Origin of the sequence: Aureispira sp. CCB-QB1, from assembly GCF_000724545.1 — a bacterium.
GTDB lineage: Bacteria > Bacteroidota > Bacteroidia > Chitinophagales > Saprospiraceae > Aureispira.
Window position 1 is genome coordinate 1 of record NZ_JHBV01000046.1, and the last position, 57,671, is coordinate 57,671.

At 34.9% G+C, this 57,671-nt stretch carries 45 protein-coding genes (1 of these 45 running past the window's edge); 9 read left to right on the top strand and 36 right to left on the bottom strand.

Annotated features, from left to right (window positions below; genetic code table 11):
- Positions 1-41 precede the first annotated feature (41 nt).
- Together CG11_RS24685 and CG11_RS24690 are read left to right on the top strand one after the other, a co-directional pair.
- Entirely contained in the window at positions 42-2,081 is a 2,040-nt protein-coding gene (locus CG11_RS24685) for an McrB family protein (RefSeq protein WP_052599639.1), read from the top strand.
- A 1-nt stretch (position 2,082) separates the two neighbouring features.
- Positions 2,083-3,360, top strand: coding sequence for an McrC family protein (locus CG11_RS24690; protein ID WP_052599640.1), 1,278 nt, complete (start codon positions 2,083-2,085; stop codon positions 3,358-3,360).
- Between the two features lie 58 nt (positions 3,361-3,418).
- Here CG11_RS24690 and CG11_RS24695 read toward each other — a convergent pair whose 3' ends face one another.
- The 4 genes from CG11_RS24695 to CG11_RS24710 all read right to left on the bottom strand — a co-directional run bounded on the left by CG11_RS24695 (position 3,419) and on the right by CG11_RS24710 (position 5,102).
- Positions 3,419-3,781: a hypothetical protein gene (locus CG11_RS24695; protein WP_052599641.1), complete on the bottom strand. Its 363-nt coding sequence runs from the start codon at positions 3,779-3,781 to the stop codon at positions 3,419-3,421.
- A gap of 89 nt (positions 3,782-3,870) precedes the next feature.
- Positions 3,871-4,206 (bottom strand): hypothetical protein, encoded by a 336-nt coding sequence (locus CG11_RS24700; RefSeq protein WP_052599642.1) that lies wholly within the window; start codon positions 4,204-4,206, stop codon positions 3,871-3,873.
- Between the two features lie 29 nt (positions 4,207-4,235).
- Positions 4,236-4,433, bottom strand: coding sequence for a hypothetical protein (locus tag CG11_RS24705; protein ID WP_052599643.1), 198 nt, complete (start codon positions 4,431-4,433; stop codon positions 4,236-4,238).
- A 48-nt stretch (positions 4,434-4,481) separates the two neighbouring features.
- Positions 4,482-5,102, bottom strand: coding sequence for a hypothetical protein (locus CG11_RS24710; protein WP_052599644.1), 621 nt, complete (start codon positions 5,100-5,102; stop codon positions 4,482-4,484).
- Between the two features lie 167 nt (positions 5,103-5,269).
- Here CG11_RS24710 and CG11_RS30245 point away from each other — a divergent pair, with 167 nt between their 5' ends.
- Entirely contained in the window at positions 5,270-5,416 is a 147-nt protein-coding gene (locus tag CG11_RS30245) for a hypothetical protein (RefSeq protein WP_156039892.1), read from the top strand.
- A 163-nt stretch (positions 5,417-5,579) separates the two neighbouring features.
- Here the strand turns inward: CG11_RS30245 and CG11_RS24715 are convergent, their stop codons facing one another.
- The 3 genes from CG11_RS24715 to CG11_RS24725 form a co-directional block, all read right to left on the bottom strand.
- Positions 5,580-6,179, bottom strand: a complete 600-nt coding sequence (locus tag CG11_RS24715) for a DUF3841 domain-containing protein (protein WP_052599645.1) — start codon at positions 6,177-6,179, stop codon at positions 5,580-5,582.
- Positions 6,180-6,240: 61 nt separating this feature from the next.
- Positions 6,241-7,242 (bottom strand): alpha/beta fold hydrolase, encoded by a 1,002-nt coding sequence (locus CG11_RS24720; protein ID WP_052599646.1) that lies wholly within the window; start codon positions 7,240-7,242, stop codon positions 6,241-6,243.
- 272 nt (positions 7,243-7,514) lie between these two features.
- Positions 7,515-8,081 carry a hypothetical protein gene (locus tag CG11_RS24725; RefSeq protein ID WP_052599647.1) on the bottom strand — a complete coding sequence of 189 codons (567 nt, stop codon included), beginning with the start codon at positions 8,079-8,081 and terminating at the stop codon, positions 7,515-7,517.
- Positions 8,082-8,379: 298 nt separating this feature from the next.
- Between CG11_RS24725 and CG11_RS24730 the strand changes: the two genes are divergently transcribed.
- Complete coding sequence (locus tag CG11_RS24730) at positions 8,380-9,099, top strand: hypothetical protein (protein ID WP_052599648.1); 720 nt, start codon at positions 8,380-8,382, stop codon at positions 9,097-9,099.
- Positions 9,100-9,123: 24 nt separating this feature from the next.
- On the opposite strand, the gene CG11_RS24735 is transcribed toward CG11_RS24730, so the two are convergent.
- The 3 genes from CG11_RS24735 to CG11_RS24745 all read right to left on the bottom strand — a co-directional run bounded on the left by CG11_RS24735 (position 9,124) and on the right by CG11_RS24745 (position 11,609).
- Positions 9,124-10,329 (bottom strand): low specificity L-threonine aldolase, encoded by a 1,206-nt coding sequence (locus CG11_RS24735; RefSeq protein ID WP_052599649.1) that lies wholly within the window; start codon positions 10,327-10,329, stop codon positions 9,124-9,126.
- Between the two features lie 68 nt (positions 10,330-10,397).
- A complete protein-coding gene (locus CG11_RS24740; protein WP_052599650.1) occupies positions 10,398-11,027 on the bottom strand; it encodes an intradiol ring-cleavage dioxygenase in 630 nt (209 codons plus the stop codon).
- A gap of 48 nt (positions 11,028-11,075) precedes the next feature.
- Positions 11,076-11,609 carry a hypothetical protein gene (locus tag CG11_RS24745; RefSeq protein WP_052599651.1) on the bottom strand — a complete coding sequence of 178 codons (534 nt, stop codon included), beginning with the start codon at positions 11,607-11,609 and terminating at the stop codon, positions 11,076-11,078.
- Positions 11,610-12,031: 422 nt separating this feature from the next.
- Between CG11_RS24745 and CG11_RS24750 the strand changes: the two genes are divergently transcribed.
- Complete coding sequence (locus CG11_RS24750; protein WP_052599652.1) at positions 12,032-16,588, top strand: fibronectin type III domain-containing protein; 4,557 nt, start codon at positions 12,032-12,034, stop codon at positions 16,586-16,588.
- A gap of 117 nt (positions 16,589-16,705) precedes the next feature.
- Here CG11_RS24750 and CG11_RS24755 read toward each other — a convergent pair whose 3' ends face one another.
- From CG11_RS24755 to CG11_RS24815, 13 genes are all read right to left on the bottom strand, one after another.
- Positions 16,706-18,034, bottom strand: a complete 1,329-nt coding sequence (locus tag CG11_RS24755) for an FAD-binding oxidoreductase (RefSeq protein ID WP_052599653.1) — start codon at positions 18,032-18,034, stop codon at positions 16,706-16,708.
- Positions 18,035-18,207: 173 nt separating this feature from the next.
- Positions 18,208-18,939, bottom strand: a complete 732-nt coding sequence (locus tag CG11_RS24760) for a class I SAM-dependent methyltransferase (protein ID WP_052599654.1) — start codon at positions 18,937-18,939, stop codon at positions 18,208-18,210.
- Positions 18,940-19,009: 70 nt separating this feature from the next.
- Positions 19,010-20,053 (bottom strand): serine hydrolase, encoded by a 1,044-nt coding sequence (locus CG11_RS24765; RefSeq protein WP_052599655.1) that lies wholly within the window; start codon positions 20,051-20,053, stop codon positions 19,010-19,012.
- 63 nt (positions 20,054-20,116) lie between these two features.
- On the bottom strand, positions 20,117-20,761 hold the full coding sequence (locus CG11_RS24770; protein ID WP_052599656.1) for a hypothetical protein: 645 nt from the start codon (positions 20,759-20,761) through the stop codon (positions 20,117-20,119).
- A gap of 23 nt (positions 20,762-20,784) precedes the next feature.
- Positions 20,785-21,411, bottom strand: coding sequence for an FMN-dependent NADH-azoreductase (locus tag CG11_RS24775; protein WP_052599657.1), 627 nt, complete (start codon positions 21,409-21,411; stop codon positions 20,785-20,787).
- A 340-nt stretch (positions 21,412-21,751) separates the two neighbouring features.
- Positions 21,752-22,348, bottom strand: a complete 597-nt coding sequence (locus tag CG11_RS24780) for a Crp/Fnr family transcriptional regulator (protein WP_197043932.1) — start codon at positions 22,346-22,348, stop codon at positions 21,752-21,754.
- Positions 22,349-22,414: 66 nt separating this feature from the next.
- Positions 22,415-24,004 (bottom strand): T9SS type A sorting domain-containing protein, encoded by a 1,590-nt coding sequence (locus tag CG11_RS24785; protein ID WP_052599659.1) that lies wholly within the window; start codon positions 24,002-24,004, stop codon positions 22,415-22,417.
- A 235-nt stretch (positions 24,005-24,239) separates the two neighbouring features.
- Entirely contained in the window at positions 24,240-25,040 is an 801-nt protein-coding gene (locus CG11_RS24790) for a hypothetical protein (RefSeq protein WP_052599660.1), read from the bottom strand.
- Between the two features lie 334 nt (positions 25,041-25,374).
- Positions 25,375-25,578 (bottom strand): hypothetical protein, encoded by a 204-nt coding sequence (locus tag CG11_RS24795; protein ID WP_156039893.1) that lies wholly within the window; start codon positions 25,576-25,578, stop codon positions 25,375-25,377.
- Positions 25,579-25,635: 57 nt separating this feature from the next.
- Positions 25,636-26,280, bottom strand: coding sequence for a hypothetical protein (locus CG11_RS24800; RefSeq protein WP_052599662.1), 645 nt, complete (start codon positions 26,278-26,280; stop codon positions 25,636-25,638).
- Positions 26,281-26,521: 241 nt separating this feature from the next.
- Positions 26,522-26,869 carry a nuclear transport factor 2 family protein gene (locus CG11_RS24805; protein ID WP_052599663.1) on the bottom strand — a complete coding sequence of 116 codons (348 nt, stop codon included), beginning with the start codon at positions 26,867-26,869 and terminating at the stop codon, positions 26,522-26,524.
- A 14-nt stretch (positions 26,870-26,883) separates the two neighbouring features.
- Positions 26,884-27,447, bottom strand: coding sequence for a hypothetical protein (locus CG11_RS24810; protein WP_052599664.1), 564 nt, complete (start codon positions 27,445-27,447; stop codon positions 26,884-26,886).
- Positions 27,448-27,480: 33 nt separating this feature from the next.
- Positions 27,481-28,020 carry a hypothetical protein gene (locus CG11_RS24815; protein ID WP_052599665.1) on the bottom strand — a complete coding sequence of 180 codons (540 nt, stop codon included), beginning with the start codon at positions 28,018-28,020 and terminating at the stop codon, positions 27,481-27,483.
- A gap of 304 nt (positions 28,021-28,324) precedes the next feature.
- Here CG11_RS24815 and CG11_RS24820 point away from each other — a divergent pair, with 304 nt between their 5' ends.
- A complete protein-coding gene (locus tag CG11_RS24820) occupies positions 28,325-30,556 on the top strand; it encodes a hypothetical protein (RefSeq protein WP_052599666.1) in 2,232 nt (743 codons plus the stop codon).
- A gap of 99 nt (positions 30,557-30,655) precedes the next feature.
- Here CG11_RS24820 and CG11_RS24825 read toward each other — a convergent pair whose 3' ends face one another.
- From CG11_RS24825 to CG11_RS24835, 3 genes are all read right to left on the bottom strand, one after another.
- On the bottom strand, positions 30,656-36,316 hold the full coding sequence (locus CG11_RS24825; protein ID WP_052599667.1) for a hypothetical protein: 5,661 nt from the start codon (positions 36,314-36,316) through the stop codon (positions 30,656-30,658).
- A gap of 531 nt (positions 36,317-36,847) precedes the next feature.
- Positions 36,848-37,483: a DUF4476 domain-containing protein gene (locus tag CG11_RS24830; protein WP_052599668.1), complete on the bottom strand. Its 636-nt coding sequence runs from the start codon at positions 37,481-37,483 to the stop codon at positions 36,848-36,850.
- A gap of 290 nt (positions 37,484-37,773) precedes the next feature.
- Entirely contained in the window at positions 37,774-38,523 is a 750-nt protein-coding gene (locus CG11_RS24835) for a DUF4476 domain-containing protein (RefSeq protein WP_052599669.1), read from the bottom strand.
- Between the two features lie 430 nt (positions 38,524-38,953).
- Here CG11_RS24835 and CG11_RS24840 point away from each other — a divergent pair, with 430 nt between their 5' ends.
- Positions 38,954-40,030, top strand: coding sequence for a hypothetical protein (locus CG11_RS24840; RefSeq protein WP_052599670.1), 1,077 nt, complete (start codon positions 38,954-38,956; stop codon positions 40,028-40,030).
- A 366-nt stretch (positions 40,031-40,396) separates the two neighbouring features.
- Here CG11_RS24840 and CG11_RS24845 read toward each other — a convergent pair whose 3' ends face one another.
- From CG11_RS24845 to CG11_RS24860, 4 genes are all read right to left on the bottom strand, one after another.
- Positions 40,397-41,785, bottom strand: a complete 1,389-nt coding sequence (locus tag CG11_RS24845) for a DUF4476 domain-containing protein (RefSeq protein WP_081909646.1) — start codon at positions 41,783-41,785, stop codon at positions 40,397-40,399.
- A gap of 429 nt (positions 41,786-42,214) precedes the next feature.
- Positions 42,215-45,301, bottom strand: a complete 3,087-nt coding sequence (locus tag CG11_RS24850; RefSeq protein WP_052599672.1) for a PKD domain-containing protein — start codon at positions 45,299-45,301, stop codon at positions 42,215-42,217.
- A gap of 301 nt (positions 45,302-45,602) precedes the next feature.
- Positions 45,603-47,102, bottom strand: a complete 1,500-nt coding sequence (locus tag CG11_RS24855) for a hypothetical protein (protein WP_052599673.1) — start codon at positions 47,100-47,102, stop codon at positions 45,603-45,605.
- A gap of 112 nt (positions 47,103-47,214) precedes the next feature.
- Complete coding sequence (locus CG11_RS24860; RefSeq protein WP_052599674.1) at positions 47,215-48,132, bottom strand: alpha/beta hydrolase; 918 nt, start codon at positions 48,130-48,132, stop codon at positions 47,215-47,217.
- Between the two features lie 277 nt (positions 48,133-48,409).
- Here CG11_RS24860 and pepT point away from each other — a divergent pair, with 277 nt between their 5' ends.
- Positions 48,410-49,642: a peptidase T gene (gene pepT, locus CG11_RS24865; protein ID WP_052599675.1), complete on the top strand. Its 1,233-nt coding sequence runs from the start codon at positions 48,410-48,412 to the stop codon at positions 49,640-49,642.
- Positions 49,643-49,709: 67 nt separating this feature from the next.
- On the opposite strand, the gene CG11_RS24870 is transcribed toward pepT, so the two are convergent.
- From CG11_RS24870 to CG11_RS24895, 6 genes are all read right to left on the bottom strand, one after another.
- Positions 49,710-50,441 (bottom strand): DUF547 domain-containing protein, encoded by a 732-nt coding sequence (locus CG11_RS24870; RefSeq protein ID WP_052599676.1) that lies wholly within the window; start codon positions 50,439-50,441, stop codon positions 49,710-49,712.
- A 275-nt stretch (positions 50,442-50,716) separates the two neighbouring features.
- A complete protein-coding gene (locus CG11_RS24875) occupies positions 50,717-51,463 on the bottom strand; it encodes a DUF695 domain-containing protein (protein WP_052599677.1) in 747 nt (248 codons plus the stop codon).
- Positions 51,464-51,507: 44 nt separating this feature from the next.
- Positions 51,508-52,413, bottom strand: a complete 906-nt coding sequence (locus CG11_RS24880; protein WP_052599678.1) for a hypothetical protein — start codon at positions 52,411-52,413, stop codon at positions 51,508-51,510.
- A 565-nt stretch (positions 52,414-52,978) separates the two neighbouring features.
- Entirely contained in the window at positions 52,979-53,875 is an 897-nt protein-coding gene (locus CG11_RS24885) for a hypothetical protein (RefSeq protein WP_052599679.1), read from the bottom strand.
- Between the two features lie 106 nt (positions 53,876-53,981).
- Positions 53,982-55,916 carry a S9 family peptidase gene (locus CG11_RS24890; RefSeq protein ID WP_052599680.1) on the bottom strand — a complete coding sequence of 645 codons (1,935 nt, stop codon included), beginning with the start codon at positions 55,914-55,916 and terminating at the stop codon, positions 53,982-53,984.
- A 326-nt stretch (positions 55,917-56,242) separates the two neighbouring features.
- Complete coding sequence (locus CG11_RS24895) at positions 56,243-57,301, bottom strand: hypothetical protein (RefSeq protein ID WP_052599681.1); 1,059 nt, start codon at positions 57,299-57,301, stop codon at positions 56,243-56,245.
- A gap of 366 nt (positions 57,302-57,667) precedes the next feature.
- Here CG11_RS24895 and CG11_RS24900 point away from each other — a divergent pair, with 366 nt between their 5' ends.
- Positions 57,668-57,671 carry the 5' portion of a hypothetical protein gene (locus CG11_RS24900; protein ID WP_052599682.1) on the top strand. It continues 473 nt past the right edge of the window, so 4 of the gene's 477 nt are visible here — the first part of the coding sequence; the start codon lies at positions 57,668-57,670; its stop codon lies off the right edge, out of view.

Below are 57,671 nucleotides of genomic sequence, written 5' to 3' on the forward strand. Positions count from 1 at the left end.
TTTGTATAGATATTGAACACATCTTACAAATATAGTCTTCATTGTCTTTTTTTCTAACTTATCATACAATCTACATCACTACCCATCAATCTTCTAAATTTATAGTTCCAGATGCTTTAGATATTCAATTATACTATGACAATCAAATACTAAAACTACATTCAACCGATTTCTTTTCACCTAGGGTCTTACATAATTTTCAAGATAATTTGGGTTATGCTGGAAGAGGAGCAAGAAATAAAGATACGACAATCAAGAGAATAAAAGCAAAAACGCCCAACCCAAGTGCAGTGTTTACTTATCAAGCATTGTCTATTCGAGCATTTTATGACCTCCTTTTCTGTGAATATAAAGTGGATCAAAAATATTATTTAGTGGGTGCTTATTGGAATGGTAGTAATCCCCCTGATCAAACTGATCGTTTTCTTAACGAGAGTATTTGGGAAAATGGTTACGATGATAATTTTTTATCAGAAGTTAAGGCAATTCCCGAAGGTAGTTTTATTGCGATTAAGACGCTTGATAGAAAAAATGACATCATGTATATCAAAGCTTTGGGAGAAGTAGTTAAAAATTACAATGATGGAAAGTTACTAGATGTAGCATGGGAAGAAGAATTTGAAGAGTTTTCACTCCCATTTACAAGTGGTTATTGGTCTACTATCCACGAAATAACAAGACAAGACCACATAGATGCCATTTGGAATTATGTAAAACCTGAGGTTTCATTACCAACAAGTTCTATAGATGACAATACTTCCATTAAAAAGAAGCCTCTCAACCAAATTTTTTTTGGACCTCCAGGTACAGGAAAAACCTATTATGCAATAAAAGAAGCTATCAAAATTGTCTCTCCTGAATTTAATATCCATCAAGAGTGGGATATCATAAAAACTGAATATGATCGACTAACTCAAGAAAAGCAAGTTATTTTTACCACCTTTCATCAAAGTATGAGTTATGAAGATTTTGTGGAGGGCATAAAGCCTTTAGAACCAACAGAAGAAGGGGGAAATGTTATTTATAAAGTAGAAGAAGGTCTATTCAAACAAATCTGTAAAAGGGCTAATCCTGTTTTAGGAAATTTTGAAGTTATTATAGAAGCCTTCAAGAAAGAAATATCCGAGGATGATGTTAATAAAAATCCTATTACCATAAAAGCATCAGGAACTACATTTGATGTTACGTATAGAGGAACTTCAGTATTCTATGTAAAACCACACGCAAGTACGAAAGAAAATGCTTGGTACCCTGTTAATATTTCTCACATAGAACAAGTATTCAGCACGAATAATTATGATAATGTTTATAACCAAACTTATGTTCGAGAAATTATTCAGTATCTTATCAAAAACAAGGGACTCCAAAAAGGAAATCAAAAATCTATTGCTAAAAACTATATTCTAATTATAGATGAAATCAACAGAGGCAATGTCTCTTCTATTTTTGGAGAACTAATCACCTTATTAGAGGAAAACAAACGCCAAGGTAAAAAAGAAAGCCTAGAACTTACACTGCCCTTTAGCAAGGCTCCTTTTAGCGTTCCTGAGAACCTATACATTATAGGCACCATGAATACAGCTGACAAAAGTGTAGAGGCTTTAGATAGTGCTTTGCGTAGACGATTCAGTTTTACAGAAATGCCCCCTAAGCCACAAGTTATTAGCAACCAAGTAAACAAAGGAACATTAAGTATCGGTGAGCAAGTCATTGACCTTGCCACTATACTAGAAGCCATTAATCAACGCATTGAAGTCTTATTGGATCGAGATCACTTAATTGGTCATAGTTACTTTTTGAATATTAATACCCCTCAAGAACTGAAGATGACCTTTGAAAAAAATATTATTCCTTTACTACAAGAGTATTTTTATGGTGATTATGGAAAAATCGCTTTGGTTTTGGGACAAGGCTTCTGTACGGAAGAAAAAATTCCTGATGTTAATACTCTTTTTGCAAATGTTCCCAGTTATGATACCTCTATGTATCAAGAACAAATCAAATATACCTTGCGAAAGATTGAAAATGATACTGATCTATTGAAAGCAATTCAATTGCTCTTAAAGACTAAAACAGAATAAAATGAAGCATTTTATAATCTATGAACATCAAAAGCTTCGCATTGGAGACAAATATAAAGAGTGGACATTTGAAGATAAAGATCGACAAGCTTTGGAAACTTTTTATGGTACAGAGGGCGTTCCCTATTTCAAATTGATTCATCGAGGCGTAAGATTTATTCAATATGTAGGGGTATTACAAATTGGTAATTTAAGAATAGAAGTCCTTCCCAAAGCAGATCGTTCCTCAGAGGAAAACAAATGGAGGGATCTACTTATTGGAATGCTCAAAGCAGTTGGTACATTCAACATACAAGCTCCTAGTTATTCAGCTTTACAAACCAAACAAAATTTCATCTTGGACTTGTATATTTCGCTATTCATCCAAGAAGTGGAATCACTCTTACACAAAGGTTTGGTTAAAAAGTATTATCAAATAGAAAAAAACAGTTTAGCTTTAAAGGGGAGTTTATTGTTTGGCAAGCATCTTCAAAAAAACGTAGTGCATCAAGAACGGTTTTATGTTCGACAAACCACTTACAATAAGGCTCATCTATTACATCAAATTCTATATAAAACTATCCTACTTTTAAAACAAATCAACCTCAATCAATCACTAAGCAGTCGAATTGGTAGTTTATGCCTTCATTTTCCAGAAATGAAGCCGATAAAAGTGACAACAGCAACCTTCAAAAAAATTGTATTGAATCGAAAAACAGCAGCTTATAAAAACGCCCTTGAGATTGCCCGCCTTTTACTATTAAATTATCATCCAGATTTAAAAGGAAGTAGTGATAATGTATTGGCTTTGATGTTTGACATGAATTATTTGTGGGAAGCCTTTGTTTACAAAAGCTTGCTTAAACACGCTCCCAAAGATGTGCAGATAACCAAACAAGTACATCGTAATTTTTGGCAAAGTAAAGCTAAAAAAAACACAGGAATGCGTCCTGATATTATCCTTACATCTAGCACACAAAAAGCTGTCTTAGATACCAAGTGGAAAACTATTGGTTCTCATAATCCATCTATACATAATTTAAGGCAATTGTATGTCTATCACCGTTATTATAGTGCTCAACGAGTCGCATTAGTTTATCCTGGAGAAGGCGATATTCAAAGAGGAAGGTATTTTAAAGATCTTGAACAAACAAATGAATTGTCCTGCAATGAATGTAGCGTTATAACAATTGAAACAAAAGATCAAATTGATGATTGGCAACAAGCAATTGCTAATCAGATATACCATAACTGGCTAAATACAACGGAAAGCCTTTCCCTTACAAATACTCAGAAATAACTTATTTTACGATTTGTTTAGCTAATTTAGAGGTGAATTTTTCAATGCTTCTCTTATTTTACTTATTTTGGTTTTGCTCAATTTTTTCATTGATCAGAAGATTTACCTCATCTCTAAGGTTATATCTAAGAATATATTCCTTGAAAGCGAACCATAATGGATAAGAAAACAAGTGTGTATTAACATGATCTACAAATTCTTTAGGCAAACAAATTTTTCCACCTTTATAAGACTCCACAATAGAATCACTCCAAGTCCAAACGCCATCTGTTCTTACTGCACTTGTTCCTAAACCTTCAAGAGCGATTACTGGAGAGGTGTACATATATTTATACACTTTTTTTGAATACTTTTGCATTACATCTTGAGAATCGTCAATGTATTCGTGTAGTATAAATATATTTTTAAGTCTTCTTTTCATTATAAATATGCTATTTCATTTTTATTTAAGCATAATCGATAGAGTTAAAAACTGCTTAAGATTCCCCATGTAAAAACAACCACAAGAAACTAGTTTCTTACTACCGCATGCATTATTTTAAAGACTGTTTCAATTTTATATCCTTGATTATCTTTATTAATGCCTCTTCTAGCTTTTTTAGATAGAACAACCCTTTTGTTTACTTCGCTACCTTCTTCATCTTTAAGTCGAAAATTATATACTCCCTTATTTATATTTTTTACATCTACAGCTAGAAAATTCCCACCAGTATTTACAGAAAATGTACAATCTGCAACCATAACAAAACTCCCATCATCAAATATTTCAAGGGTTAATTTTTGAGCTTGATCGACTTCAATAACAAACACTAAATAATCACTTTTAATGGTATCTTTAGACATCATGATGTTTATGTCCAAAAATTGAGCTTCTCTTATAGCCCCATCAGAGTTTCATTGATATTAAATACAGCTTGTGCATCCGATTCTTCTATAGTTGGTTGAGAAGCTATGCAAATTAGATTTGCCTTGATTTTTTGCCCTAAAAAGTCAACTTTAATATTCTTTTGAGCAAAGCCACCTAACGAAAATAACAAACAGACAATTAAGAATAGACCGTTTAGATTCCTCATTTTATAAGTTTATTATTATTGTTGTATTGTACTATTATATACAAGTTTCTAGTAATTCTCCTTTATTTTATTGGTTTCATATTGAAGTCTTGAATCGTAAACGATTTTAAGTGTTCCAATCCCCTTTACCTCTGATAACCATTGTACATCTAGTACTTTTTCAAATAGATATTCATCCCCTAGTAAGTTTTTATAAAGCCAGTAGTACTTTTTCAATTGTATATCCCACAATGCATCTTCTAAAACCATTTCTTTCGTTTTGGTTAATCCATAGATATTTAGAATTGAATTAACTTTAAATGAATCTATTTCAACATTTCTTAAAATCGAATCTATTTTTAGAGCTCTGTTTATACCCCCTTTAGAAAGATCATCTTGCAAAATAAAGAGTCCTTTTTTTAATGGAATTTCTAAACCTTTCCCTTCAATTCTTATTTCATCTGGAAGACTATAAATTATATAAAAGATATTGTATGCCCCAAAATTTTTCGAATACCTAAAAGCCATACAATCTCCTTCCATTTTGAGTGTTGTATCATTTAATATTTTTTCGACACTTAAATCAGGATGATCTTCTATAAAAGGATTAAAATTAGGGTTTGGAGTTTCACAACTTATTAGTCCTGCAAAGAAAATAACAATATAAATTAGAACTAGATATTTCAACATTCTATTTAGCTTGAATTGCCCATAACAACACGGCAAAATTAGCAAATTTTTCCTCCGCACTTACTTCTGACTACTAATTATTATAAGCTATCTTTTTAAATCTTTCAAAATCACTAGGTTTTACACTAATATTTACTTGTAGGTTGTCTTCATTGAAATCAGTGATTATGCCTTTTAATTTAGTGCCTATTTTAGGAAATAGATCAACAGTCATCCGCTCTTTATCAGTAAAACTAACTATTCTTATAAGCCCAAGAACAGGAGGAGCATTTAAATTGAGAAAAACTCCAAAGGATGCATGGGCAATACAATAACAACTCCTTCAATAAAGTCTCCTCTTTCATATTTTTCTAACAATTTAAACCAATTTTCATTCATGTCGACCCTCGTCTATTAAAAAAATACACTTTTAGATACTGTTTTCTCCACTCTTCCAGATAAATTACTCCCTTTTTCTATAAATCCTATCATCTGTTACTATCTTGCCTTAAAAGTATCAACCTTAATTATTTCATCTTCACGTAGCTCCCAAAAGGTAGCTTGTATTTGCTTATATTCAAATGGGCAAGTAAAATATTCTTCTTCAAATTCCATATCAAATACTTTCTCCCAACTCTTTTCAATTTTAATTCTAATTCTAGGAGGCAACTCTGAAAATGAGTTAGTTCCAAACGTCTTTTTCAACGCTTTTTCAAAATTTAAAAATTCAATCTCACTATCTGCAATAAAAGACTTGTAAGATAAAGGAGTATGCCATAGCTCAAAATCAGAAAATAAAACATCTTTAGAGTCTTTTTCAAATTCAATTCTATACCCTTTTACTCCTTTGGACAAATATCCAGTTTGCCTTAAATCAGGTTTCTTTTTATCCTTATCAACTGATTGATACCAAGCCCATATTGGATATTGATTTTCTTTATTTCGATAGTCAATTCGTCTCTTCATTTGACGCCTCATCCAATCATACCCAGATTTAAAATCAGGCTCTACAAACTCTTCTCTGGCAACTAAAACACCCTTAGATTGTAGTTCATTCCAACCTCTTTCATCCTGTATAGTCCAAAGTTTAATTTTCATATTCATAAACCATTTTGTGTTAACACTATCGCTTATTTCCCCCTTTAACTACTCAATAACATCATTTTTTCACCCAGTCAAAAACATCTTTAATTACTTTATTAGCTTTAAAACCAAGTCCTATCTCTTCTCCTAATTTCCATTGTGTTTCCATATAAATATGGTCATAATTGGGATAGACTTTATAAGTCAGATTATTTTTGCCTTTTCTTATAAATTCGAGCATTGCATAATCTGTATTTCCAATATAAGAACCATCAATATCTCTACCTGATGCAATTAATAAAATTGGAATATCTAAGGAAAGCATATTTTCCAAAGGTGTTGTTTTGGAGTAGCTGTACCATTTGTTATAGGTTTCTCCCCAAAATTCTTTTTCAGTACTTTGGGGATTTTGATAAATTTCCTTTTGCACCCTAAACAGACTATCAACTACATATTGAGCTTCTTCCTGTGTCATCAAATGATTTGCCGCTTTTTGACGAGCAATCAGAATTCGGTCATAAATATGGTCTAAAGCATTAGCAGACATAACAACTACTTTGTCTACACTTTTGTTTAATACAGCCACCTTAGGTGCAACTTGTCCGCCTTGAGAATGCCCAACTACATAAATTTTAGTTGGTTTTAACGCCTTCTGCAATTTACTTATTGCATAGGAAGCTGATTCAGCTCTCCAATCTAAAGTGTTCTGCTTAATTGTAATACTATCTATTGGATATTTGGAATTGTTATTGGGAATTGAATCGAATAAAGGGATTCCACCTTTATTAATATAAGCAATATGGTACTCTTCTTTAAATTTTGTAAATCCCCAAAAGCCAGAACAATAAACTTGCTTATCTTCAAGATTATATTTGAAAGTTGGTTCTAATCCAGAACCTCCCAAAACTAAAACCAAAGGTTTTTTGCCCTTATTTTCAGCTTTAAATACACCAACTTCGATTGCCCCTAAACTATTGTGCTCATACCGATATAAGTCCATATTGGACAAAAAATCATGTTGCCCAAAAACGAAATTATTTATAAAAAAAAGGAAAATGATTAAGTATAAAAGTCTCATTTTTTGAATATCTATTTTAATACTACACAACTTACTTGTATATACCTCTAAACTAGTACATACAAACGTAATAACGCTCCAATATACATAATAGAAATAAAACACAGAATAAAAGCCACGATAAGAACTCACTTATCCCTCCACAAAAACCTAATAACCAAGACGCTACTCTTGCTATATAACATCCCTTTAAAACAAACATATATAATGAAGTTTCTTCGGCTTTTTAATATAGGAGTATACAAGATAACTGTGGTATACCTTTGGGGCAATTATTTTACTTCCCAAATTGTCCAATCTTCTACATCTATATCTTCCATTGAAACTCCGTAAGTTTCCATGAGAATATCAGGATCCGTACCATTTTTTTCAAACCAAAGCGGACTTCCTACATTCACATCACCTTTTAAAGCACTTTGAGGAATAGGTTGTGGCATTAGATGTTGGTACGCTTTCATTTCTTCAACAATAGCATCAAATCCACTAGTAAGCTCCCGAAGTAGATTTCCTTTTTCAAAGTACATAAAACTTTGGACCATTACAGTATCAGAATATTCTATTTTTAAGACCGTAGATGTAAGTTTTTTAGAGACAAAGAGCGCTTGATTTTTAGTTAAAAAATCTGAATCAGACTTAATCACTAGATTTTCATTTATAAATAAGAACGACAAATACACTTCATGCTGGTGTTGAGTACTCATTACATCATCAAGAGTTGCTTTTTCACTTACAACTTGACCTTTAAAACCGAGTTGTTTTTGAACTTCTAAGAAGAAAGTCAATGCATCAGGTTTAATTTCAGAACTTTTTAGATAATTGAGAGTTAAATTCAAGCCCATAAATTAGAGTTTAGGTTAAAAATTGAAAATCAGTATTTACTTTTATTAATTGGAATAACTAATATACATCTACAACATTATTACAAAACAATATACAACCTCTCAATAAATAAGAAAAACAAGCACGATTATCATACATCAAAATAACTGTTAGACATCAATTTCTTACTGTTGTATCGAAAAACGATCAAATTAAGTTATAGCTACACCGAATCATCATACATACTACCAAGAGTTTTTCCTTGTTAAGTTTAGGGGGAGAAAGTTTTAGTTTCGACATATAATAAAAATAAAAATCATGTCAAGTCTAATCCATACCTTATCCTTAACAGAGCTAAAACTATACTTAGTTTTTACATACACTTTAGTTTGGTATTTTCTTTATAATGCATTTGGTTTTGTTGCTCAAAACAAAGCACAACAGTTAAAAATAATCACTGCATTTTTCTATTGTTTAGTACCAACAACTCTTTCTATTTTGCTTTTCAGAGGAACTTTGAATGGCGAGGTCAACTTAAGCTCAGCCCACATTCATTTTCTTCTAGTCATAGTCTCTTTTTATTCTTTTTCAACTATTGAAGAATTTAGGATTAAATCTAATTATAATTGGGCTCTAATCATTCATCATATAGCCTTTGGTTTGGTAATTTTAAAGTTTGCTATTTCTGCCGATATTCCATCGACATGGTTGTGGATAGTTGCAGTTCAGTTTTCTAGTATTTTTGTTTCTTTGAGGAGTATTTTAAAAAGCTATCCAAAGCTTTATAAGAGATTTAATACCGTATTAGAAGAAGCAGATTTTTGGACATTTTTATTGGTTAGAATGCTGTTTCAAACTTTTATGATGCTCTCAGCAATATACGATATGTATTTAGTAGATGAATATAGATATGTTTTGATAGCAGCTTTTTTCCTTTCAATGCTTCTAAACATAATATGGTTTAATCAAATCGTAGCAAAAAAGATTAGAAGAAATAAGAAAATTTTTGACAAAGGTCTAACTATTTCCGTTTTGTAAGCTCTAATAATGCTTGACAACATTTTATCCACGTGCATATTCAATTCCTTCTATCCAAGCATTTATTATATCCTTATAATCCCTAGTTAACAGACTTTCATTAATCACAAACTTCACAACTCCTTTTTCATTCGCTCTTCCTAACCAAATATTATATGTATCATACAAAAATATAGCTAGTTTCTTTAAATTGATTGCTGTATCTAGAGTTAAGTCGTAGATATTAGTGCCATTTTTTAAACTAGATATACGAAGCCCTTCTATTTTATTCAACTCAGATATTATTGTTTTAGATCTTTGAATAACTTGGCTCCATCTATCCTCAATTCCATTTAAATAGTACAATGCCATTGCTGTGTTGCTCCAACTTTGATACACTGTTCCTCCAAGTATTTTTATTTGATGTGCAACCTTATCAATTATATCCGCATCCCCACAAAGCATCGCCCCACCCGATGCATTTAAATACTTATATAGAGAAATATAAACCGTATCAAAATACGATGCATATTCTAAAAGTGAAGTATTGCTAAAAGCAGATGCTAGATGAATTCTAGCACCATCTAAATGCATTTTATAATTATTCTCTTTGCAATAGTTTGAGATTTCCTTTATCTTTTCAATTGGAACAACAGTTCCATCAGCACGTCTAACAGGGTTTTCAATTACTATCGTTCCCAAACCACTTTTAAAAACCTCATTAGTATTGGTATAGTTAATCGTATTTTTTAAATCCTCTACATCAAAATATGGCTTTCCTTTTCCTATCGGAATCAATCTTTTACTATGAACACTTTGAGCTGCATCTGCCTCATCTCTGAAAACATGCGAATTTTCGGGCACTATAACTTTCGTATTGTTTCCATTGAGTAGCTTAATAGCCAGTTGATTTGCCATTGTACCAGTAGGGAGATAAATCGCTTTTTCTTTTCCTGTTATTTTTCTAAAAGCATCTTCAATTAGTTTAGTTGCACCTCCATTTCCATAAAAATCTGGCTCAATTGGTTGTTTCTTATTTATTTGATCTAACTTTTCTAAATATTCCTGAGGGGTCAAAGCAAGACCATCATAAATAAAATTGACAGGCGTATTCGGTTGATTAGGGGCTCTGGACAACGCAGGCAAAGGCATCGAGTTTAAACTAGTTATAGGGAGCAGAACAGAGGCTGTAGATAATCCAATTTTTTTAAAGAAATCCCTTCTATTATTTATTCCTATTGCTTTTTTCATCCTATATATTTTCTAATAACAATCCTAACGATAAACGAAATTACATTTAACAGCTTTAAGTATATATTTTATTCGTAATCTGGAATATTCAACCCCAAAATTAAATCTCTATTTGCTGTCCAAATTCCATTTTTCATTTCAAGTCTTACGATTCCCGAACCACCACGATTTTTAAGCGATTGTTTTTTTTCTTCCGTAAGAGTTGGATCACTCTCAAAAAGATAACTATCAATGTAGTACGGTATAGTATTCGGTTCTTTTACATAAATATGAATGTGCTCAGGTTCTCGCGCTTCAGGATATGGAGCTGGTCGAAAAGTATAAAAAGCAAATTTTCCATTTTCTCCTGTTTTTAGCCAACTACGGTATTGTCCATGTTTTTTTTCCCAGCCAACAGGAGCATCACTTGGTTGATAAATCCCATTTCTATCCACATGATAAACATACAACAATACATTATCTGCGGGAGTTTTTCCATCCCTTTGGAATACGGTTCCAGTTATTTTTATTTGGGGCTCATTTTCCTCGAAACCAGGTAATGAATCAACTGATTTAGGATTTGGGGTTAACAACCTAAAATCTAAAAGAGCTACACAATCTTGACAAGTACCGCCAACATTTCTTTCTGCCTTAGAATCGGGTTGACCTTTGCAAAGAAGGTTAATAAAAGCTAATAAAATTATTCCCAAATTTTTCATCTTCTTTTTTTCAATTGCAAAATTACAAGGCGCGAAGCGTGTGCTCTGCTAAATAAGAGCCAACATATCCCACATATTATAAGCCGATGACTCCCATTCCATACCTTCTCTTAGATGATAAATCATATTGAGATCTTTGGCTTCAAAAAGCATGGTGTAATGATCACCATTTTGCTCTAAAGATTTGACTTCAAAATAATCTTTAGCATCTAGACAAAACTGCTTGTACTCAGGGCGAGTGATAAGAAGATTTTTCCCTCCGAAGTTGAAACGATTAACAACTTTCTGTCCTTCGTATGTATCAGCATTTGCATCGCTGTCAGCTACGTAATATTTTTTACCCATTTTCATACCATACAAATTTTGATATTTTTCTTTATATGGATGCTTATCCATATGAATATCAAACCCTTTAGTATCTTCTAATAGTTCTTCATTTAGTTCAATCATAAAAGCTAAAGCCCATTGTTCTAATCCACCATGATCAGTTATACCCTTTGCATCAGAGCTTATTTTTACAATATTTAGTAGGATCAAATTTCCTTCTACTTTAGAAGCCTTTATACGATAATATTTGCTCATTCTATTTTAAATTTAAAACATAAAAAAATCAATATGCAACAAGTTAACAGTTTAAACCTAGACTTAGAGCAAATTTTAATTTATTTTAAGAATATAATTATAAACCCATATAAGGTCTTTTCTCATAGACTTTCAATGCTTTAAACTTCCTTGCCAAAAGTAGCAGATTACAGCTTGTAAGAACAAAAAAAAATTATAGAAATGTTAAAGTTGAGGTATTTCAGATAGATCCTCAAATTAATATAACTTATAAGTGATTTATAGTTAAATCTTAATTTATTCATTTAAAACAGGTTCTATTTTTTTTTGAAAAATACTGCTTTTAGTCCTTTTAAAACAAAATTTTCATACAAAAAAAATTTATAACTTTGGCAGCCCAAATGGAATCGTCCCTACTATTCATTAACTAATTCACTTTTTACATGCAAAAAAAAATATTATTATTCTTAGCCTACTTTTTGCTAAGTAACTTTTCTTATGCCCAAACGGTTTTTACAGAATCGTTTGATTCAGGAACAACCCCTGTAGGTTGGAACAACACCTCTAACAATGGAGGTCCTTGGGAATTCAGCACCAATGCGGGTTTCGACGTATCGGCAACTCTTGACCATACTGGAAATGGTGGGAATTATGCTTGGGTTGACTTCTCAGGCTCAGACGACAGTGTTATGCTAGTTACACCAACTATTGACGTTTCTAGTTTAACAACACCTTATGTATCTTTTTATCACGAAAGTCATTACACAGGAACATTAAACCCCTTTAATTTGCTACACGTAGACGCTTGGAATGGTAGCACTTGGGTCAATGTTGCATCGCTTCAAGGAAACACTTCTTTTGGGTGGGATTTGTATGGTTTTAATGTAACTAATTTCACCTTTGGAGGAGGAGACAGCTTAAAAGTTCGCTTTCATGCTGAATCAGGGGGTGCCTCGGCAGATTATAACAATGATTTGTTAATTGATGATGTTGCGGTCATGCAAATGCCAAGTTGTGTTCATCCATTTAGTAGCTCATTAACTGCAAATAATATTACAGGCACTACTGCCGACTTGGGTTGGACAGAAAATGGTTCTGCTACGTCTTGGCAAATTGAATACGGTACGCAAGGTTTTACACAAGGAACAGGTACTACTGTTCTAGCAGGAACCAACCCATACAACTTAACTGGTCTTAATCCAACTACGGATTATAGTTTTTATGTTCGTTCAATCTGTGGCGTTGGAGATTCTAGCGCTTGGGCTGGACCTTTTGATTTCTCTACAATTTGTCCTATTGCTTTTACACCGACTTATTCGCAAGATTTTACATCTTACCTTAATCCTTGTTGGTCAGAAGCAGAAGGTAGATTAACACCTAGTTCAACACTTACAGGAACAAGTTCTGCATGGACATCGGATGGTTTTGCTAATAATGGTTCAAGTGGTGCTGCTAAAATAAACTTGTATGGTACCACTAGAGATGAGTGGATCATTAGCCCTAGCATTGATTTAGGAACAGCAGCGACTTCTTATCAACTTGAATTTAATATTGCATTGACAGATTGGAACAGTACTTCTGCAACTGTTTTAGGATCAGATGATACCATTGCAGTTGTCATTTCTACTGATAATGGAGCAACTTGGGAAAATACAAATATCCTACAAGAATGGGTAGCTGGTTCTGAACCAAGTCATACAGGAGATCACATTGTTATTAACTTAGCAGCCTATACAGGTGTTGTTAAATTTGGTTTCTACACAGTTTCTACTGTTTCTAACGAAGACAACGATGTCTTTATTGATAATTTCTTAGTAACCAATTTAGCAAGCTGTGCTGCTCCTAATGCACTAGCTGCCAACAACATCACTGCTACAACAGCTGATTTAGCATGGACAGAAAATGGTTCTGCTACGTCTTGGCAAATTGAGTATGGCACGCAAGGTTTTACACAAGGAACAGGTACTCCTGTCGTTACTGGAACCAATCCTCATAATCTAACTAGTCTTACAGCCAACACAGATTATAGTTTTTATGTACGAGCAATTTGTGGTGCTGGAGACTCTAGTTCATGGATTGGACCTTTTAATTTTACAACTTTGATTAGTTGCCCTGCTCCAAGTGCTTTAGCGGCTAATATACCTAGCCATACAACCGCAAATTTAGCATGGACAGAAAATGGTTCTGCTACATCTTGGCATGTTGAATATGGTGCGCAAGGATTTGCACAAGGAACGGGTACCGCTGTTGTTACTGGAACAAACCCTCATAACATAACTGGTCTTACAGCCAACACTGACTACAGTTTTTATGTACGAGCAATTTGTGGTGCTGGAGACTCTAGTACTTGGGTTGGACCATTCAATTTCACAACACCTTGTACGCCTTTCTCGCCTACTTACTTAGAAGATTTCACCTCTTACCTTGACCCTTGTTGGTCAGAGGCAGAAGGTAGATTAACACCTAGTTCAACACTTACAGGAACAAGCTCTGCATGGACATCAGATGGTTTTGCCAACAATGGTTCAACTGGTGCTGCTAAAATAAACCTCTATGGTACCGCTAGAGATGAGTGGATCATTAGCCCTAGCATTGATTTAGGAACAGCAGCGACTTCTTATCAACTTGAATTTGATATTGCATTGACAGATTGGAACAATAGTTCTGCAACTGTTTTAGGGTCCGACGACACCATTGCAGTTGTCATTTCTACTGATAATGGAGTAACTTGGGAAAATGCAAATATCCTACAAGAATGGGTAGCTGGTTCTGAACCAAGTCACACAGGAGATCACATTGTTATTGACTTATCTGCTTATACAGGTATCGTTAAATTTGGTTTCTACACAGTTTCTACTGTTTCTAACGAAGACAACGATGTCTTTATTGATAATTTCTTGGTAACCAATCTAGCAAGCTGTGCTGCGCCTAGTGCACTAGCTGCCAATAACATCACTGCTGCAACAGCTGATTTAGCATGGACAGAAAATGGCTCTGCTACGTCTTGGCAGATTGAATACGGTGCTCAAGGTTTCGTTCAAGGAACAGGTACCGCTGTTGTTACTGGAACAAACCCATACAATGCAACAAGTCTTACTGGTAACACTGATTACAGTTTTTACGTACGTGCTATTTGTGGCGCAGGAGATTCTAGTTCATGGGCTGGACCTTTTAATTTCTCTACTCCTTGTGGCATTTATACCCCTACTTATCTCGAAGAATTTACGACTTATGTACCTGCTTGTTGGTCAGAAGCAGAAGGTATTTTAACAAACAGTACAACATTAACAGGTACTTCTTCAGCTTGGACTTCAGATGGCTTTGCCAACAATGGTTCAACTGGTTCTGCTAAAATAAATCTTTATGGTACTTCTAGAGACGAATGGTTAATTAGTCCTAGTATTGATTTAGGAAATGGTACGACTACTTACCAAGTTGAATTTGATATTGCATTGACAGACTGGAACAATAGTTCTGCAACTGTTTTAGGAGTCGATGATACTATTGCCGTAGTTGTTTCTACCGATAATGGAGCAACTTGGGAAAAAGCCAATGTCTTACAAGAATGGGTAGCAGGTTCTGAGCCAACCAATACAGGAGATCGCGTTGTTATTAATTTAGCAGCTTATACAGGAGTTGTAAAATTCGGTTTTTATGCTGTGTCTACAGTTTCCAATGAAGATAACGATGTCTTTATTGACAGTTTCTTAGTACAACCAGCACCGATTCCAACAGATGACGTTGCACCTATCGCACTACTAAATACAGATTCTGTTTATTGTAATGCATCTGTTATTGCAGGTTCTGTTGTTGTTGCGAATATCAGAGCCAATACGGTTTACAATGTTCCTTATAACGTTGTTGTCAATGGAGTTGTAGTAGAGACCAGCACTATTGACAGTTTAATTGGAAATCAATTGGATACTATTGCTCTTGATACAATTTTGGCAACTACAACTGGAGCAACCGTGATTCAGGTTATTACTACTTTTACAGGTGATAATAATGCTTCAAACGATACCCTTTCTGTTGATTCAATTTGGACCTCTTATACAAGTCTAAGTGCAACACTTACCAATCCTATTGGTTGTACAGGCAGTGCTAATGGTCAAATTGAAACTACTGGTTTAGGTGGTTTTGCTCCATATACTTATCAATGGAATGCAACAGCTAATAACCAAACAACAAGCATCGCTACTGGCTTAGGAGCTGGAACATACATGGTAACAGTTACTGATTCTATTGGATGTTCTGCACTAGGAACGCTTGCCTTGGTAGATCCTCCCGTTATGTCACTAACTACAGTAGGAACGGATTTAAATTGTAATGATAATAACAGTGGTTCTGGTATGGTAACCGTAACAGGTGGCGTACCTAGCTATTCTTACTTATGGAGCAATGGACAAACAAATAATTCGCTAGTAAATGCTGCTGCTGGAACGCATACCGTTACTGTTACAGATGCTTTTGGTTGTGAAATGATTGATTCTGTCGTATTAACAGAACCTACTGCTATAACTGCAACAATTGACGATCATACAGACGGAACGGCTACGGTAAGTGCTAGTGGTGGAGCTGCTGGATATACCTATCAATGGAGTCCTAACACAGGAAATCAAACAGGCGCTACAGTAACAGGTTTGGTTGCTGGAGACGCCTACTATGTTGTTGTCACAGATGCTAATGGCTGCACAGAAGTTGTTTCTTTCCAAGCAGTTGTATTAAATGTGAATACGCTTAATGGTGTAGCTAACATGAGTATGTTCCCGAATCCAACACACGATAATGTATTTGTGAAAATGGATTTAATGGAACAAGCAACCGTTAACATACAAGTAGTTAATACAATAGGACAAATCGTTCTTCAAGAGACATTTGATAATATTTTAAATCAAACGGTTGAATTGAATACGGCAAAACTTCCTTCTGGAGTATATATGGTTCAATTTAATATCGGAGAAAAATCAACGACTCAGAAATTAATTATTTCTAAGTCTTAATGACTTTAGTCGTTCGTTGATTTTTTTAATTATAGAGGGGCTGTTAGATTTTCTAACAGTCTCTTTATTTTATAAAAATAAGAACAAAAAATGGGGTTATTTTTTTTGAACGATTACTTATTTACGTTCTAGTTTTGCCACTTCTCGGTCCACTCTATTATCAACCCAACCCAATACTTTGTCTATAGCCGTAGAAGCCAACCATTTGAAAGGTTCTGGTGGAATTGGCAAGGTTCTTCGAGTCAGTACATTGCCCAACGGGTGTTCCTTTCCATAAACTTTGTGCCCCAAAATTTCCCCAACCAAAAAAGTCTGTGGTACACCGTGCCCAGCATACCCCATTCCATAAAAGATATTTTTATGCTTACCTGTTACTCCAATTGTAGGCATGAAATCCAAGGGGATACCAATCCAACCACCCCAAAAAGTTGCTAATTCCAAATCTTTCAATGCTGGAAATCTCTGACGAAACACAGCAGCGATCTGATTGGCCATTTGGGGTTGAGAAATATCTCCCAATTTAAAACCATAAGGAATTTTGATGTATTTCCCTCCAGCAATTAGTGTATTTCTCGTTGTTCTCCGATAACTTTCAAGTTTCTCATGAGCCGTGTAAATTCCCTCTTTATGATGCCATTGCAATATTTCTTGTTGATCTGGGCTTAAAGGAGCTGTTTCGAACATACCCGCCCAAATTGGAGAAAGAACACGCTTTTTCCAGCCTAAAGATGCTGTAAAGGCATTCGTAGCCAATACTACTTTTTGAGCATAGACCGTACCTTTTGGCGTATCAAGGCGAACGGGGGAACTATTATGAACTTTGAGAACAGGCGTATTTTCATACAACTTAACACCTCTAGAAATAGCTAACTTTCGAACAAAATCGATCAATTTTCCTGGATTAACAGTCCCTCCAATAGTATCATGAATTCCTGCCAAAAATGCATTAGGAATTCCTCGTTCACGCATCGCCCCCTCCTCTAAATACTTGAAATGAAGCCCCAATTCAGCACCAACGACTTCTAAATGTTTGAGGCGCTTAATTTGCTTTGGATGAACCGCAACATTAATATTACCGTGATCTACATAATCACAATCAATTTGGTGGCTTTTAATAAAATGTTCCAACCGCCTAACAGCTTCCACCGAAAAATTACACAGTTCTTTAGCTCGTTCTAATCTATTCATTTTAAGCAAAGAAGGAAAGTCTTTTCCAATCAAGCTGTCTACATAACCAGAGTTACGACCACTGCCAGCACTCCCTGCAAATCCCTTTTCCAAGACACTGACATCCACTCCAAATTCTCGAAGTTGTAAAGCCGTATACAATCCTGTAAAACCACCTCCGATAATAGCTACTTCTGTTGTGATATCTTGTTCTAAACAAGGTTGAAAGGATTCTGGACCATCCCACCAATTGCTGTGTTGTTGTGTTGTATAGTTCATTTATATTCAAAGTTTTACTTTGACTTTGGCAGTTAATTGTGCTGCAAATTATTGTTCTATTGAAAACATTTTTGATTAGAAATTATTATCACAATAACATCATTGCTGTTGTAACAAACTTATGTCGTCCAAAATCACTTTCTCCCCTATTTTGATTACAAAAATCAAAACTGTTACTTTATTTTTTTTCCATGAATACCAGAACCACAGCCGAAGAAGTATTGATCATAGTTTGTATCCAAACCAACCTCTTGAAATATTTCTGCAACCCATTTAGAATCTTTATACCTTTGAGTATATTCCCAAAGCATCTTATATTCTATAGGATCTCCTAAAAGTAATTTTGTAATTTTGGGTGTAATTTTCCCTACGTATAAATAATAGAACAAGTGTAATAAAGGATGCTTTGGTTCCGAAATCTCAACAAAGGCAAACGCTCCACCAGGTTTTAAAATTCTGTTGACTTCTATTGCTAATTTTTTTATTTGTTCTTTACTGAAAGTTTTTAACCCAAAAGCACTATAAACAATATCATAACTTTCGGATTCTAAGGAGCTCTTTAGAATATTTTCATTCAAAATCTTAACCTTCCCTTGGTAAGTCTTACTGTTCTTTTTCCTAGCCCTTTTTAACATTCCTTCTGAAATATCTAAGGCTGTTAATTCGGAATTGGGATACCTCTTTTTTATAGCATCCCAAGTTTCTCCCATTCCCGACATCAAGTCAATAATTTTAACTTTTTTTGTCTCCAAAATGGCGGTTTTCTTGATCATTTTTCTTCGCCAGAAATGTGTAAAACCAAATGAAAACAGGACATTTATTCTTTCATAAGAATTACTCATGTTATCAAATAAATTTTCAACAAAAGCAGGTTCATAGATATCTTTGTTCGATTCTTTTTCCATTTTGAGTATTTCTGAAAGAGTTAATATTCGAGTTAAAAGAAAAAAGCAGTTCAGATTTTCGTTTCAACCACTACATCCTATCTCCAATTACCAGACATTCTTTTTTCATTAATTTCATAATCTCTGTATGTACGACAAACGTTTGCTTAAAGTCGTTCAAATTATTTGCTGTATTTTCTAAAACAACGAGATTCATGTTAGTTTGTGGATAATGATAACAAGCCGAAACAAATCCTGGCGCATAACCTAAGGCTCCAACTTGGACACTCTGTTCACCATCTTTAAAAAGCAAACCATAACCATAAGCTACTGTTTCAAAAATTGGATGTATCCTAGTAGCGTACTTTGTAGTCATGAGTTTTAGGGTTTCTTTGGTAACCAATTGCCCTGAATATAACATTTCATTCCATTTTTTTAGATCCATTGCATTGGAAATCATACTACCAGCAGGAACATAATTGTTTAAACTAGTCGTACTATAAACTAAATCACCTTTTTCGTTTGCTTCATACCCCTTTACAAGATGTTTATATTTGGTATTGTTTGGATGAAATGTATTTTTCAAGCCACACGCCTCAAAAAATTCAGTTAATAACTTCTCAAAACTTTTGCCCGTAACATTTTCAAGTACTTGCGCTAATAGTTCGTAACCGATTTGCGAATAACGAAATTGAGAACCTTGTTTGAATTCTAAAGGCTGATCTAAAGCAACAATTCCATGAGTATGCGTCAAGAGTTGATGGATGGTCACCTCCTTTATCCAAGCTTGGTTGATGGCTGTCAAATATTGACTGATTGTATCATCAAGCCCAATGTTACCATTCTCATATTCTCTTAAAATCAGTACAGCCGTTATTTGCTTGCTTATGGAGCCAATAATAAACTGGTCATCCAAATCCATTTTAACCTTATTTTCTAAATCTGAAAATCCAATGGCTTTAGAATATAGGACGGTTGTATCAACAGCAGCCAAAATTACGCCATTAAATTTTTGCTGACTGATAACTGAGTCAATTTTTGACAACAAAGCAGCGTGGACATCTTGTTTTTTCGGTTTGTCTATATCACAAGAAATGAGAAGATGAAAAATTAAAATCCAAACACTAAATTTCATAAAATATTCGTTTTATCATTCAACAGTTAGCTACGAAATAATAACATATCTAATCCCTTTGTTTCAACGCCTTTTAAGAAGTTCACCAGAGCACCCCAATTCTTTTAAATACCTAATAGCATCTATTTTCGTAGTAGAAATTGACCAATTATCAGCAATTGCAATTACAGTATTAATATCAATATAAATATCGTCGACTTCTTCGTTGGAATTTAACGAATCAATAAAAGCATTTATATTCAGAGTTTGCTCAATTGCCGTAAGCCTTCCGATGCTAGACCACTCCCCTAGTTCCAGACAATAAGTAAAACTTCTTTCTATTGTTCCTTTAATAGCTTTCATCCAGCAATAGGTATCTCCAGTATCGTAGTTTTTAAAGAAGTAGGCTTCTTGAAATCGCACACTAAGTTTTGGCAACAACACTTGAATGCCTTCTCCTGTTGCCAATAATCCAGCGCCCATAATAACTACCCAACCTTCAATTGGAGGTGTAATATAAATACAATTTCGTTTGGAGTATAATTGCTGAATCCCAATCGTTCCATGCATTGGCTTGATATTATCCAACTCTAAAAAATGGGCAACTTCTTCTGTATTTTTTGATTTTAATACCAACCACTCACAATTAACACCATTAAATGCAGTGGTAGATTCAGTCATGACCTCCTTATTCTGCTTCGCAAAAAACTGCTTGATTCGTTGAAACATCCTCATATATTTTTTCACCCCATTTACTCAATGGAATTGATTTTTTGATAAACAGCTGCTTTTGATTCCTCAAATATTTCACCTCCAAACTCCTCATTGTCTAAAGAAATAATAGTCACGTTCTGAACGCCCATCATTCCAAATACAAATTTTAAATAGGTTGTTTGAAAATTCATGTTGGCATTTTTTTCGTTCTCCCCATATCCTGTATCTCCTCTACTCGATAAAATGAACATTTTTTTATTTTTAAGCAAGCCCATATAATCTCCATCTGGTTTTCCTGAACGAAATTTCCAAGTTTCGTTAATGCGCATAATTTGATCAATATACGCCTTTAAACCACTTGGAATTGACCAATTATACATTGGAGTTCCAAGAACATAAACATCATTCTCTTTCAGTTCCTTTACCAATTCATTGCTAAATTTTAACGCTTTTTGATTTTCCGCTGTTCTATCCCCTAATGGTACAAATGCGCCCGCAATCCATTTTTCGTCAATTGGCGGCACATTGCTTAGTCCAACCTCTCTATAAGTGAATAAATCCTTGGGGTACTTTTTTTGCCAATTCTGAATAAATACTTGTGTTAATTTTCTACTATGCGATCTCTCATCTCTTACACTTGCGTTAATGATTAATACCTTGTTCATTCTTTTATTGTTTAGTAGTTAGCTACGCTGCTACTTCGTGGTCGTTGATTATTATTCGCTACGCTCATGAGAGCGCAAGGCTAGTTCCCTGCGGTCATGACCTTGGGCTTTTGTGCTACTAGCACAAGCCTACTCGGCAAGCTTAGTTGCCCAAAAGACAAAAAAGCACATTTATATCAGATTGATAATCAAAATTTTAACACAAAATGCAATAAATTTACAACTTGTTGATTATCAACTGCGCTGCTACTGCGTGGTTTCAACGAACTATTGTTAGAAAGTTAATAAATTAAGAAAAAACAAAATTCACCAATTAAAATGTAAAAAAAATTGACCTAGTTCAATCAATTTTTTGTTTGCGTCGAATTCTACTCAAAAATTCCGCAGAAATACCTAAATAAGAAGCTATTAAATATTGAGGCACTCTGTTTGCAATTTGAGGGTATCTTTCTATAAATTCTATGTATCGTTGTTCTGCACCAAGGAGATTATTTTCGATAATTCTTCTTTGCAAACTTCCTAGGTAACTTTCCAAGATAATTCGAAAATATTTTTCAAGCTTTGGCATTTGCTCCAACATTCTATTAAAAGAATAATGGCTAATCTGAAGCAATTGAGTTTCCTCTAATGCTTGAATATTATAAATAGAAGGTGTTTGCTTTTGAAAACTATCAATATCTGTTGCCCACCAATCTTCTATTGCAAAATACAGTACCTCTTCTCGACCTGTATTTGAGTTGATGTAAAATGCTTTTAAACATCCAGAAACGATATAATTATCCGTCCGACAAGTTGCCCCATTTCTCAATAAATAATCCCCTTTATCCAGCTTCTTCTCTGTCCAAAAGGTTTTGAATAAGTCTATTTCTTGAACAGAGAGCCTAATGTGTTTGGAGATATTTTTAATCAATTGTTCCTTCATTGTCTGTATGTTCATGAACACTTTTTAAAGTATCGCATTTTTTAGGCTGTTCTTCTAATGAAGAACATTATACCTACTTCTCTAAAAAGATTGCTTTACTAACTTTTTAGAAAAAACATTTCCTTTCTGATCCTTTCCAATGAGGAAATAAACACCAATAGGAAGGTCATTAAGGTCAACAACTGTCTTTTGCCTTGGAGATTGAATACTTTTTACGATCTCCCCATTTCTTGAGACTAAATTCATGTCTTTAATCCCTATCCCACGATTGTCTATTGTCAAAAAATGAATGGTTGGATTGGGATAAATTGAAAGAGAAACATCTGAATCGATACCTAACACAGATGTAGCAAAAGAAGGGATTCCATACACTTCACTTGATAAAGTAGTGCCTTGTATTGCAGCTATAATTTTGTTTTGTAAGCCTCCTATCTCACTCACAAAAGCCGATGATGCATTGGGGATTGATAAGAGTGTTGTTCCTGTCTCATTGATAATGCGACTTTCATAAACTAATCCTCCATTATTGGTAAAAAAAGTATAGCCAATCTCCACCAAATTATCCGAATTAATCACATTGTTTGAAACATGGTTAATTCCACTAATCGTTGCTCCAGTAGTAGTAGGAAGCGTTATTGTTTTCCAAAGTGTATGATTAGCGTTGTAAAATTTAGCAGTTGCATTCGGAGCATCCAAAAAGTAATATTTTTCACCTAAATTTGCCAAATCAACTCGAAGTACATAACCATCGGTATAGGTATGTTCCAATGCTAAAGAAGGGATGCCATAGACTTTACTTGAGGTCGTTGCTCCATGAATTGCAGCAATGATTTTATCTTGTAAGCCTCCCATTTGGCTCACAAAAATGGAAGAAGCATTTGGTATTGATAAAAGTGTTGTTCCTGCCTCATTAATTATACGACTCTCATACACTAATCCTGTTCCATTTGTAAAAAAAGTATAGCCAACCTCTAGCAAATTATCGGAATTAATCACATTTTCCGAAACATGGTTAATTCCATTGATTATTGCTCCAACAGGAATTGGAAGGTTGATGCTTTTCCAAAAGGTATAATCTGCATTGTAAAGTTTAGTTGCAGCATTTTGCGCGTCTAAAAGATAATATTTTTCACCTGAATTTGCCAAGTCAATGCGAGATACATAGCCGTCCGTATAAGTATGTTCTAATGCTAAAGAAGGAATTCCATAAACTTCACTTGAGATAGTAGCTCCTTGAATTGTAGCAATGATTTTATCTTGTAAGCCTCCCATTTGGCTCACAAAAATGGAAGAAGCATTTGGTATTGATAAAAGTGTTGTTCCTGCCTCGTTAATAATGCGACTTTCATAAATCAATCCCCCACTATTAGTAAAAAAAGTATAGCCAACCTCTAACAAATTATCGGAATTAATTACATTTTCTGAAACATGATTAATTGCATTAATTGTTGCTCCTGTAGGAATAGGAAGATTGATCGTTTTCCAAAGCGTATGATTGGCATTGTAAAATTTAGCCACTGCATTTTGTGCATCCAAAAGGTAATATTTTTCACCTGAATTTGCCAAATCAACTCGAAGTACATAACCATCGGTATAAGCATTTTCAAGATTTATTTGTGCACTTAAAGTATAATGTACCAAAACAAATAGGCAAAAGAATAACTTTTTCATAGACATATTTTAATAAAACAATTCGTTGATTCCTTAGCGTTGTCACTCCCTGCGTTCGTGAGCTGGCAAACCGATCTTACCGTTACTATATTGTTGTAATAAACGATTGTTAATAAGTTGTTGTAAAGTTCAAAGATCAGCAAATATAGTCTTTTTCAATATCAACGGAGTAATATCACATAACAACTTACTAATTTTGAGAAGTAGCTAATCCAAAACACTACAACAGTAGACTTTAATCAACCAAACTTATTTTCATAAACGCATTTATCTGATGCCAAGTACTATCGTCTATATATTTCATCAAATATAGAAATCTGTCATTATTTGTTTCTGCATTTGGCAATGTCCATTTATAAAGGTGATATTGATGATGAGGCTGGTTAAACAAACCACTATCATTATTTTGTTCTACAGAAGGTTTTCCTAAAATTGAATTAAAATAATCAATCACTTTAGAGCAAACTAAATTATGTATTACAGCGTATAATTGAGCCTTGCCATTTTGTATCGCATGCTCTAACAAACCATCGTTCCCATGCATTTCTTTATAATAGAAAGTAAGTGGCGATTCAAATATTAACACAAGGCGGGTTAGTATATTTTTATTATGCTTATAATACACTCCCATTTCTTCCACTTCTCCAAATTCTTTGGTGAGCTTGTAATGAGGATCATGTCCTTCTTTTTTAGAATAGTTTTCCTTTTGGTCGATTAGCTTATCAATTGACAAACCGAGCGGTAATTTTTTGTAGGTATTGATAATAAACGCACTAATTTCCTCAATGATTGGCGCATAATACTCTTTTGACCATAAAAATAAATCCTCTTGAGAGAAAAGGTATGTTAGGAAAAAATCAAGTAATGTTTTTCTTGCTTCTGCTTGATTAAAGTCAAATGAAATTAGCTCGATGTAGAGTTCTTCTTCTAGTATATTCTCCAAATCGTTGTGTTGATAGATAATTTGTTCTATTTCTTGCACATTAAGTTGACCAATCGCAAAAAGAAAAAAGTCATTTAAGGTATTTTTATTCATATTTTGTATTAGTAGTTCGTTGATTAGCTCCCTGCGGTCGTGAGATCGCTATCGCTTAGTTGTTTACTTTTTTACCAAAAAGACAAAAAAGCACATTTATATTAGTTTGATAATCAGAATTTTAACACAAAACGCAACAAAGACACAACTTGCTAATTATCAAACTAATAAAGTTTAGCTTCGCTGCTACTGTGTGGTTTCAACGAACTATTGTTGTATATCAATTCTTCTAAAACATCAAGATTACTGCAAGAATAATGCGAAACACTAACCTCTAGTAAATAGAGAGACTGTCCTTTTTGAACAGCCTCTCTCAACTCATCTTGAACAAAACTTATAGATCTTCTAACATCTCATCCAATTCTTTTCTAGTAGTCTCTATATTTTGAATGGTTTCCTCCAGTTCTTCATTTTCAGATTCTAATGTTTTTGTTTCCTCGATTAGTTCTGGAGAAACTTCAGAAGTTGTTTCGACACTTTCACTCCCGCAACTAAAAAAAACAACGGCAACTAAAGTTAATGTTATCAGGTGTTTCATAATGTATTTTTTTTCAATCGTATTGGCATTAATATAAATGCTATTATCTGCCAACTACTATTCTGATTTATGAGAAATTTCTTTGCCTTTTTTTAATTCTTTTTGAAGCTTTTCGGCTTTTTCTTCTATCAAGATAATCTTATTTTTTTTAGCAGCATACTCATCCTTCGTCAATTTTTTAGCAGCAAAATCTTTTTCTAACTGATCTTTGGCAGCTGCAATTTTATCTTTTGCTTTGGTTACAGATTCTTGCCCCTTTTCAATCGAAGTTTTAACTTCTTTCTTTTTTGCTTGGTTGGTTGCTTTGGCTTCGGTCGCTCTAGCTTGCCCAAACTCTTTGCCTGAAAGGTTTCCCTTATTCTTGCCATAAGCATTTCCTTTGTCTTCTTTCGCCTTAACTTTACCGTTCCCTTTATCCCCCTTATCCTTATTCACTTTATCAACAACAACATCCTTTCCCTTTTGAACCAAGTCATCTCCTTTTTCCACAGCTTTATCAGCAACATCGGCACCAACGACCTTAGCCCCTTCTTTTTTAGCCTTATTTTTGCCTTTGGCTTTCATTTCAGACGCTTTGTCTTTTCCTTTTGCTTGAGCTTCGTTTGCCATATCTTTCATTCCACCTTTTCCCTTTCCATTTTGAGCATTGGTTGTCCCTACTGTACACAACAATAGAGTTACAAGTAATAGTACATATTTCATTTTTCTTCGTTTTTAGTGTTTCTCTAACTCTACAACTTCACGTATAAAGTTAGTGCTTAATATATTACTACTACAAATTTCGAAAAATATTAATTCTATACATAGCGTTTTCTTGCCAAAAAGCTCCTTTCCCAAAACAAACTATAAAACAACCACTTACACGCCCTGCAAAATTTTAAATTGGCAAAAACGATACTAATGTGCCATTCCATACAGCCTCTTTGTTCTTCGCTGTTTTCAATTATGATGTATAATGCGCAATCACTTTATTGACTTTTCCTTCTTCATTAAAAAACATTACTTCAATTGATTTTTTGTTCATCACAGACTTATAGTAAAGTGCAATTGAATGCACACTTTCTGTTATTTCCAACAGCTCAAAATGCAAATCAGGAATTTTTTCCAATGCTTTTTTCCAGTATGCAGCCACAGCCGTTTTACCTTTAAGAGTTCCCGTATTTATCCCCCCTGCTAGTTTTATCATTGGGGTTGTAATTTCAATATCCTCAGAATAATGATTAAGAATATCTTCTAAATCATGAGAGTTCCATGATTTTATCCATTTTAAGGCAAATTCTTTTGTGTTCATATTTTTGTTTTATTTTATAATATACCATCATTAGATGGATATACAAATCCCAATTTATCCATAAAATCTATTACTTGCCACGCTTCGTTTTCAAATTCATCTTGTGGATAAGCTTTCCTAAGAGCAGAGTCATAGTCCCAATTTGTCAGGTATTTCTTAATCTGAAATGCCTCAACTCCTGTTATTTTATCCGCTATAATCTGTGGTTTCCCTTCCCATGTTTTTCTTTCTTCACTACTTATTTTATCCCAATAATCTGGAAGAGGGTTAAATTTATCGATAAGCTGTCCTTTCTCAAAAAAGAGATACATCCATAAATCACCATCATGAATATGAAACGAAAAAACAGGAATTTTCAGTTTTTCAGAAATATATTTAGAAGCATTATCCCACTTATAGAACCCCGAAGGATACAAGATAGTGACTTTGTAATTTTCCTCTGATGTATTTCGAGTGCAAACCTCTATATCAGTTAATCCAATATTCTCGTTTTCTAATTGAAAAAATTCGTTCAAACATTTTGTTACCTCATCTTCACTTTTTCCAAAAGCACAAGTCATAGAAATAAAAACACCCATATAGTCAATCTATTAATGATTCTTAGAATTATTTTATTTGAATTTACAAGAAATGCTCAATGGAGAAAAATCATTTTTTGAAACCAATGACTCTTCCATATTTTCAAGAAGTGGTTCAGATAACACTATTTCATAGCTTACAAATGGAACTCCTTCGTTTTCTTTATAAGGATTAAAATTTTTGATTTGTCCTTTTTCCCAATTATCATTTATATCTGCTTCTATTTGCTTGACAGAAACAATAACTTGATCCACAATATCCTCTAGTATATCGCTACCATATTCTGTTATTTCTGTGTACTTATTCAACTCGGGAATTTCTCCATACTCTTCTTCTATAAAAGGAGATAACAAGGAAAAAACATACTGATACAATTTAGAAATTTTTCCCGTTTCGCTATGGTTCGATTCCAAAAAAATCAATGTCCTAAATAATAGCACTACTTTAACCGTCTTTTCTTCTTGCTGATTTATCCAATCTAAAGAGGGTGCATCAGGATGAATGCATTCAATTTTTAGCTGATAAGTTCCTTCATTTCGTACTGAAAAAGTGATTTTACTTAAACTAGACATGCTTACGTATTTTCTATAAAAAAATATATTGAAGTTGTTTAAAATTTTGCCATTCAACCGATTCCTTCAATACCAACAAACTGCCCTAGAAAGATACCAAAATAGTACTGAAATACTATATCTTTTCCTAAAGTTCTACTTTTTCACATCAACCTGCTGCTTCCCAATATCCTTGCTTGTCATTTATCTATGACTTTGGATATGCACACCCTCCTTCAATTATTGCCATTCTATGGAATTATATCAACTATCAAATTGTTAAGGAGGCATTATACACATAAAACAATAAAAAATATTTATTATCATGCCCCGTAACCACCTACTACTAGAACTCTTAAAAAAGCAAGCCTATCAAGAGTGTTTACAATTACTAAAAAAGGAACCTCATGAGAATTTTGCCACCTTAGTAATCGAATCTAAAGTGTATAAAAAAGGAAAGTTAAAGAAAGCTTTTTGGGCTTCTGAATTAGTTAATTATGCTCTTCCACTATTCTTAAAATCGGATGATCGCATAGATATTTTGCACCCTTATTTTAGTTTTAAAACCCCTCCAAACACCAAATTATTGTTACAGATTTGGAAACAAGATGCTGCCTTGCTCCTCTCTTTATTCAAACGTTTTCAGCGTTTTCGCCATGATACTTGGATTGAAGCCTTAGAAAATATGTCTACCAATATTATTCCGTCCAAACAGCTTGCTGTGGAGAATTTGATACAAGAATTCAAACAAGTCCAAACACTTGAAAATAGTATTGCCATAGAACGAGAAGCAGACTTTGTGTCTTTGCTAAAAATCCCCATAGATAAAGTTTTAATGGGGTTTTGTTTTGCGCACAGTGCTATGATGGAATCCCAAGAAATCAATGGCAACAACACCCGAAAAAAAGAGCTTGATATGGCTATTGTTACCACACTAGACCTATTCCTCAAATACGCAAAGCGACACGCACACACACACAAGATAGTTCTTAGTGACAATACTATGTTGCAAAAAGAATGGGCGTATTTTCGTCCTAAACACAAATCAGAATATAAAAAAACGATTACTTACAAGAACGACCCTACGTATACAAAAATCCAGACAATTATTGATAAAGATATTCGCCGCCAATCCAAACGCTATTTTCTTAGTGCCTATGCTGCTGAAATGTGTACTCTCAACGGCTCTAATTATGCTTTTGCCGCCTACAACAACAAGCACAGTTCTTTCAAAAAAGATGACTCTAAGAGTGGTTACGAAGAATCCTATTTTTTTATGAACGCTCAAGCCAAAGCAGTAGGCATAAAAGAAGGACAATTCGATTTGCTTAGCATCAAGAATTTTCCCAAACTTTCCTTTATTGAGCAATCGGTTCTAACACAGGTTTCCAATTTAGAATTTTATCACGTTCCTTTAGAAATTCCTACGACCAACATAGATCTGAAACTAGTGTTGCTGCTTCTTACCGAGTTTAGCCGATACAAATCTCCTATGAGCCGAATTTTTCATCGATCAATAGATACTTCCAAAAAAGAGAATTGGGCAATTAAACCAGGTGAACACGTGCCCATTACCATCCTCAACAAACCTCCTCTAAGTTTTTCGCAACAACTAGGGAGCAATGAAGCTATTTCTATGTATGATTACCACGACTTATTAGAAGCACTACATCTTTATTATAAAAAACCAATGGCTACGATTAAGGAGAATTTAGATTTTTTGATTTGTGATTTGAGTCATTCTGATGATTTAAGTGCATGGTTACAACGCCCCTTTATCAAGATAAACAACAAGCTTTTTTGGTTGGGACGTTTGTTAAAAGATCGTCGTTGGGACATTATTCTACGCAACAAACTCAAAGAAGACAAAACCTATACAGAGAAATCCGTGTACGATGCATTGGTTCAAAAAATTGATAGAAGCTTAGAAACAGCAACGAGCAAGGTATTTTTAGACAAACAATTTTCTGTTGCTGTTGGCTGGAAATTCCCTCACCCTTCTTCCCCCAAAAAAGAAGGAGGTGATATTGACGTTGTAGCTTATAAAGATCAATTTCTTTTTGTTATACAAATCAAAAATAGTAGTCACTCTAATGCCATTCGTCAAGCGAGCTATATTGAAGACAAACAACTAATGAACGAAGCAACCAGACAATTGGATAGTTCCTTGTATTTTATTAACAACAATTGGTCTGCCATTCAAGAAAAATTTAATTTCTCCCACGCTCCATCAGAAGTCACTATTTTTCCTTTAATTGTAACCAATGTCTATAATGGAGACTATAAAACCTTCAAATCTTATGATAAAATTTCTTTGTTTGAGCTTTATATTATTATGAATAATGCTAAAAAAGGGCTGTATCATGCGCTCTCGTTACTCCTCAACAGTGATCGAAACAACGCTAGTTTTAAACAAGAAAGCATCCGCACACTTCTTAATCGCAATTTTGACCTTTGGAACCGAGCCGCAACATTGCAACCTAGCACAATTATCAACTGCATCCAAAACGATTGTGTTTGGAAAGATTTAGAGCAAATTCGAAATTTCAAACTATAACACATCCGCCCAATAAAAAGACCATTCCCAAAAATATTGAGAATGGTCCACTGTTTATTGATACGTTACTTAAAACCAATTTCAAGTAACATTAATGCTTTATCCACCTTTTTTAAGATCAGGAGATACCTTGTTTACTTTATTAGATTTACTTTTCTTTGTGCTAGTAGCGCCCTCTGCATTTTTGTTAACGGTTGAGGTGTTCTTGTCCAGTTTCTTGGTTTTACCAATCTCCCCATCTGCATTTTTATTAACGGATGAAGTATTCTTGTCCAATTTCTTGGTTTTACCCGTTCCACCTTTATTGTTGCTATTGCTATTGTCATTTTCTGTACCAGATCCTGTATTATTCGCTCCTCCTCCTTGTTGATTTGTATTCCCAGTTCCATTTCCATTCGGATTCCCTGTGGTATACACAACAACCGTAGATTTACTATCTTGTCCTGCTCCATTTGTTCCAGTGATCACAAAGGTATTGTTCCCTTGATTCAATGGTACATTGCTGGCTGTAAATGTTGTTCCTGCAAAGCTAAAATTCGTATTAGCCTGACCGTTAACAATAAATGTTACGTTATTTCTGCTGGCTACATCTAATATTGTAGCCGTAATATTTACCTTATTCGTTACCGTACTAAAAGGATTTTTATTAGGTGATGTGATAACCACCGTTGGCTTTTTTTGTGGCAATTGATAAATGACGATGGTAGACTTGCTATCTTGCCCTGCACTATTTCTTCCTGTAATTACAAAGGTATTGTTGCCTACATTTAGTGGCAAATTCATCGCCATAAAATTGTTGCCATTAAATATAAACGATGTATTAGACTGACCATTAACTGTAAATGTTACATCATTCTTACTCGCTACATTTAAAATCGTTGCTTTAACCGTTACTCTATTTTGCAAGGTTGTAAACGGACTTTGGGCTGGTGTCGTAATGGTCACAACTGGTTTTGGAACGGGCTGAGAATAAACTACAACTGTAGACTTACTATCTTGTCCTGCTCCATTTCGTCCCGTGATTACAAACGTATTGTTTCCTTGATTTAAAGACACATTTGTTGCAACAAAAGCAGTTCCAGAGAAACTGAAATTGGTATTTGCCTGTCCATTAACCGTAAAGGTCACATCGTTTTTAGTAGGCACATTTAAAATCGTAGCCTTAATATTAACCTTATTCGTTTGCGTATTAAACGGATTTTGGTTGGGCGATGTGATCACAACTGTCGGTTTTTTCTGTGGCAATTGATACACCACTACAGTCGTTTTAGAATCACGTCCAGCACTATTTTTCCCTGTAATTACAAAGGTATTATTACCTACATTTAAAGGAATATTATTAGCCGTAAAAGCAGTTCCAGAGAAACTGAAATTGGTATTTGCTTGTCCATTGACTGAGAAAGTTACATCATTCTTACTCGCTACATTCAAAATCGTTGCTTTGATGCTTGTTGCGCTAGTTAAAACAGTGTATGGACTTTGTGCAGGATTGGTAATTGTTACAACAGGCTTAGGTATTGGTAAAGAGTAGACAACTACTGTCGATTTGCTGTCTTGCCCTGCTCCATTTGTTCCTGTAATCACAAAAGTATTATTACCCTGATTCAAGGTTACATTGTTGGCGACAAAAGCAGTTCCTGAAAAGCTAAAGTTCGTATTAGCTTGCCCATTGACCGTAAATGTAACATTGTTTTTGCTCGCAACATTCAAAATCGTTGCTGTAATATTAACCTTATTCGTTTGTGTATTAAACGGATTTTGGTTCGGTGTTGTAATCACAACTGTCGGCTTCTTCTCTGGCAATTTATAAATTACCAACGTTGATTTGGTGTCCTGTCCAGAACTATTTCGCCCTGTAATAGTAAACGTGTTATTCCCTACATTCAAAGCAACATTGTTCGCGGCAAAAGCAGTCCCCGAAAAGCTAAAGTTTGTATTGTTCTGACCATTGACGGTAAACGTTACATCATTCTTGCTAGCTACGTTCAAAACCGTTGCTTGGATGCTTGTTGTATTGGTTAGAACAGTATAAGGATTTCTACCAGGAGTTGTAATGGTCACTACTGGCTTGGGTACTGGCGGAGCATAAATTACAATCGCTGATTTGCTATCCTGCCCAACTCCATTTCTACCTGTTATCACAAAACCATTATTGCCATTGCTCAACGGGATGTTGGTAGCTGTGAAGGTGTTCCCCGAAAAGCTAAAGTTCGTATTGGGACGACCGTTTATGGTAAAATTAATATTATTTCTCTCACTTACGTTCAAAATCGTAGCTGTAATCGTCACTCTATTTGTAGCCGTAGTAAATGGATTTTGATTTGGTGCTGTAATCGTTACAATGGGTGCTGGTTTTGGGGCTCTCATTACGACAACAGTAGATTTACTATCCTGCCCTGCCGCATTGCGTCCCGTTACTGTAAAGGTATTATTTCCTGCACTCAAGTTAATGTTGTTTGCTGTCAATACATTATTACTAAATGAAAAGTTCGTTGTTGCTTGACCATTGATCGTAAACGTTACATCACTTTTAGAACTAACATTGCTTACTGTAGCCGAAATATTCGTCGTCGAATTTGGCGTTGTCAATGGGTTTTGATTCGGTACTGTAAATGTGACTACGGGTGGTTCTATTGGTCGATAAACGACAACGGTAGAAGCATTTGATTGCCCTGAAGCATTACGACCTGTGATTACAAATGTATTGTTTCCTGGAGTAAGCGAAACATTGCTGGCTACAAAGCTGGTTCCTGAAAACGTAAAGTTTGAATTAGAACGACCATTGATCGTAAATGTCACATCGTTTTTGCTCGCCACATTTAGAATCGTTGCATTGATGTTAATAGGGCTATTTTGTGTTGTAAATGGGTTTTGATTCGGTGAAGTAATCACAACCGATGGCTCTTGAACAGGAGCTTGATAAATAATTACAGTTGTCTTTGTATCTTGCCCTGCGCTATTGCGACCAGTTATCGATACAGTATTGTTACCATTTTGAAGGACTACATTATTCATAACAAAACTCGTTCCTGAGAAGGTAAAGTCTGCCGAAGGACGTCCATTAAAGGTAAATGTTACATTATTTCTATTAGCAACATGTTGAATAGTTGCATTAATATTAATTCGATTATTTTGCGTAGTGTATGGATTTCTATTAGGTTGTGTAATCGTCACAATAGGTCGAGGCAATTGAACAACTGGCTCGTAAATAATAACCGTTGATTTGCTATCTTGCCCTGCTGCATTGCGACCTGTGATCACAATTGTATTAGCTCCTTCCTGCAAGTTTAAGTTTGCTAAAGTAAAACTAGTTCCTGAAAAATTAAAATTACTATTCGCTTGACCATTCACTGTACACGTCACATTATTGCGACCTGTTACATGATCAATGGTTGCTGAAACAGTTTCTTTAGAAGCTTGTGTAGTATAAGGATTTTGCCCAGGAGCAACAATCGTTACTACAGGAGGTCGAGGCAAAGGCTTTTCATAAACTACGACCGTACTTTTGGTATCTTGCCCTGCATTATTACGCCCTGTAATTACAATGGTATTATTTCCTGGCGACAAAGTCAAGCCACTCAAAACAAAGCTTGTTCCAGAAAAAGAAAAGCTTGTATTTGTACGACCGTTTACGGTACAAGTTACATTATTGCGGCTAGCTACATGTTGAATGGTAGCGCGAATTGTTTCTTGAGGTTGTTGCGTCACAAAAGGATTGGCGCGAGGTTGCGTAATTGTTACGATTGGAGCAGGTTCTGCTACCACTCGGCGATAAATAATTACAGTACTCTTCGTATCTTGACCGTCTTGGTTGCGTCCCGTAATACTAATTGTGTTGCTTCCTTCCATCAAATTAACAGTAGAAGAAAAATTAGTTCCACCAAAAGAAAATTGGTTGCTTCTTCGTCCGTTTACAGTATAAGTTACATTGCTAGCGCCAACTACATTTAGGATGGTAGCGTTGATTCTTGCCGTGGCATTATTGGTAGTATATGGATTTCTATTAGGATTGGTAATGGTTACCACTGGTGGATTTTGTACAACAACAGGGCGATAAATCACCACAGTAGAAGCCACATCCTGCCCTTTAACATTACGACCTGTTACCGTCAACGTATTGCTACCTTGATTTAGGGCAATATTATTGGCAACAAACGAGGTTCCTGAGAAAGAGAAATTGGTAGAATTTTGACCATTCACTGTAAAAGTTACATTGTTTCTTCCTCCTACATTTAGGATCGTCGCATTTAGATTGATCTGCGAAACGTCTACCGTGTATGGGTTTCTATTAGGGTTCGTAATTGTTACGACTGGCAGTGGTTCTTCTTTTTGGTAATTGATAATAATTGTCTTACTATCGCTACCATCTTTATTCAGTCCTTTTACGGTAATGGTATTTTGTCCTTGCACCAAAGGAACATTACTTGCCGAGAAACTAGTTCCCGAAAAATTAAAGTTGTATCCTGTATTTCCATTGACAGAAAATACGACGTTGTTTTTGCTAGTAACGTGCAAAATCTGTGCAGTAATTGTTGCTGTCGAAGCCAAGGTACTAGACGGGCTAGTCGAAGGATTGGTAATCGTTACAACAGGAGGTTGTTTGGGATCTGTATTGGTATTATTATTTGGTTCGTATACCACAATAATTGCTTGACCACTTGTTCCACAAGAGTTTTTAGCTCGCAAAACAATTCTATTTTCCCCTCTCTGTAATCGTAAGTTGTTTCTAAATTCTTTGGTTCCAGAATCGTAAGAATAATCGCTAACAGCTTGTCCATTGACCGTATATGTAATTTGATTGCGGTTGACATTGCTAACCATTGCAGAGATAAAAACACTAGATTGGTTCGTAGTATATGTCTGTCCGTTATTAACGGGCAATTGAAACTGTACATCAGGGCATGGCTGTTGGCTTCCACTACTTCCATAAACCCTCCAGTGCAACATCAAAGAAGTATAATGATGTATAGAGCTATTAATCGCTCCCCCATTATTAATCTTCACCCCTTCGAAATTATCTTGTAGTGTAAAGGTTGTTCGATGTCCTATTCCCAATGCAAAATACGGACTAAACCAGTATCCTAACTCAATACCAACTGTAGGGGTAAACGTCAGGCGAAATAAGTTATCTCCAAATTCATCTGTTGCAGCATTCGTTTCGTAAGTATCATCTTGCAAAGCAATAATATCTCGACAAATATCGTCTTCTGACTGTGTATAATCGATGCTCTCATAATCATAATCATTGCCAGAAGCATCTTTTTGATTAAATTTTGTACCATAAATACCCAATCCTGCACCAGCATAAAGCGAAAGCCAAATATTGGTTTCTCGACGCAATTTTTCAAAATTGAGGCGCAGTTCTAAGGACAAATCGTGAAAAGTTGTCCGATGATTGTGTGCAAAAGCCTTTGCTGCGGGACGGTAACTAAATTGAGTGCTGTCTGCTAGATTGGCGTTTCCAAACAAATTGTCTCTGTGATTTTGACCAAATGTATAGGTGTTGAGATATCGAAAACGAGCATCTGCTGAAAAAAAGCCATCCTTAGGATTATAGAAGCTATGACCAATATAAAAACCCCAACCCGCTCCCGCAAGGGCTTTGATATCACTGTCTTGCCAAGCTCCTCCAGCGTTGAGCCCAAAAATCCAATAGCCTTTGCCATTGCCCATGCGCCCTTCACCCCCTTGAGCACTACTTTGAGTAGCTCCCAATAAGCTTAGTCCTAATATTAGACATAAGTAAAGTAATGATTTCATAATGTAAGTTTTGTAAGATAGATTTATTGATATTGAGGTAAGCATCAAAACAGTTGATATATCTATTTTTGGACTGCTTGGTGCCTAAATATGTTCTATTTGTTCTTTTTTAGAACAAGATACAATTCTAAATGTTTTAAGTTTTTCTTAACGTTATTTTTTATAGTAGTTAGTAGTAGCAGCGCAGCTAACTATTATTTTTAAATAGTGCTACTTAATATTCTGTACAATAATATCAAACTGCAAGTGATCTCCACAACAAATAAAATGCTCCATAAAAAATACAAAAATTAATATTGCAGAATACTCAGGTCTAGTGGCATCAAACTAAGAAGTTGCTTCAAAAAAAACAATAAAAAGTAGGACCAACAAAAAAATGATGGTCTATATTCCTGAGTATGGTTCCAAAATCATCTTCAATAAAACACCAAACTACTGATCCAAAAGGTGTAATGGGTATCTTAGTAGACGCTTTTTAGAATAAAAAATTAAAGGAGAAATAAGTACTTTTTAGAGTTTACCGATTATATACTAATGGTGGTGTACAAAGTTCTGTAGATTCAGCACACAAGCATTATTCGAAAAACAACGATATAAATAATGGTAATTTTGAGGGTCACAAGTATTTGGATAGGCACTTTGGGCAATCATCAACATACTACTTTCGTTGTTAAATGCTCCCAATATATCGTAAATCTGATGTGTTGTCAACCAATTGTGTTCGACATAATCCAATGCCATATCCAATCGAACAGCTGAATTGCATTGGTGTTTTAAACTATGCAGCCAGCCCGAAAAAGCATCTATATGAACAGGAATGTGTACGTAATTCGTATGAGCACAACCAAATGTACAACTGTGACCATGTGAACAAGTATGCTGGTGCCCGTCGTGGTGATGCCCTCCATGATGCACATGATTGGGATTATGATGGTGCCCTCCTCCATTGTAAGTAGGCTGATTGTTCAAATTGCTATTGGGGCGCAAACCACCATTGGGATTGTTACCTCTATTCAACGTCAACATTGAGCCATACTGAGCTTGATTATTGGTAGAATGGTGGTTGTAATTATTATTGTTGTAATATGGTGCATTTCCACCCCGCTGTGCCAACAGCCCTAAAGTCGTGCATAAAATAAAAACGAGTGTAAACGTAACTTTTTCCATGTTATTGTGTGTTTTTGATGTTTTATAATTATTATATATTGAAAAAGCGTGCCAAACTTCGTGCATCGGGAACTATTTCTATAAAAAAATAGTTTTACGCATTTTGCCACAATCACCCACCCACACAATTCACTCAATTATAAGTCATTGCCACTAAAACCTCGTTTGCATAAAAAAATTATTGCCTTATTTTTAGGCAAAAAAAAAACCACCCAAAGGCGGTTTTCTTTGCTTTACGCAGGGACTGTATTTTTTATTTTTTGAACGTTACATAACAAGTTATACAAGATCTACCAATGGTAATCACGGATGTAACAATCCAACTCACGGCGACTAGAATTAAAAGCCAATTGATCAAATACAATTCCATAGTTGTGAATATCACATGTTCTGTGGAAAGCATATTTTGCAAAAGCTAATCGAGTACTTTCAAAGCTGAACATCAGCATAATATCTGCAATTTGGTGCGCACTTACATAATTGCAACGTACAAAACGTTTTGCTGCTCTCAAACGATCGTTGTCATAACCACAACCTCTAATTGAGCGACAACCTATATTAAAATCAGCAACACAAACAGGTGCCCAACCATAGTTGTGATTGGTATAGTTGCAATAACCATTATAATAGTGCCCATGGTGATGAGAAGTTACCACCACGTTTACATTGTTGTGGTGACCATGGTGACCGTGATGCCCATTGTTATGATAAACATGATGCGAATTATTGTGATGTCCGTGATGACCGTTGTTATGGTGACCATGATGTCCATGATTGTGATGCCCATAACCATTTGGACGATTTCCTCCTCGTCCGCTATTAGAATAACCACTGTTTGGTCGTCCTCCTCCCCGTCCATAGTTAGAACCGCCTCGGCTTGTTGTACCAAGATTTGGGTTTCTATTTAGGTTTGAGTTTCCTCTCAAGGTAGAATTAGAACTTGTATTCCCGTTGCTATTTAAAGTACCTCCTCCTCGTTGAGCAGAAAGTGCAAAAGATGTTCCTATTATAAGTGCGATGATTAATGTTAAATTCTTCATAGTAATTCATTTGAATGGTGTCAAAATTATTGCATAGATTAGATGTTGTGTATTGGGTTCTATGTAATCTTTAATTTGTTCTATTTATACTAATAAAAAAAGCGTGCCAACTTTTCTTTCGCATCTTAACAAAAAAAACACCCTATTACATCTACACACCTTTAAATATGGGCATTACATACTTTTTAAGGACATCAATAAATCCTCAACTTTAACAATTGCAGCAGCTAAAAACGTACATTTTAACTAAAACATTAGTTTTTTTCACTAAAGCAATTGATCCAATATACTTTATTTAGATAAATGAAATTTTCATCCTCTAAAAACCGTCCATATCCCCCTCTTAATCCATTCCAAAAGCTATAGAATTTGCTACTTTTTTTGTATCTTAAAGAGTACATACAAACCTCAAATAATAAAAATTTATTGCATGAAAAAAGAGCAAAAAATAGAGCTAAAAGCTCCACCAACACTCTCCTATATAGAGGCTATACGACTAAGACCAGGGATGTATATTGGCAGTGTTGACATGAGGGGCTTCCTTCATTTACTAAAAGGGGTGCTCTATGATAGTATTACCATTTTTCAGTCGTCCAATATTAACATAGAGATAATGGGAAGGCAATCCATTCGCTTTCTCATTCGAGATATTCCCCAACCGATTCAAAAATACTGGGCAAGTTGGGAACGAGACTTTAGTAAAAACCCTATTTTTGTCGGATTAGAAACCCTCAATGCTTTAAGTGCTATCTTTAATGTTCAACTATTGGATGCTTCATCCACTGTTCTTTTGGAAGAGAAATTTGAAGCAGGGGTTGCTAGCCAAAGTACTACCAATCAATTATGGAATGGCACCACATTACAAATAGAAAGCACATTAGACGGTAATATTTGGAAAGATATAGACCTTCAACCTACCTTTATCTCTAATAAAGTAGCCCATTTTGCTTATTTAAACAAACAAGTGCAATTTGAAGTCCAGTATAACACAAATGGTAGAGCTTGTAATGTATTCTATCATTTTAAAAATGGGCTACAAGACCAATTGCGTTTAGAAGCTTTAACAGGATTAGGGCAAAATCTTTTCGAAACGTCTATTGATCAACAGTTGGATGGAATGCATCTAGAAATAGCATTTGCATTTAGAGAATATGGTGTTGACGAGGCTATTTTAAAATCTTATGTCAATTATCACCCAACTCATGAGGGAGGAACGCACGTAGATGCCCTTCTAAAAGGATTAACTTATGGAATTATGCGTTATTTAAAACAACAACAAGTTACACATTACAGAATTTCTGAAAAAGGGATAAGAGAAAACTTAATCGCTTTTTTACATCTAAAAATGGATGCTCCCACTTTTGTTGGCTGTGTCAAAAACAAATTGGCGAATCCCGAGGTGCTATCTCCCATTAGCCATTTAGTCGCTGATGTTCTATTTGAACAAATGGAATCCAATTCCCAAAGTACGCAACAGTTGATTAGAAAGTTTGAGGTTTACTCTTAGTGGCTTGACTCTTATTCCAAGAAAAAAACACTTTCTAAAAGAAGATAGAAAGTGCTTTTTTTCAACATTAGTTGTTGATTTTTAGTAGTTAGCTACGCTGCTACTACGTGGTCGTTGATTAGCTCCCTGCGGTCGTGAGATTGCTATCGCTTAGTTGTTTACTTTTTTAGCTCGCTACGCTCGTGAGATCGCAAGCTTAGTTACCAAAAAGATAAAAAAACACATTCCTATTAGTTTGATAATCAAAGTTTACTTCAGAATACGATAATCTACAACTTGTTGCTTATCAACTGCGCCGCACTCACGAAGTAAACTAATAAAGTTTTCAACGACCACGTAGTAGCAGCGCAGCTAACTATTGTGATTTTAATAATTGTCAATATAAGATTGTAAATCTCGCTGGCTTGAAGGATTGACCAAGACTCCTTGAACGACACTATAATTTTGAGGATCGTATGTTTTAGCATAAGCTTCTTTCGCAAAATCCAAGCGTACGTCTTCAAAAACAAATAGAGTCATAATTTCTTTTACTTGCTCTGCTAGTAGAAAATTATTTGGTAAAAACTCTTTTGCTTTTTTTATTCTATCGCTATCAGAAGAGTAGGCAACAATTGCTGTTTTCATTGCGTCAAAATCACGTGGAGACATGGCTTGTACCGTTCCACCTTGATTGTTGTTGTTACTAGCTGGGTTTCCTAATGTCACATTCCCGTTTGGGCGATCATCATTCCAGTTATTACTATTGTTATTGCTGTTGCTGTTTGTATTATTGTTGTTATTTGTATTAGCTGGAGGTCTACTGTTCCCACCATTGTTATTATTCCAGTTATTGTTTGTTGAATTGGAGTTGGAATTAGTACCACCATTATTTAAATTATTATTCCAACCGCTATTGTTGTTGTTATAATTATTGTTGTTATTATAATTAGGATTTGGGCTGTTTGGTGGTCGGTTGTTTCCTAAATTAGGATTGTGATGTATACCTCCTCCATGAGAATGTCCCGTGTTAGGTGGACGAGCATAGTCTTTAATAGGTTGCCCATCTAACCATCTTTCCAAAGCATCCTTACTAGAATCGAAAGTAAAGGCATCGTATACCAAATAATAATTTCTTTGATCATAAGTTTTGGCATAAGCATACTTGGCAATTTCTTCTTGGTTATTCTTAAAATCAAATTCTTTGACTAAAGCGTTAACTTGACTAGCGTACAAATAATTTCCATCGACCAATTGCTTGGCAACTCTTAACTTTCCATTATCAAAAGACTCTGCTCTCAAATGACGCAATGCTTGCGCAAAATCGGCATCCGTAATAGGATAAGGACCATAATATCCGCCCCCTTGATAATCGTTAATTGGCTGCGTACTAACCCAGTCACTAACTCTATCTTTGCTAGAATCGAAGGTAAAAGCGTCATATACAATATAGTATTTGTTTTGGTCGTAGGTTTTTGGGTAAGCATATAGCGCAACCTCTTCTTGATTCGCTTTAAAACTAAATTGTGCTACCATTATCTTTACTTGTTGTGATAATAAGTAGTTTCCGTTGATAATTCCCTTGGCAATACGCAATTTTCCATCATCAAAAGATTCTCTCCCCATTTGATTTAGAGCTTGATTAAATTCAATGTCCGACATTGGGATTGGATAATGGTGATGGTGACCATGATGATTATGATGGTGATGACCTCCTGGGCGTTGTGCCTGTACTATTAGGACATAACTTAGCAGTAGTAATGTAATTATTGTTCGCATAATTTGATGTTTTTTAGATAGTAATTAGTACTCTGACTCTTGTCGTCACTTGTGTCTTGTATGAGCCGTCAATATTCAACCTAATGTTATTAATATCTTTGTAGCAGAGCACTTCTCCTTAGAGTAAATGTACATAATAATTATTATTAGTGCCAAAAACATACCATATCAATTCTATATAGGTCCATTATCAACTTACATCAAGCTACTAACTCAACATAACACACTACTAATCAAAACTATAAAAACAACTCACAAAACTAATTTTTCTCACTTTTTCTCTAAAAAAACATCTATTTGCCACCTTAACAAATAAAAAAGGGCCAGAGTTTCCTCAAACTCTGGCCGTATTCACACCCTATATCCTATTGATTAAATAATAGGTTATAATATTTGTCAAACACTTAACTATGCGTATTCATCAAAATATTATTCTTTGACAAATTTCATAGTTTGTTGTGTTGTTTCACTTGTAATTCTTACTACGTATACACCTGCTGGTAACTGCTCGATAGGAAGGCTTACTTGCTCTTGTCCTGCTCCTACGTTCAAGTTATTCATGTAAGCAACTTTTCCTGTCAAATCTAAGATAGAAATGGTTCCATCTATTGCTTCTTCTGTACTAATTGCTAAATGTACTACACTGTTTGCTGGATTAGGGAACAAGTTGATTGTTGTTGCTCCTTCTTCTACTTCTTCTACTGCTGTATAGTAATTGATTACAGGAGGCAACATATTTACAGTAAAGCCTGGCTTCGTAAAGTTACGGCTAAAGTTACCTACAGAATCTACTGTAATAGTATCACAGAAAGTAGATACACAACCATTTACAGTATCCAAAGCCATCAAACAAACTACATAAGAGCCAAAGCTATTGTAAGTGTGTAGTGGTGCACCAGACATTGCTCCTGTACCATCACCGAAATCCCATACAAATGTAAATCCTGCATTCGAAGCAGCACCGTTTACTACTGGTTGCATCCACAATAAGAATGGATCGTTAATACTTTGCGTAATATGAAGATCTGTTGTCAAGTTAGCACAAGGTCCTGTTGGGTTGCCATTGTTCGTTGTTACCATGATTGAATCACAGTAAGTAAAGGTACAGTTTGCAGAATCTGCCGTCAAACATACTAAGTGGTATCCGTTTGTGAAAGTAAACGTTGGATTAGAACTATTCGAAGTATTTCCGTTACCAAAATCCCAAGTAAAGTTTAGTGGGTATTGGTTGCTTGTTAATACTGGTGTAAAGGTCACAACTCCATTCGCACCTACTGAGTAAGTAAAGGAACCATTTCCAAAGTTTCCACATGAATTAGAAGCTCCTCCTACACAGAAGTTTGTTGTTTCTGAATAAGTGAATGAACCTCCTGACACTAATGTCATTCCTGTTGAGTCATCTACCAAAGTATAGCTTCCTTGGCCATACAAGCAGCAAATACCATCTCCATAGCTATCATAGATATTAAAGTTATAACAACCTGTTGGCAAACATAAATTGATTGGTAAGTTTTGACCGTTCATAGCTGAGCTATAGTTTCCACCATTCGCTACTACTACACCATTCGCATCTGTTACAGTCCAAGAAGTTTCTGTTGCATAGTTATCAAACAATAAGTTCAATGTTACAGCATTTTGTGCACATGGGTTTGGATTGCCTCCATTCACATAAATTGAATCACAGTATGTTTCTGTACAAAGTGAATCACTTACTGTCAAGCATACCAAATGCCAGCCGTTTGATAAGTTTACAGTTGGGTATTGTCCGCTTGCATACACACCATTTCCAAAATCCCATGAGTAATAAGTTCCTATTCCGAAGCCTGATGCAGAAGAGTGGAAAGTTACACTATTTCCCATTGCCAAGGAATCAATGAACCATACCGATGTATTACATGGGTTTGGATTACCTCCATTCACATAAATTGAATCACAGTATGTTTCTGTACAAAGTGAATCATCTACTGTCAAACATACATAGTGCCAGCCGTTTGATAAGTTTACAGTTGGATATTGTCCGCTTGCATACACACCATTTCCAAAATCCCATGAGTAATAAGCACCTGCTCCGAAGCCATACGCAGAAGAATGGAAAGTGATATTATTTCCTGTTGACAAAGAATCAAAGAACCATACTGATGTATTACATGGGTTTGGATTACTTCCATTCACATAAATAGAATCACAGTATGTTTCTGTACAAGACGAATCACTTACGGTCAAACATACTTGATACCAACCATTTGATAATTGTACCGTTGGGTTTGGTCCATAAGCCTGAAAGTTAGTTCCAAATGTCCACGCATAAAATGCGCCTGCTCCAAAACCAGATACTGACGAATTAAAAGTCACATTATTTCCTGATGATAACGAATCTGTAAACGAAATTGTTCCACTACATGGATTTGTATTACCGCCGTTTACATAAATTGAATCACAGTATGTTTCTGTACAAAGTGAATCATCTACTGTCAAACATACAGAATACCAGCCATTTGATGCAGGAAATGTTACAGTTGGTCCTCCTACAATGATAGAGCTACCTCCTATATTCCAAGTATAAGAAGTTCCTGCTCCAAAACCAGAAGTAGATGCTTGAAGTGTTACATGATTTCCTGTTGTTACTGAACTAGAAAATGATACAAATGTGTTACATGGGTTTGGATTCCCTCCATTCACATAAATTGAATCGCAGTATGTCTCAACGCAAATTGAATCGTCTACTGTCAAACATACATAGTGCCAACCATTTGATAAGGTTACAGTTGGGTATTGTCCACTTGCATACACACCATTTCCAAAATCCCATGAGTAATAAGCACCTGCTCCAAAGCCTGATGCATAAGAGTGGAAAGTTACACTATTTCCCATTGCTAAGGAATCAACAAACCATACCGATGTATTACATGGGTTGGTGTTGCCACTAATATAAACTGAATCATGGTAAGTAGCTTGACAACCTAATGTATCATAAACAGTTACATCGGCAGCATACCATCCTGGTCCAGGGTAAGTAAACGAAGGATTTGCAACTGAAGAACTTCCTAAACCATGAAAATTCCAAGCATAACTATACATTGGATTGCCTCCTACTACATTGCTAGTAAAAGAAGCTGTATTGCCGCTAACTGTATGACTGTGTGTTACAGCAAAACCTGAACATGGATTTGGATTAGTATTGCTAATAATACTATCACAATAAATTGTTGTCTGACAATTTGTTAAACTATCATATACCGTTAAACAAGCATGATGGTAACCAAATGGAGAACCACCACTAAAGTTGTAATTAATTGTTGGGGTAACTGATGTCACCGTGTTCGTTGTATTATTATTGTAATCATCAATAGTCCATACATAAACAGGATTCATCATCCCCGCACTCGTAGTGGCTGTAAAGTTGTAGTTGTTCCCCGTATTGGTATACGAAAACGTAGCACTACACTGTGCTTGCAAACTACTTGTTGCCCCTAAGAACAGTAAAATAGCTAATGTTAAATAATTAAATGCTTTCATAAGTTGATTTTGATTTAAACGTAATTTTTGTTTGGAGTAATACTTTTCTTTGACAGTACAATAATAAGTAGAAGCATTACTGTTTAAAAAGACATTTTTAAATAAAAATTAATCACTTTAAATAAAAAATTCTTTATAAATCATTAAACAACAATACAAAACAACACCAAAAAACACTAAAAACTTACAACAAAAACAACAAGGTCAATCCCAAAAAAAATATTTTCCAGAAAAATTCTAGAAAATATTTTTTAAACAATCATTTTTTTTAGAAATATTATATTCCTAATAAATAATGCGATCACAATTTTTCTTGGCGAACAAAGCGACCATTGATAAAGTCAAATTTCTGTCCTTTTATGGTAATGGATTCTCCTTCTTGCGTTTTTGCCAAGTCAAATATGTCCTGTTTTATCAAATGAATAGAACCATTCGTTGCATGAGCCAAGTTTAAATATTCTTCATTAATAATTTTCTCTTGTTTTCCCCAAAAAGAACTCCCGCCATCTTCTACACCACATAGTATGATACGAATAGGTACTTTTAATTGGTGCATTAATTCCAAATCACGTATGGGGCTATAATTATCTGCTATCAAAAAAACTTCATCGTACTTTTTGCGTTTATCTTGTGCCGCCAATAATGCCTCCACATCATTTTCTGGATATTCTCCTCCTCCTCCGTTTCGCATCCCCTTTCTCATGGTATTAATAATAGTATTAAAATCTTTTATTTGCCCCTGACAAAAATAAAACCCACCTGTTGAACCAATCCTCTTTTGTGAAGTAGATTTGTTATCACCGTCATTAAAAAATAAGTATTTTTTATCTTCGTTCTCCATAAAATTTAAAGCATGCCACAAGATTACTTGCTCGGTATAACCATACATAGATCCTGTAATATCGGTTACGACAATTTTATGTTTAAACTGCTTTTTTAACCGAAACAAAGGCGCTAGAACTGCTTTATTTTTTTCTTCAAAAAAATGAGGATTTTGCTTTAATTTTTCTCTATACGTTTGCGCTTTAATTTGCAACATGGCATTCACCCACTCCACACTATCATAGTCTATTGGAATGTAAATATCTTCCTCTGCTATTTTGTGTTTGTTGCCCGTTCTAACCAAAGAATCTAAAAAATGAATGGCATCCATATGAACAAGACGAGACAAAGAATCGGCAATGTGCGCCAATCGTTCTTTTTCTTTAGATCCCATCCAAGTAAAAACAGTTGACATAATCTTATATTCTTTGCCAACATCTAAAGGACGTATCGTTTTGACATTATCATGGTATTTTACAGCAATTCTAAATTCAGATACAAAAGGCAGGTAAAAATGCACTTGCCCTTCAGCATTTGTTGTATCTCTAAAAACTTCCCCAGTAGTGGTATATAAAGTTACGACTTCGTTGGGCAATCGTTGATTGGCAATATTTCTATACGTAAATGTAAAGTAGATAAATCGACGCGTATAGGCTTGATAATTATACGTCACATAAGGAAACGCATTGATTGTAATCGGTCTCAGACAAGTGTGTTCGCCACAATGAACCGTATATGTCTCATCAAAAGGAACCTTGACTTTCACACGTCCATTAGAGCCTGTTGTAGTTTCTACCACATGTCCCTTTTTTCCCTTTAACACAACGGGCGCATTGGCATAGGGACTACCGTTGGGATTCATGAGATTCAAGTTGACAAAAGAAATCGTGTCCTCTGGACTAAAATTAGGTTGATGTCCTTGTGCATGAGCTGTTGTGAGCTGTAAACACAAGTAGCATAAAAAAAAAGTGCATCGCATAGTCGGTCATTTTTAAGAACTTTAATAGCTTTTATTAATAATCCCTAAAAAGTCAATTAGTTACACTTTTTCTATAAAATAGTAACTTGACCTGTCGATTACTGTAGAGTATCTAAAAATGTGCTGCTATAAAATCTAACGTATGATTGTAATAAGCGGCTCCTCCTGCCGTGTATAAATCCGTGTGTGCTCCTCCTTTCACAGTATAAAAAGTCTTGTCAGTACTTGCCAAAGCTTCAAACAACTGCTTGCCATATCGAATATGAATATGCTTATCGGCATCGCCATGATTCATCAAAATAGGTTGTTTTATTTTTTTACAAGCTAGTATGGGTTGAATTTGGTACGGATCAAAATTGGCAATCTGCCCAGCAAGCGTTAAAGCTCGATTAGAAGCAAAACGTAAACCAATCCCATAACAGTATCGTTTTTGGTACTGATAAACGATTTCTGATAAATCTGTGAATGTACTTTCAATCACGCCAAATTGAATTCTTGGTTCTATAGCCAATGCCTGCAATGCAACAGCCGCTCCCATAGAACTCGCCCAAATTCCAATAGACGTATTGGGGTCATAATTTAAAATTGCAGCAACGACAGCTTGAACATCTTCTTTTTCATGATACCCAAATGTACAATATTTTCCCCCACTTTGTCCATGTGCTCTGGCATCATAAATCATACAGTTGTATCCTGATTCGGTCAAACGCTTCGCTATCCCTAAATAATCTTCTTTACAACCTCCTATACCATGCAGCATAATGATTGTTCCTTTTGCAGAATCTTGGTCTGGCAATGCCAAATAATTGGACAAAATAACACCATCCTTTGTCTCTATCTCCAACACTTCTGTTTTTAGTTGGTAATCTTTAGGGAAGGCACCATAAGAAAATCGCTCTTGGTGTTCTTCTAAATCAATCTTTTGGGGCATTACAATAGCATAAGGAGCTATAAACTCTACAATAACAATTAGCGCAACCAATGCGACAAGCAATAAAATAACTAGCACTTTGTATCCTATTTTTTTCATGGGAAAAATTCATTAGACAGGATGACGAATAGAGTCGTATTACCAAAAAAGCAAGATTTTTTGAAGGACAAGGAAAAGCGCAAACTCATAGCTGTAAGCTATGAAGTAGAGCATTTGACGAAGTCAATCCCCAAAAAATGGTTTTGTAGGCATACCATTTCATTCGTGATCATGTTTATTAATGGTTTGGATTTTTTGTGATAATAATACGAAATTTTCAAGACTTTAAGTAACTTACCAGCTCTATAAAACCGTATATAAATTATAAATTAGCATCATGAAAGAGCAGATTTTAGATCGTTTTCTCCGTTATGTCAAAGTAGATACTCAGTCTGAGTTTGGAGTAGAAAAAATTCCTAGTACAGATAAACAATTCATCTTAGCCAATCAAATTGTAGAAGAATTAAAAGCCATAGGTTTGAGTGATGTTGAAATTGATGACCATTGTTACATTATGGCTACGCTTCCTGCCAATACCGACAAGAAAATACCTACAGTTGGTTTTGTTGCCCATATTGACACATCTCCAGATTTCACAGCAACAGGTTGCGCTCCAATTGTTTGGAACAATTACGATGGTGGAGACTTGGTATTAAACGAAAAAGAAGATCTTGTTCTTAGAACTTCTGAATTCCCTGAAATGCTCCAATTTAAAGGTCAAACTTTGATTACGACTGACGGCATGACACTTCTAGGGGCAGACGACAAAGCTGGTGTAACAGAAATTGTTTCTGCTATGGAATACCTTATTAACCACCCTGAAATCAAACACGGGAAAATCCGTATCTGTTTTACTCCTGACGAAGAAGTAGGTCGTGGAGCAGATTTATTTGATGTGGAAAAATTTGGTGCAGAATGGGCGTACACAATGGATGGCTCGCTTCCTGGTGAGATTGAATACGAAAATTTTAATGCGGCTTACGCGGCCATTGATATACAGGGAAAAATTGTTCATCCTGGTGCCGCAAAAGACAAGATGGTCAACTCAATGTATATTGCAGCCGAGCTTATTCAAGCTTTGCCCGCAGAGGAGGTGCCCGAAAAAACAGAAGGTTATGAAGGTTTCTTCCACCTGCTTTCTGTCAATGGAGATGTAGACAAAACAGAACTCCGTTATATCATTAGAGATCATGACAAAGAAAAATTTGAAGCAAAAAAAGCATTGATGCAACAAACAGTAGATGCTTTAAATCAAAAATATGACCATCGTCTTTCTTTGAGTTTGAGTGACCAATATTATAATATGGCAGAAAAAGTTCGTCCTGTTATGCATATTGTCGACTTAGCAAGAGAAGCCATTAGCAATTTAGGAATGCAACCCATTACTCGTCCTATTCGAGGAGGAACAGATGGTTCCAGATTGTCATTTATGGGCTTGCCTTGTCCTAATATTTTTGCTGGCGGTCTAAACTTCCACAGTCGTTATGAATATGTTCCTTTAGAATCTATTGTAGCCGCTACAGAGACAATTATTGAAATTGCTAAATTAATGGAAAGCCGAGATTGGTAATCTTATCAACAAACTTTACTACCTATAAGTCATCTTCTAATTAAAGAGGATGACTTATTTTTTCTGACTATTGAGCATTTAAATCCCAATTGTAAGACTTAAATTTCACAACAGCATTATTAGAAATTGTATGATCTGAATATTGTTGAATGTAATTTACAAGTTGGCTGTTACCACCAAAATCGGTGGCATACCAATCAAAAATTTTCGAAATTTCTATGGTATCAGTTGTTATGGTGTTATAAGTAGGATTATTAATAAAAGCTTTGGTTTGACTGGTATAATATTGTTGAATATTGGATTCTGTCCATGCCTTGTTCAATAAAGGAGGACACGAAGCAGCAGCGCAATTAACTGCAAAATGCACTTTGGGCTCTCCAAATGCAGCCAATAATTTATTTTTTTCGATTTGATCCAATGTATATGCTTGGCTTCCAACCATTATTTGACGCGTAGTCCATACCATACCACCATCAATATCTAAAATACTATTCACAGGATGTTCTACCAAAATAGTATATATCGTATAAGCATTGTATAAATTGATCCAATAAGCCATCTGTTTGTTATCCGACCAAGTCGTTTCTGGACCATTGGATTTTAACCAGTCAATATATGCCAACAGTTTTGCTTCTTCATTTTTAAACCCCACGTAGTCAACATTTCCATTTGTATCTACATATTTTGTTAGAAGGGCATCAAATGAAGCGTGACTCTGAGGCTCATTATTTACGATATTTTTATCACAAGCGGTTATTAACACAACCAACAACAAGAAACCAATCCATAGTTTTTTCATAAACACCAAGCATCTTTATTAAAGAAATAAAAGAAAGTTCTATTGAGACCATTCTTTTTAGAACCATAGGAAGATAACAAGTTCTTTTTAAGAAAACAGGCTTCTAAGTTTTAAGCAGCTCTTTTTGACAGAAGTATTATAATTCTCAAATAGTTTTGTGTGTTGTATAAGGAATCCCCCACAAATTAAAGGTATTATACGAGTAGAAATATAAACTCCTAAGGAAAAATCTGCAATTTTTCAGGTTGTCCATAACACAGTTTTTATTACTTGATTTATTCAGTAAATGATTTACATTCCCATCCATCATAATACCCATTAAAATCTTTAGCTAATTTATATAAACTAGTGGTATAAATATTAACTTCATCATAGTCAACTTTATCAAGCCTTGAAAAAACTATTTCATATCTTAATTTATCCTCTTTATTGAATCTCTTTCTAAGCACTTTAAAGTTATCTTTCTTAACAGCTTTCTCAAAGGAACATTGATCTTCTTGCTTTTCAAAATACGCCCAATGACTTACTTCTCTTAATTTCTGAAGAGTATCGCCATGCTTTTCCATATTGCGCAAAACTCTCCTGTTTTGCATCAATTGATATTGTTCTTCAGATGGCATTAATACCATTAAAAATAAATCCCAATTTTTATCTTCACTAAAATGATAAGTGCTTGATGGGAAACTTCGAAAAGGTCCTGAAAGTATATTGTCTATCTGGACTTTTTCCTTGAAATAAATGAAAAAATCTCTTGTTCCTTTTGACGTAATATGTCCCACTTGGATTGCCTTAAATTTTTTCCATAATGTAGGAATAATTTCCTCTTCCAAAATACTTAGCCTGTCAAGATCATCGCTTGTAGGAAAACCATTCTCTTTTGATGTATACCTTATTGAAATGCACAAAAGGTTTAAATATTTTTTTATAGGAGCTATTTGATGCAATCCAATGTTTACAAAAATGGACATCGGACCATCTTCATCTTCTTCAAAGTAAAAGTCCCAATTTTCAGGTAATTTCATATATTAAGGCTTCTTTTTTTAATCACATACAACATCTAACTATATTAATTCCGTTTCCTATTTTTTTTCTTTTTCTTCTTATTTTCCATAATATCCATTCTTCCCGTATTAGATATATCTAACAAAAGCGTCGAGCCATCTTCCTTTACTAAAAGCACATCTGCTACCAAAGTATATTTCCACTTCTTATTGGGATGAAAAATAACATTTAAGGCATCCTTAATGAGTTCCAATTTGTCAAAATCCATTCTTGTTTCGACCACTGTCGTTTTCATTGGTTCGATCACAATTTGTTTTTTATGGTTCACTTTTCCGACAAACAATTCTTCAAAATCAATTTTTCCTTTGATTTCATCAATTACAATCTGATGCAAACTTGGATTTTTAATCGCCAACTGTACATCAAAAACTGCATGGTGCAACTTTAGCTCCCGCTTTTTCATTTTTAATATCTCAACCTTGATAATCTTCGGTGCCAACGTTTGTTCATTAATTTCCATCTCCAACTCCCGTTTTCCAAAAATAGGCAAATCCAAATAGTTTCGAAATACGACTCGTATCGTGGCAGTATCGGTCGGATTCATTTTTGCCAAGGTAGCTTCCAATACTTTTTTATTAATATCGACGGGCACTGTCAAGACATTTTTATCTCCTTTCTTTTGATAATCTCTATCCACAAAAATAGTTCCCTTAGAAAACTCTGTCTCTCCCATATATACTTTATAAGCCATAGAATCAATAATAACATCTAAGTAATAATCTGTTGAAATTTCAACATCTAATTTCATAAATATATTGTTCTCTGTTATCTTAGTATGTGCAGTATTAATCTCTATTTGTACAGGTTGCGTAAGCTCTAACCAGTATTTAGGATTAATAAAAAAAGCAATTACAGCAATTAGCAACAGTGCCAACAACAGCAGCAGCGATTTTTTAATAATATTTTTCATTCAGAAAGATTCGGCTAGAGTATTTTAATATTTGGTTTACATTTTTATAACAAAAAAGAAGTCCATAAAGATGTAAAAAAGTACTATTTAATGCCTCAGTTTCTTACTCCATCGACTTTTAAGGAGATATAATGACAACCAACTCTCCCCTAGTTCTAGGAGAAAATTAAATCAATTTTTAGACAAAAAACAAGGGAACAAAGGAAATATACGATCAAAGTTGGTACTCAAAAATTTTCGATGACCGATAACTCCATACTATATGAATCGTCAAAATACCCTCTAAAAAAGGACTCAATCTGATGACTTAGAACAATAGTTAGCTGCGCTGCTACTACGTGGTCGTTGAAAAACTTTATTAGTTTAGCTGCGCTGCTACTTCGTGGTACTTCGTGAGTGCTGCGCAGTTGATAATCAGCAAGTTGCGCCCTTGTTGCGCCTTACACCAAAGCATTGATTATCAATACCAATATAAATGTATTTTTTTTATCTTTTTGGTGACTAAGCTTGCGATCTCACGAGCGTAGGGAGCTAATCAACGAACTACTATTAGAAAAAATAAACATTATTCCTTCCTGCCTCGGTAGGTATAGCGAACAGAAGATGAGTAGCCAATACTAGCATCATTAATAATCTTCGAATACTGTAAAGACAAACTATCATTATGCCAGTAGATGTTTCTAGATACCTCACGTCTATAATAAGAGTAAATATACAAAGAAGTGTAATTTTGATAACTATCAAATAAATCTAAAGAAAACCTTTGCTGATCAAAGAAAAAAGAATTTCCCGAAGTAGTTACTACTACATTTTTGATATATTGTGTGTCTAGGTTATTTGTAAAGTCTTGTTTTCTTACCCATAGTCTATACGTTCCTGTTAAATTGGCGACATCTCCATGAGGCAAAACGGTCTCGTTTTTTGTCGTTCGAAGTCCATTAAAATCTAATTCAGAGTTAGCACAACCATTGTAAGGACCATAATAACAGTCATAATCGTATTCTATAACAATTCGATTATAATTATTACTATACGTCAATTTTAGAATTTTAGTATTACTATAAGAGTTTGGATTGGGGATAACACTTGCGTCAAAATGAGTTTGCGACAAAGAATCGATTGGAAAGGCATAGTTCAAAACCTTAATCGTGTCATTTTCCACATATACTTTGACCACTTGATCTGCCTGATTATTAAAGTCGTCTGGTGGCAACATGATTCGACTAGTATAAATTGAACCATAAAAGTTTCCTTCGAAGTGGCTAGTGCTTGACGTAACTGAAGGGAAAACTGTAAGCGTCTTAGCATCTTGCATTGTTTCTGCAAAACGAATAGTATCTGAAGTAATTGGTGGATCAACAACAACAGTTCCCACCTCTTTGATTGTTTCTTTTTGGCAAGCAGTAAAAAACAACGTAGTTATTAGGGATAGGTAGCATACAAAATTTGTCTTAGTTAACATAATCTTTTTTTTGAGGTAGTGTGGGGATAAAAAACAGCGAACTACACTAAAGACGAATGCTTAGCATAGTTCGTTGTAATAACTTCAGTTATTTTTTTATACCCCCTTATTTATCAACCGTTAAGGTTTCTTCCAACCATTTAAAAAATTCTGTTTGCCAAATTAAAGCATTTTGCACAGAAAGCACCCAGTGATTTTCTTCTGGGAAATACAGCAATTTGCTCTTAATTCCTCGCATCTGAGCAGCATTAAAAGCTTCCAAACCTTGCCCAATTGGTACTCTAAAATCCTTTCCTCCTTGGATGATTAGGATTGGAGTATCCCATTTTTGAACATGCTCAATAGGATTGAATTCATTAAAACTACGTTGTGCCACCTTGTTGTTTTTGTCCCAATAATGACCTCCCATATCCCAATTGACAAAAAACATTTCCTCTGTTGTTCCATACATTGATTTCCAATTAAAAATACCATCGTGTGCAATAAAGGTCTTGAAACGCTTCTCATGAATACCCGCCAAATAGAAACAAGAATAGCCACCATAACTTGCCCCAACACAACCCAATCTATTTTTATCAACATAAGGTTCTTCTGCAACAGCATCAATGGCTGCCAAATAATCTTTCATATTTTGCCCGCCATAATCTCCACTAATCTGTTCGTTCCATTCAACCCCATATCCTGGCATTCCTCGGCGATTGGGTGCTACGACAATATAACCTTGTGCTGCCATAAGTTGAAAATTCCAACGAAACGAATAAAATTGGCTCAACGCTCCTTGTGGACCTCCTTGGCAATATAACAGTGTTGGATATTTTTTATTTTTATCAAAGTTTGGAGGATAAATTACCCATGTAACCATTTCTTTTCCATCCGTCGTTTTTACCATTCGTTTTACCACATTGCTCTTATTGATGCCCTCATAGATAGCATCATTCTCATGCGTCAATTGTTTCATTTCGCCAGTGGTAATATCTACGGTATACAACTCTGTCGCATGGTTCATGTCTCTACGAGCAACCACCATTGTAGCACCATTGTGTCCAACAATTCCATGCACATCAAACTGCCCTTTTGTAATTTGCTTCGGAGCTGTTACTTTAGCTTCATAAGAAGTGGGCACCGCCAATTCGAACAAATGAACGGTTCCCCCTACGGGTGCTGTAAAATAAATTTTGTCACCTTCATTACTCCACAAAAAACTATTGACCGTACCATCCCAATCTTTTGTTAGATTGATATCGCCTTTTTTTCCCCCTTCTTTGTAACGAATAATAATATCATTTTTATCCGACTCATAACCATCTCGTTTCATTTGCAACCAACCCAATAATCCCTTAGAAGAAAATGCAGGTGCCATATCATAACCATTATTATAACCCGTCAAATTTTCTGTCTTTTGGGTAGCTATATCATAGGCATAAATATCGGTGTTGGTACTCTGAGTATATGCCGTTCCATGTAGTTTTTTGGTAACATACAATACTTTCTTACCATCAGGACTCCACAAATAGTCTTCCCCACCACCAAAGGGCATGGTAGGGCAATCGTAAGGTTCTCCTTTCATAATATCCACTCGATCCATCATACGCCCTTTTATGTTCTCTACAAACAAGTGGCTGTATTCTCCATCTTCCCAAGTGTCCCAATGGCGATACTGTAAACTTTCGTAAATACGCACATTTGAATTTTCTAGTGTTGGATAATAATCCGTTCCAGTAACACGCTCTATTTTAACATTTTCAGTTGTAATTTTCAATTGACCATCTGGAGACACGTGTCCGTCTTTTACCAAGTTGGAGTAATCACTAATTGTTTTTTTCTCTCCACCTTTAATCGGTTGCAAATAATACTTTGTTGTTTTGGAATTACCTGCTACATTATATTGAGAAGAACGATAGACAACAGCTGTTTTGTCATTGGTCAACCCTACTGCTGACACTCTATTTAGTTCCAATAATTGTTGCGGGGTTAAGTTTTTTTGCGCTTGTATACTTCCTAAAAAAGCAGTCAAACAAAGTACTAGATATTTTTTTTTCATAGTTGAATTAGACTACATACACGGCAAGCAATAGGTTGTTAATTGGAGTTTCGAACAGTTTTTAAATTTGTCTAACTACCACAGTTCCATCAATACCACAACTTCAAAGTTAGATCTGCGTATCTTTTATTTGATAATAATAAAAAATTAGATACTCTTAGCAGCACGATCTTTCTATTTATCAAAAATAATGCTCTGTCCTGTAAAAATTTACAAACTATTGTGCAAATGTATTATTATAAAAAATGCGTTTAATCACCCAATAAAGGTAATTAAACGCATTTGATTCTTCCTTATTTTAAAGAAAAATTCAACCAAACAACTTATCAATATACTTTGTTGACAAACCCGTTGGCAACATAGGTTGATCCTTTGGAAATAGAAAGAATGGTATAAGTTTTAAAGTCACCCTCTATTTTTTGAATAGACTCTATACGCTCAAAACTTGTCTTGCCAGTTTTTTCATCAAAAACCATGACTTGCACCTCTGTTTGGGACAATGCCTTCCAAGTTTGCTTATTTTTTTGGTTTCTTAATTTTGCCAACGACACAAATCCCTGTCCTTTGATATATAAAGGATGATCAGGAGTAATTGAAATTTGATAGGAAGCCGTTTTTACATCCAATAAACTCAAATGACGTTGATTGGTTGTCAATTCTACTGCAGATTCGAATGTTTGAGATGTCTCCAAATCAATGGCCAACAATGTAGTCCCGACAGTCAATCCTTCTACCATTTTTGTTGTGTTATTTGCTAGACTAATTTGAGTAGTTGGTGCAAAACAACAAGCAACATGATCGATATGAGAAATACAAACATCTTCCCACTTTTCTCCTTTGTATACGTCTACTATTTCAAATTTAAAATTCTCTTTTGTTTCCCAGTTGATGTGATGTGGTAATTCAAAATGCTGTGCTCCCATTTCATCGGTCAAATCCAAGTAACAAATTGGCTCACCATGTCGATACACCTTAAACCGCTTTACCCTTGAATTATATCTCCAGTTTTGAGGACTAGACTGATAACCGTTGTAAATCACATTCACAGTAATTGCTTTGACCTCAAAAGATTCACCAATACCATACCCTTGTACCCCTTCTACCCAAGCTGTCATTGGATTATCGTCTGACAAGTTTCCTATGTTATAATTTTTAGAACCTTGCCCTTTTAGCGTGGATGAAGCATGTATTGGTGTTACACCTTGCGCACAATCGTTGTAAAAGAAACCAGGATTTTTCTCATCGGCATCTTCCGCTTCTTGCACCGATCGCCAATCTATTTCTACGCCATCTCCTCCTTTGGCTTTTACAACAGGCAGCTGCGCCTGAACATGAACAAAAAAGAAGCACCCAAGAAACGTTGTTGACAATAATTTAAAATTCATTTTTTTATTTTTTGGTATTTAATTATTGGTTGTTCTTTCTATTTCTAAAGATGCATTTGAACCCAACCAATAAATCTTAAAATTGTCTCAATAATTCAAAACACAATAAAACATCTTATTTTACAAAAGACTAGCCAAAGCTGTTATTAATTTGTTAAAATAGAATTGTAAAGCCTGTTTTGGGTATCTGAAAGATTGAATGAATGCTGGTGGATATGGTAAAATACCCAAGCTATTTTTTAAAAGTTTTAGTTGAATGCCAATATTTAAAAATATTGCAACTCTTTAATTTTTAATAAAAATTGAAATATTTATTGATTTAGTAAATGTTATTCATTATATTTATAAATAGCATTAACAAGTAAAATGA

Bases quoted from the DNA above. Each gene is read 5' to 3' on its own strand.
- CG11_RS24690 (WP_052599640.1), top strand. From the start codon at position 2,083: ATGAAGCATTTTATAATCTATGAACATCAAAAGCTTCGCATTGGAGAC.
- CG11_RS24695 (WP_052599641.1), bottom strand. From the start codon at position 3,781: ATGAAAAGAAGACTTAAAAATATATTTATACTACACGAATACATTGAC.
- CG11_RS24700 (WP_052599642.1), bottom strand. From the start codon at position 4,206: ATGATGTCTAAAGATACCATTAAAAGTGATTATTTAGTGTTTGTTATT.
- CG11_RS24705 (WP_052599643.1), bottom strand. From the start codon at position 4,433: ATGAGGAATCTAAACGGTCTATTCTTAATTGTCTGTTTGTTATTTTCG.
- CG11_RS24710 (WP_052599644.1), bottom strand. From the start codon at position 5,102: ATGTTGAAATATCTAGTTCTAATTTATATTGTTATTTTCTTTGCAGGA.
- CG11_RS30245 (WP_156039892.1), top strand. From the start codon at position 5,270: ATGCCTTTTAATTTAGTGCCTATTTTAGGAAATAGATCAACAGTCATC.
- CG11_RS24715 (WP_052599645.1), bottom strand. From the start codon at position 6,179: ATGAAAATTAAACTTTGGACTATACAGGATGAAAGAGGTTGGAATGAA.
- CG11_RS24720 (WP_052599646.1), bottom strand. From the start codon at position 7,242: ATGAGACTTTTATACTTAATCATTTTCCTTTTTTTTATAAATAATTTC.
- CG11_RS24725 (WP_052599647.1), bottom strand. From the start codon at position 8,081: ATGGGCTTGAATTTAACTCTCAATTATCTAAAAAGTTCTGAAATTAAA.
- CG11_RS24730 (WP_052599648.1), top strand. From the start codon at position 8,380: ATGTCAAGTCTAATCCATACCTTATCCTTAACAGAGCTAAAACTATAC.
- CG11_RS24735 (WP_052599649.1), bottom strand. From the start codon at position 10,329: ATGAAAAAAGCAATAGGAATAAATAATAGAAGGGATTTCTTTAAAAAA.
- CG11_RS24740 (WP_052599650.1), bottom strand. From the start codon at position 11,027: ATGAAAAATTTGGGAATAATTTTATTAGCTTTTATTAACCTTCTTTGC.
- CG11_RS24745 (WP_052599651.1), bottom strand. From the start codon at position 11,609: ATGAGCAAATATTATCGTATAAAGGCTTCTAAAGTAGAAGGAAATTTG.
- CG11_RS24750 (WP_052599652.1), top strand. From the start codon at position 12,032: ATGCAAAAAAAAATATTATTATTCTTAGCCTACTTTTTGCTAAGTAAC.
- CG11_RS24755 (WP_052599653.1), bottom strand. From the start codon at position 18,034: ATGAACTATACAACACAACAACACAGCAATTGGTGGGATGGTCCAGAA.
- CG11_RS24760 (WP_052599654.1), bottom strand. From the start codon at position 18,939: ATGGAAAAAGAATCGAACAAAGATATCTATGAACCTGCTTTTGTTGAA.
- CG11_RS24765 (WP_052599655.1), bottom strand. From the start codon at position 20,053: ATGAAATTTAGTGTTTGGATTTTAATTTTTCATCTTCTCATTTCTTGT.
- CG11_RS24770 (WP_052599656.1), bottom strand. From the start codon at position 20,761: ATGTTTCAACGAATCAAGCAGTTTTTTGCGAAGCAGAATAAGGAGGTC.
- CG11_RS24775 (WP_052599657.1), bottom strand. From the start codon at position 21,411: ATGAACAAGGTATTAATCATTAACGCAAGTGTAAGAGATGAGAGATCG.
- CG11_RS24780 (WP_197043932.1), bottom strand. From the start codon at position 22,348: ATGAACATACAGACAATGAAGGAACAATTGATTAAAAATATCTCCAAA.
- CG11_RS24785 (WP_052599659.1), bottom strand. From the start codon at position 24,004: ATGAAAAAGTTATTCTTTTGCCTATTTGTTTTGGTACATTATACTTTA.
- CG11_RS24790 (WP_052599660.1), bottom strand. From the start codon at position 25,040: ATGAATAAAAATACCTTAAATGACTTTTTTCTTTTTGCGATTGGTCAA.
- CG11_RS24795 (WP_156039893.1), bottom strand. From the start codon at position 25,578: ATGAAACACCTGATAACATTAACTTTAGTTGCCGTTGTTTTTTTTAGT.
- CG11_RS24800 (WP_052599662.1), bottom strand. From the start codon at position 26,280: ATGAAATATGTACTATTACTTGTAACTCTATTGTTGTGTACAGTAGGG.
- CG11_RS24805 (WP_052599663.1), bottom strand. From the start codon at position 26,869: ATGAACACAAAAGAATTTGCCTTAAAATGGATAAAATCATGGAACTCT.
- CG11_RS24810 (WP_052599664.1), bottom strand. From the start codon at position 27,447: ATGGGTGTTTTTATTTCTATGACTTGTGCTTTTGGAAAAAGTGAAGAT.
- CG11_RS24815 (WP_052599665.1), bottom strand. From the start codon at position 28,020: ATGTCTAGTTTAAGTAAAATCACTTTTTCAGTACGAAATGAAGGAACT.
- CG11_RS24820 (WP_052599666.1), top strand. From the start codon at position 28,325: ATGCCCCGTAACCACCTACTACTAGAACTCTTAAAAAAGCAAGCCTAT.
- CG11_RS24825 (WP_052599667.1), bottom strand. From the start codon at position 36,316: ATGAAATCATTACTTTACTTATGTCTAATATTAGGACTAAGCTTATTG.
- CG11_RS24830 (WP_052599668.1), bottom strand. From the start codon at position 37,483: ATGGAAAAAGTTACGTTTACACTCGTTTTTATTTTATGCACGACTTTA.
- CG11_RS24835 (WP_052599669.1), bottom strand. From the start codon at position 38,523: ATGAAGAATTTAACATTAATCATCGCACTTATAATAGGAACATCTTTT.
- CG11_RS24840 (WP_052599670.1), top strand. From the start codon at position 38,954: ATGAAAAAAGAGCAAAAAATAGAGCTAAAAGCTCCACCAACACTCTCC.
- CG11_RS24845 (WP_081909646.1), bottom strand. From the start codon at position 41,785: ATGCGAACAATAATTACATTACTACTGCTAAGTTATGTCCTAATAGTA.
- CG11_RS24850 (WP_052599672.1), bottom strand. From the start codon at position 45,301: ATGAAAGCATTTAATTATTTAACATTAGCTATTTTACTGTTCTTAGGG.
- CG11_RS24855 (WP_052599673.1), bottom strand. From the start codon at position 47,102: ATGCGATGCACTTTTTTTTTATGCTACTTGTGTTTACAGCTCACAACA.
- CG11_RS24860 (WP_052599674.1), bottom strand. From the start codon at position 48,132: ATGAAAAAAATAGGATACAAAGTGCTAGTTATTTTATTGCTTGTCGCA.
- pepT (WP_052599675.1), top strand. From the start codon at position 48,410: ATGAAAGAGCAGATTTTAGATCGTTTTCTCCGTTATGTCAAAGTAGAT.
- CG11_RS24870 (WP_052599676.1), bottom strand. From the start codon at position 50,441: ATGAAAAAACTATGGATTGGTTTCTTGTTGTTGGTTGTGTTAATAACC.
- CG11_RS24875 (WP_052599677.1), bottom strand. From the start codon at position 51,463: ATGAAATTACCTGAAAATTGGGACTTTTACTTTGAAGAAGATGAAGAT.
- CG11_RS24880 (WP_052599678.1), bottom strand. From the start codon at position 52,413: ATGAAAAATATTATTAAAAAATCGCTGCTGCTGTTGTTGGCACTGTTG.
- CG11_RS24885 (WP_052599679.1), bottom strand. From the start codon at position 53,875: ATGTTAACTAAGACAAATTTTGTATGCTACCTATCCCTAATAACTACG.
- CG11_RS24890 (WP_052599680.1), bottom strand. From the start codon at position 55,916: ATGAAAAAAAAATATCTAGTACTTTGTTTGACTGCTTTTTTAGGAAGT.
- CG11_RS24895 (WP_052599681.1), bottom strand. From the start codon at position 57,301: ATGAATTTTAAATTATTGTCAACAACGTTTCTTGGGTGCTTCTTTTTT.